Raw genomic sequence first — 44,501 nt, 5'->3', positions numbered from 1 at the left:
GGACGTTTACGGAGTTGTTCAGCGCGCTCGGAAGGATATGCGACCTGTTCACTCCCGACGAATGCATGAACTACTTTCGCGCTGCAGGATATGCGCCAGGTTAATCCCGAAATGCTTTAGTCGCCCAGTTTCGCGTGGACTTCGTCCAGATCGATTTCCCCGACCGGCATCTTGTTGGACGGGTCCTGGACATCGTACTTGAACAGTTCGAAATCGCGCTTGTAGATTTCATAGACGAGATGCATCGACAGGTCGTCGAAATACGCCTGGACGGGATGCGCGCGCTTCGGCCCGTGCCCTTCGCTTTCGTTGAACCTGGGGATCGCTTTCAGATCGACAGGCTTTGGGGTCCGCGTCGCCGCGAGCACCTTGGCCATCCCATCGTCAAAGCGTTCCGTCCAGAAGATATCGTCATAGGTGCCGCCGTTCCGGATGAAGGTCCCTATGTGGCCGGACATGGACGACCAGTGGATGTCGGGATCCATCGGCTTGCGCCAGCGGATCGTGTCCCGCGCGAAGAGAAGAAACCGCCGGAATGACCTGATCTGGTCGAAATCCTGTTTTCCGTCCTCTCCGCCGACTTCGACCCCATAGTTTGCGACCAGCATCGGGACGAGATTGCCACGATAGCGTTTGCCGTTGCGCTGCATCCCGCAGATCTTGTCAAAGAAGGAACTGAGTATGCGCGCGTAGGGATTGCGCACGCAAGTGAACGCATAGGATCGGTGTTCGGTCACATTTCGGCTGATCGGACCCTGACTCGCCTCCTGCGCCCATTTGTGAAGACCCGACTCCGCATCGTGGATATCGCCGTCGAAAAACGCCCCGTGATCGGAATAGTACATGATCTGGCCAATGGTCGAGCAGGCGCATTTTGGCACCACGCGATAGACCATGCTTTCGGATTCCGTCATCCAGATTCCGGGAAATCCCATGTGCTCCGCCCCTTCGGCCTGTCTTGCCCTGATCCGGCTTCGGACCCGTTGAAGCCCAGAAAGCAAACAATTCGGGTTTATTCAATTCGTCTTCATCTTTATCAGGATAAACATTTAACAAAGCATGGGCGTATCTTACTCGAAATGGCGAAAATCGCGTATATCCTGTTGTGCCACAAGGATCCCGACGCGATCATTCGGCAAGCGGAATGGCTGACGGACGCGGGCGATTGCCTTTCGATCCATTTCGATGCCCGCGCCCGGTCGGGGGACTACCTGAAGATCCGGACCGCGCTGGCGAACAATCCCAACGTCGTTTTCTCCGACAAACGGGTCAAATGCGGCTGGGGCGAATGGTCCCTGGTGCAGGCGACCCTGAACGCGGTTCAGACCGCGCTCGAGACATTTCCCCGCGCGACGCATTTCTACATGCTGTCCGGCGACTGCATGCCGATCAAGACAGCCGAGTTCGCGCGCCGGTATCTGGATTCGCACGACGCTGATTTCGTCGAAAGTTTCGATTTCTTTCAGAGCGATTGGATCAAGACCGGGTTGAAGGACGACCGCCTGGTCTTTCGCCACCTGTTCAATGAGCGCAAGCACAAGGCGCTTTTCTATGCATCGGTCGACATGCAGCGCCGGCTGGGACTGCGGCGGCCGGTTCCGCCTGACATCAAGGTGCAGATCGGCAGCCAGTGGTGGTGCCTCAGGCGCAGGACGATCGAGGCCATTCTTGACTTCTGCGACGCCCGCCGCGATGTGATCCGGTTCTTCCGGACCACATGGATTCCGGACGAAACATTTTTCCAGACGCTCGTGCGCCATCTGGTTCCGGAACCCGAGATCGAAACGCGCTCCCTGACGTTCCTGTTGTTCACGGATTACGGCATGCCGGTCACGTTCTACAACGACCACCATGACCTGCTGCTCGGTCAGAATTTCCTGTTCGCACGCAAGATCAGTTCCGAAGCGGCCGAACTGAAGGAACGCCTCGGGCGGCTGTATGCGCAACAGGATATCTCGTTCCAGATCAGCAACGAAGGGCGCAAGCTCTACGAATTCCTGTCCGGACGGGGGCGCGTAGGCGAACGGTTCGCGCCGCGTTTCTGGGAAACCGAGTCTTCGCTGGGCCGCGAACGCGAACTCATGATCGTGGTCTGCAAGAAATGGCACGTGGCGAAACGCCTTCTGGACCGGATCCGGAAGGTGACGAACCTGCCCGCCATTTCCTACCTGTTCAACGAGGAAGACACCCCGCTTCCGGATCTTGGCGGCATCCAGTCATCGCTCAGGAAACGCACCCGGCATCGGCGTGCCCTGATGCGGATGCTGTTTGACCATTTCGAGACTGATCGCCTCATCGTCTGCATGGACCCCGGCAATCTCGACCTGATGCAGGATTTCCAGGCGGACCAGTCGGAAACGCGCATTCTGGAAATGAACTGCCGCTTCGCCGACGATTACCTGATCGGACATGCGCGGCGCGTCGGACTCGCCGGCGACCAAACCAGCGCCGCGACTCTGGAACGGCTGCTGCCCGCCATCCGCAACGACATCCTTGGTGAAAGCGACCGCATCCGCGACGCCGGTTTTTCACGATACGGGCGGATTTCCGAAACCGACGACCCGCACCGGAGCGCCGAGGCATTGCGGAATTTTCTCGGCATTTCCCGGGAACAGGCCCTGAAGATCGCCTCGATGGAAAATCTCTTCGCCGATTGAACCGGGCCTTGCGTCACGGGGAATCCGGCTTGTTCCGGTTGAACCAGGCCCAGAGGACACTGCCGGAATAGGCCAGGTTGAGCACGATCAGAGTGGCCCAGGTGCGCGTCAGTAGACCGGCGGCCAGAAACGCGAATCCAAGCAGCAGATACTTGACGTTTTTCCGCGACACCCGCGTTTTCTTGAAGGAATAGGTCGGGATCCTGCTGATCATCAGGAACCCGATGCAGATCATGTAGATCCCGACCAGCGCGGGCGGGATGAAATCGGGATCGTCGACCAGGAACGACAGGAGCATGGGCAGGAGAACAAGGAACGCCCCCGCCGGCGCGGGAACGCCGACGAAGCGGTCGGGCTGTTGCCCGGAGATTTCCGATTTGCTGTCGATGTTGAAGCGGGCAAGCCGCATCACGCAACTGATCGCGAACATCAGCACCGCGATCCACCCGGCGCTGTTTGTCCCCTGCAACCCCCAAGCATAGAGCACCAGCGCCGGGGTTACGCCGAAGTTCACGAAATCCGCAAGGGAATCCAGTTCCGCACCCATCGCGGATTCCGATTTCAAGAGCCGCGCCAGTCTGCCGTCCAGACCATCCAGAATGCCCGCCACCAGAACCATGATGACGGCTGCCTTGAACTGGCCTTCAAAGCCGAACCGGATGGCGGACATGCCGGCGCAGATGGCCGCGATGGTCACAATGTTCGGAAGAAGCGAAACGATCGGCAGATCTGCGCGGTGGGGCTGGCGATCGTCGGACATGGGTCAGCCCGTTCGCCCGGCGCGCGCCGTCTCGGCCGACGTCAAATCGGCCAGCACCGTTTCACCGGCGACCATGGTCTGGCCGACGCTGACCATAGGGGCGACACCGTCCGGCAGGTAGACATCCAGCCGCGATCCGAAGCGGATCAGCCCAAACCGTTCTCCGGTCATCAGCGGATCGCCCTTCTGCACGAAACAAACGATGCGCCGCGCCACCAGGCCCGCGATCTGCACCACCGCGACCTGACGCCCGTCCGCCATACGGATGCTCAGGCTGTTGCGTTCGTTGTCGGAACTGGCCTTGTCCAGCGACGCGTTGAAGAACTTGCCCGGACGATAGGCGACCGCCGCGACTTCACCGGCGACCGGCGCCCGGTTCACGTGACAGTTGAACACGTTCATGAAAACGCTGACCCGCGTCAGCGGTTCGTCCGGCAGCCCCAGTTCGGCAGGAGGGACCGCCGGTTCGATCAGCGAAACCACGCCATCCGCCGGGCTGACGATCAGCCCGTCCCGGATCGGCGTGGTTCGCTTCGGGTCCCTGAAAAAGTAGTAGCACCAGACGGTAAGGCCCACACCGATCCAGCCGAGCTCGTCGGAAATCAGGAACAGCAACGCCGCGACCACCGCAAAAATGGCGACAAAACGGATGCCTTCGCGGTGCATCGGCTTGATAAAGGTTCCAAGCATGGTCATGTGCGGTCATCTCGCCTTCGGGGATATGCAGTTGTCCTAGCCCGGACACATGGCGGGGATCAACGGGATAATCCGAGCGCGGCGCAATGGCGCCGCGGTTCGCGCGGGCCATTCATCGGCCCAGCCAGCGGCGAAATCGCCCGCTCTTTTCGGCAATCGCATCGCCGGTCGCTTCCATGCTGTCGCCGATGTCTTCGAGCACGGGATCGATACGCGCCTGACGGAAGCGTCTCCAACGCACCCAGATCGCCCAGAAGAGCGCCGCCAACACTGTCAGGAACACGATATTGAACCAGGGGATCAGACGCGTGTCCGGGTCCGCGATCGGGCGGACGCTGACCGCATTGGGGAAGATCGAAATGAATTCGTTGCGCCATCCATAGTGCCGGATCACCACCCATTTGGGGTTCTCGGCGGTCGACTTCAGATCGGACGCCTCAGCCTGCAGGTTCGAACTGTTGACCTTGAAATAGGGCGGCCAGCTCCAGCCGGTGTCTTCGTTTCGATAGACCATCACCTTGCCGTTCTTCAGCCGCGACTGGATGAAAAAGACGTCCCGGCCGGTCACGGTGGTGCTGCCGCCGATATCGTGCTGCGCCCAGAACAGGCTGTTCTCGCCGTCCAGATCCACGCGTTTCTCGTAGGTGTCGGTGATGCGGCCGATGTCCCGCTGCGGCAGCGTGTAATGCAGGACCGCCCCCAGCAAACCCCAGAACAGAAGGATGAACGCCCATTTTACGTAGACCATCGGTCCGTCCTCACATGAAATTCGTTACGTAGACCAGGATCGCAATCATCGCCAGCGGAACCACGTAGACCCCGAGGATCAGTTTGCGCCGGAACGACCCGTCGTATTTCTTCAGCCCACGCCGCACGAAGGCTTCGCGATCGCCGGTCATTCCCTTTCGATCCCAATGCGCCTCGAGTTTGCCGCGCCGCACGGACCGAGAATACAGAGACAGCGCAACGTAGACAATCGTCAGAACGATCATCAGCATGAACATGAGACGCAGGAATGCCACCATGTCTAGTGCCTCGCGGACGTATCCCGGGATAGGGTCCTTCGGGCACTATGTGTCACTGCGCGAGCCGCTCTACAAGACTGCGGGCCGAAACGGTTCCGATCCGCCCGCCTTCGCCCGTCACGTCCAGCAGCGCCCCATCGCCCCGCAACTGGCCCATGAGGGTGCGGACCGGCGTTTCGGCCTCGACCTCGGCCGTCGCGCCGGCGACGGCGGGTCCCATCACGTCGCGCGCGGTCAGAACGCCCAGCGGGTTCATGTTCGCGACGAAATCCGCCACATAGTCGGATACCGGGTTCGAAAAAATGTCCCGTGGCGTCCCGCATTGCACGATCCGCCCACCTTCCATGATGGCGATCCGCCCGCCCAGCTTGAAGGCTTCGTCGAGATCGTGGCTGACAAAGATGATGGTGCGCCGGATGTCCCGTTGCAGATCGAGCAATTCATTCTGGAGCCGGGTGCGGATCAGCGGGTCCAGGGCCGAGAAGGGTTCATCCATCAGGAGAATCGGCGCATCGGTCGCAAAGGCCCGCGCCAGTCCAACGCGTTGCTGCATGCCGCCGGACAGGTCGCCCACCCTGCAATGGCCCCAATCCTTCAGTCCGACCTTCGCCAGTTGTTCGTCGGCACGGCGCGCCTGTTCAGCGCGCGGCAGACCGGACAGTTCCAGCCCCAGCGCCACGTTGGCCCGCACACTGCGCCAGGGCAGCAGGCCGAACTGCTGGAACACCATCGACACGCGGGTCTGGCGGACATGCCGCAGGGTCGCGGCATCGGCGCCCGTGACATCGATCATCCGTGTCCCGTCGCTGACCCGCACCTGCCCGCGCACCAGCGGGTTCAACCCGTTGACCGCGCGCAGAAGGGTCGATTTGCCGGACCCGGACAGGCCCATAAGGACAAGGATCTCGCCTTCGGCCACGTCCAGCGAACAGTCGTGCACCCCGAGGATCTGGCCGGTCGCTTCCTGCACTTCGGCGCGGCTTTGACCGGCATCCATCAGGGGAAGCGCCCGGTCGGGGTGATCGCCGAATACGATATTGACCCTGTCGAATTCGACCGCGTTCCTCATTTCCGGTGCACCCGCAGCATCCGGTCGAGCATGATCGCAACGACCACGATGATCAGCCCGCTCTCGAAACCCAGCCCGGTGTTCACCTGGTTGAGGGCGCGCACCACCGGCACACCCAGCCCGTCGGCCCCCACGAGCGCCGCGATCACGACCATCGACAGGGACAGCATGATGGTCTGGTTCAGCCCGGCCATGATCTGCGGCAGCGCATAGGGCAGTTCGATCTTCCAGAGCGTTTGCGACGGCTTCGCCCCAAAGGCTTCGGCGGCTTCCAGAAGGTCCTTGGGGGTGGACGATATCCCGAGCTGGGTCAGCCGGATCGGGGCCGGCAGAACGAAGATCACCGTCGCGATCAGTCCGGGCACCATGCCGATCCCGAAGAACACGATGGCCGGGATCAGGTAGACAAAGGTCGGCAGCGTCTGCATGAGATCCAGAACCGGCGCGACCGCCCGGTAGAGCCGCGGCCGATGCGCGACGGCGATACCGATGGGCACGCCCGCACCCATGCAGACGACGCAGGCCGACAGGACGAGCGTCAGGCTCTCCGTGGTTTCTTCCCAATAGCCCTGGTTGAGGATGAACAGGAATCCCAGGACCACCAGCGCGACGATCTTCCAGCTGCGCTGGATCAGCCAGGTCAAGGCCGCGAAGGCCGCCACCACGATCAGGGGATGCGGCGTTTGCAGCACCCAGAGAATGGCATCGATCAGCGATTCCATTCCCAGCGCCAGCCCATCGAAGAACCATGCACCGTTGGTCTGCAACCAGTCGAAACCGGTCTCGGCCAAATCGTCGATCGGCAGTTTGTGGTCGGTCAGCCAGTTCATGTCGCTCTATCGGTGGGCCGCGCCTGCGTGATCGGGCCGGCTGGCGGAAAAATCCGGGCGCGACGCTGGGCGCCACACCCGGCCGCGATCAGTCCAGCAAGGCCTTGCTGGCCCGCGCGAATGCGTCGTCATTGCCCTCGGCATCCTTCACGCCGTCCAGCCAGGCCTTGAGCGCTTCCGGATTGGCCTTGATCCATTCGGCGGCGGCTTCATCCGGCTTCTTGCCGCCATCCAGAATCGCGCCCATGATCTGGTTTTCCATCGCCAGCGTGAATTCGAGGTTCGTCAGCAGCTTGCCCACATTCGGGCACTCTTCGACATATCCGGCACGGGTGTTGGTCATGACCGTCGCGCCGCCGAGGTCCGGGCCAAAGAAGTCGTCCCCGCCTTCCAGGTAGGTCAAGGTGAAATTCGCGTTCATCGGATGCGGTTCCCAGCCGAGGAACACGATCGGTTCTCCGCGCTTGTCGGCGCGGGCCACCTGCGCCAGCATCCCCTGTTCGGAGCTTTCCACCACCTCGAACCCTTCGAGTCCAAAGGCGTTGCCGTCGATCATCGACTGGATCAGGCGGTTTCCGTCATTGCCCGGCTCGATCCCGTAGATCTTGCCATCCAGCGCGTCCGCATGCGCGGCGATGTCCGCGAAATTGCCGATCCCGAGGTCGGCGGCGGCCCGGTTGACCGCCAGGGTATATTTCGCGCCTTCCAGATTGGTGCGCACCGTGTCCACGGTTTTCGCGTCGCGGTAGGGGGCGATGTCGGCTTCCATCGTCGGCATCCAGTTGCCGAGGAACACGTCGATATCGCCCGCGGCCATCGACGTGTAGGTGACGGGAACCGACAGGATCTTGATATCCGTGTCATAGCCCAACGCATCCAGTATCACGGTGGTGACGGCCGTGGTGGCGGTGATGTCGGTCCAGCCGACATCCGAGAAAGTGACTTCGTCGCAATTCGCCATGGCCATTCCGGCGCCAAGACCGATCACGACCGCCGCTTTGCCAAACAAGTTAATCATCTGGAATTCCCCCTGTTTTCGTTCGTTTCTGACGCCGGATAAGACGGCGTTGCGCGGCAATTTGCAACCTGTCTCTGGTTCTTCCGCGACGGGGGCTTCGCTTTGGGCGGGAAACGCGGGCGCTGGTCAGGACGTTTTTGCCGCCTGTTCCAGTTTCTCCAGCAAGGCCTTGTCACGCGAACCGCCCCTGTCGGCGGAACTGGCCATCAGGCCAAAGATGCGCAATGCGGTGGAAACCGGGCGGACACGACCGCGCGGCGTCCAGGCCTCGGCCCCTCGGTCCAGCATGGACTGGCGGCGCCGGACGATCTCTTCCGAATCGACCAGCAGTTCGATCGTCCGGTCCGGCACCGAAATCGCGACCTCGTCGCCTTCCTCGATCAAGGCGATCAGCCCGCCCGATGCGGCCTCGGGCGAGATGTGGCCGATAGACAGGCCCGAAGTCGCGCCCGAAAAACGCCCGTCGGTGATCAACGCGACCTTGTCGCCCAATCCGCGCGCCTTGATGAGACCGGTGGGAGTCAGCATCTCCTGCATACCGGGACCGCCGCGCGGCCCTTCATAGCGGATCACGACGCAGTCGCCGGGCAATATCCGATCCGACGTGATCGCGGCAATGCAATCATCCTTGCTTTCGAATACACGGGCGCGGCCCCTGAACTCGAAGAGGTTGGCGGGAACGCCCGCGGATTTCACAATACAGCTGTCCGGGGCGATGTTTCCATATAGCACCGTAAGCCCGCCGGTGTCGCTGAATGCATGGTCGACATCACGGATGACACCGCTTTCTCGATCCAGGTCGAGTTCGGAAAACCGCATCTCCTGACTGAACGGGCGCATGGTCCTTACGCCGCCCGGTCCCGCGCGGTAGAACCGGTGCGCCGCGTCGCTCCCGGTCGCCGTGATATCCCAGTCGTCGATCGCCGCGCCGATCGTCGGCGCATAGGCCGCGGGATTATCCGCGTTGAGCAGGCCCGCCCGTTTCAGACCGCCCATCACCGCCATCACACCGCCCGCACGGTGCATATCCTCCACAAAGACTTCATGGGCGCTTGGCGACACCTTGCAGAGGCAGGGCGTCGAATTCGAAATGCGGTTGAAATCCTCGACCGTCCAGGCGACCCCCGCTTCCTGCGCCGCGGCCAGAAGGTGCAGGATCGTATTGGTCGATCCGCCAATCGCCATGGAGACACGCGCGGCGTTCTCGAAACCTTCCCGCGAACAGATGGCGCGCGGCAGGACCCCTTCGTTCCCGTCGCGATAGTGGTCGTGCGCCATGCCTACGATCCGGCGCGCGGCGTCGCGGAACAGGCGTTCCCGGTCCTTGTGCGTGGCGAGCACCGTGCCGTTTCCGGGCAGGGCCAGGCCGAAGGCTTCCGTCAGGCAGTTCATCGAATTCGCGGTTCCCATCAGGGCGCAGGAACCGCAGGTCGGGCATGCCGCCTCCTGCATGGCCTCGATTTCGGATTCGGTGGCGGTCGGGTCGCCCATGACCAGCAGCGTATCGATCGCATCGACGCGAAGATCGGCGCCGCGGAAATTGATCTTGCCGGACTCCATGGGCCCGCCGGATACGAAGATCGTCGGAATATTCAACCTCAGCGCCGCCATCAGCATGCCGGGTGTGATCTTGTCGCAATTCGACAGGCAGATCAGCGCGTCCGCCGCATGCGCGTTGCACATGTATTCCACCGCGTCGGCGATATTGTCGCGCGACGGCAGCGAATACATCATGCCGTCGTGACCCATGGCGATGCCGTCATCGACGGCGATGGTATTGAACTCCTTGGGAACGCCACCGGCGGCCGTTATCTCCTCGGCGACCATCGGGGCGACGTCGCGCAGATGAACATGGCCGGGCACGAATTGCGTGAACGAATTGGCAATCGCGATGATGGGTTTGCCGAAGTCATCCGGTCCGGTGCCGGTCGCCCGCCATAGCGCCCGAGCCCCGGTATTGAGCACGCCTTTCGTCACGACGTCGGAACGGAGTTTCATGTGGTCTCTCCCCGTCAGGCGGCCACGGCCGGGCTGGCCGCAATCTTGGTTCTCAGGGCCTTGCGGCGCTTTTCGACCTCGGCGGCGTGGCGTTCGCGAACATGGCCGTAGCCACGGATATGTTCCGGCAGGGCCAGCAGGTCCGCAAGCTCGGTTGCCTTGTCGCGCGACAGATGGGCAAGGGCGAAATCGATATCCGCCTCGTAATCGGCGAGCAGCCGCCGCGCCAGAATCGCCTCTTCGCTGTTGCGGAACGGATCGAGCATGGTGCCGCGGAGACCCCGCAACCGGTTCATCAGGCCGAAGAACCGCAGGGCCTTCTTGCCGCTCACCGCGCCCTTGACCATTCTGCCGGTCTTTTCGTCGCGACCGCCATAGGGCCAGGCCCCGAAATAGAACGTCAACTCTGGCGTGCCTTCGAAGGTTTCGGCGAGCGAATTGCGGAAACCGGGCTTGGAATACAGGCGCGCGACCTCCCACTCGTCCTTCACCGCGAGCAACTTGTAATAATAGCGCGCCACCGCCACGGTCAGTTCTTCGCCAAGCCCGGCCGCCTGCGAAGCGCTGCGGACACCGGCCACCATGTCCCTGTACCGGCGCGCCAGCCTGTCGCCGTCATAGGCGATCAGTTCGCCCGAACGGTGGTCGACCAGTTCGTCCAGCGACTTTTCGCGGCGGGCACCCAGATCGACCGGCTCTTCCGATCCGCGCAGCATCGCCGCTACGGCGTCGGGGTCGGCGATCGCCAGCCGCCCGAGATCGAAGGCGCGGCGGTTCTCGGCCGGCTTGACGCCGTTGAGGTCGATGGCCCGCATCAGCGCCTCGTGCGACAGCGGCAATCCTCCCTGCTGCCAGGACGCCCCGACCAGCAACATGTTGGCGAAGACCGAGTCGCCCAGAAGCCGTGTCGCGAGCCGCTGCGCGTCCAGCCCCCTGGCGCGGTCGCCGAGGAGCCGGGTCAGACGGGACAGTTGTTCGTCGCCGTTCAACTGCCAGTCCGGGTTCTTGGCGAAATCCGACGTCGGCACCACGGTCGTGTCCGTCACCGCCACCGCCTCGTCGATGTCCAGCTTGCCAAGCGTCTCGTCCCCGGCGGCGACGACCAGATCGCATCCGATCAGCGCATCGGCTTCGCCGGTGGCGATCCGGGTCGCGGCCATGTCGGCCGGGGTGCGGGCCATCTTGATGTGAGAATGAACCGCACCGTATTTCTGCGCCAGTCCGGTGATGTCGAGGTTCGAACTGAACCAGCCATCCACATGCGCCGCCACCGCGAGGGTCTGACCGACAGTCACGACGCCGGCGCCGCCGATACCGGACACCAGAACCGCCCAGGACCGGTCAACCGGTCGCCAGGCCGGCGCCGGAAGATGGCTGGCATCGATCACGATATCGACCGATTCGGGCTTGCGGGGACGCACCCCGGAGACGGTGACGAAACTGGGGCAGAACCCTTCGACACAGGAAAAATCCTTGTTGCAGGACGATTGGTTGATCTTGCGCTTGCGCCCGAACTCGGTTTCCAGCGGCTCGATGGCCATGCAGCCGGACACGGTGGAACAATCGCCGCAGCCTTCGCAAACCTCGGGGTTGATGAACACGCGCTTGTCCGGATCGGCCCATTTGCCGCGCTTGCGCAGGCGGCGGCGTTCGGTGGCGCAGGGCTGGTCGTAGACGATCGCCGTCACACCTGTCCGCTCGCGCATCTGGCGCTGCACCAGATCCATCTCGGTGCGCGGATGCAGGCTGACACCGGCCGGAAGCGCGCTTTCGGCATATTTCTCGGGTTCATCCGCGACCAGGGCGATGGCGCCGACGCCTTCGGCCTGCAACTGCGCGATCATCTTCAGCGGGTCAATTTCGCCATCGACAGGCTGGCCGCCGGTCATCGACACGAACCCGTTGTGCAGCAGTTTGTAGGTGATGTTGGCCTTCGCCGCGACCGCGGCCCGGATCGCCATGATCCCGGAATGGAAATAGGTTCCGTCGCCCATGTTGGCGAAAACGTGCTTTTCGTCGGTGAAATGGAACTGGCCCAGCCAGGCCGCGCCTTCCCCTCCCATCTGCGTGATCGAGTTGGTTTTCATCGGATCCCGGAACACGGCCATCGTATGGCAGCCGATCCCGGCCAGCGCGCGGCTGCCGTCCGGCACCTGGGTCGACCGCCCGTGCGGACAGCCCGCGCAGAACGACGGCAACCGCAAGGCCCCGCCCGACATGCCGGCCCCGGACGGGCGGTTGGGCAGCGACAGGTTCGATGCCGGGTCCAGATCGGTGATGACGCGCGTGAGAACCGACCGGATCCGGCCGGGATCGAACTCTCCGAAATTGGCAAAGGCGACCTCGGACGCGTCATGGGCGTAGACCTGCGAGCCAAAGGTCTTTCCGACGATACGGGGGGCGTTCGGGCGTCCGTACAGATGACTGCGGATCTGGTCTTCGAGCAGCGGGCGCTTTTCTTCCACCACGACGATGGTGTCCAGCCCTTCGGCAAAACGGCGCAGGATGTCGTCGTCCAGCGGCCAGACCGCGCCAACCTTCAGCAACCGGATGCCGACGCCGCCCAGCGCGTCGTCATTCAGCCCCATTTCGTTCAGGGCCTGGTTCAGATCCTGCCACGCCTTGCCGGCAGCAACGATGCCGACGCGGGCCGTCCCGGAGCCGGACAGGCGGTTCAGACCGTTGGCGCGGATATAGGCCAGCGCCCGCGCGATGCGCATGTCGTACAAGAGCCGTTCCTGTTCAAGGATCGGCGTGAAGGGCGTGATGCCGGGGGCCTTGGGCGCATCGGGCTGGATGATCACCGGCGAATCCGGGGAAACGAAGACAGATCCGCCGCCTTCGACCACATCGGTGACAAGCTTCATGCCCGCCAGACAGCCTGCGAACCGGCTGAGAGCAATGCCGTGCAAGCCGAAATCCAGCACCTCCTGGGCATTGGCAGGGGCCAGAAGCGGAATGCCGGAGGACATGAAATTGTAATCCGAATAACAGGCGACCGTGGACGATTTCGCGCCGTGATCGTCGCCCACCAGCAACAGCGAACCGCCCTTGGGATTGGTGCCGGCAAAGTTCGCGTGGCGGATCGGATCCATCGCCCTGTCCATGCCCGGCGCCTTGCCATACCAGATGGAAAATACCCCTTCGACCGTCGCGCCGGGGAACAGGCCGACCATCTGGCTGCCCCAGGTCGCGGTCGCCGCCATGTCTTCGTTCAGGCCCGGCTGGAAGACGATGTTGTTCTCTTTCAGCTCTTGCGCGGCCATCCAGAGTTCCATGTCGTAGCGCCCTATGGGCGAGCCGCGATAGCCGGAGATATAGCCGCCGGTGTTCAGCCCCGCCGCGGCGTCGCGCTTGCGCTGCTGGATCGGCAGGCGCACGAGCGCCTGCATACCGGTCATGTAGACCCAGCCCTCGGATTTGGCGATACGGTCCGAAAGTTCGAAATCGAGCCGTTTGGTTTCTGGATGATCAAGCATGCGTAGGTCCTGTTTCCGGGCCGGAGGTCGATGCCAGAATAGGCTCAAGGACACGCACCTGTCTAACCGGATTCAGGAAAATGCCGTAGCGAAACTCTGGCGTATCCGGCCGTTGGGACGCACCGCGCGCGGCGTTGGGCGACGGATGCCGGATGCGCCCAGGATGCCCGAAACAGGAAGAACCGCCCGGTCCGCGCGTGTCGAACCCGGCCGAGAGACTGTCCCGAGGACCGATCTCCGGGGCCGGCGGGGCAGCGAACAGGTCGCGGAAAGACCCCGTGTCGGTCGCGCGGGCGGCTTCGCAAAGCGCGGTCCATCGACATGATCCCCATGCGTGGCGCGACGGCGGCAAGCCGTCCGGGAACGGATCAGCCCAGTTCCGTCAGACGCCTTTCCTGTCGCGCAATCAGCCTGTCGACCTCTTCCCTGCCTTTCTGCGACAATGATCCGCCCGGACGGCGCAGGGCGTCATGGGCAATCACCCCGCGCCGCGCCAGGGTGTATTTGCGGATGGCCAGCCCCATGCCGGGCTGTTGTTCGAACCGGGCGAGCGGCAGGTAAGCGTCAAAGATGTCCTGCGCACGGTCCGAATCGCCCGCCGCGCAGTTCCGGATCACGCTGACCATCATTTCGGGATAGGCGAATCCGGTCATCGCCCCATCCGCCCCGCGCATCATCTCTTCCGGCAGAAACAAGCCGCCGTTGCCGCAGAGTATCGATATGCGCCGGTTCAGCATGCCATCGGCGCGCAGGGCGCTGATCTTTTCGAGACCGGGCCAATCCTCATGCTTGAGGCAAACGCAGGTTGGAAGGTCGTTGACGATCCGGGCGATGACCTTCGGGGCCATCTGCACGCCGGTGACAAGCGGGAAATCCTGCAACACGAACGGCACGTCGCCGATCAGTTCCGCGACCTGGGCATAGTAGGTCACGATCTGATCGTCGGTCCGAAGGCTGCCGGGCGGCGCCACCATGACTCCCGCCGCGCCGAGATCCATGACCATCGCCGTCAATGTCGCGATTTGCGCGAAACCCGGAGCCGAAACCCCGACGACCACCGGCACACGCCCGTCCACACGCGCCAGAATCCGGGCGACCACGTCACGCGATTCCTCGACCGTCAGCTTGGGCGCTTCGCCCATGATGCCCAGCACCGTGAGGCCGGTCGCACCCGCATCAAGGTAGAAATCGACCATCCGGTCGCAACTCTCCAGATCGATGCGCCCATCCGGGTGGAACGGCGTCACCGCGATCACGAAGACCCCTGCGGCGTCGGTTGCAAGTCGTGTCATGAAAGATCCTATCGTGTTATTCGCGGCGCGGGATGACCGCTGGCTTCGGCCGCCAGGCGGGCGCAGCTTCGGGAATTTCCAGCCGGGATTCAAGCTCGGCGGGACGGAAACAGATCGGGTCAATCCTGCGGCAATGCGCATGTCGATCACGTCGGTTTTCACAGGCCGCGGCAGTGGAGCGCAATCTTTTGAGACGCCGCGGCTAGCGGGCCACCACCACCGGGCGGCCCCCGGTGTTCAGAACCTCGAACGGCGTGTCGAACACCGCGCCGAGCGTTTCCGGCGTGAGCAGGGCGGCGGTTGTGTCGCGGGCCGCCACGCGACCGTCCTTCATGGCCACGATCCGGTCCGCCCAGCCGGCGGCGGCGTTGATATCGTGCAAGACGATTATCACGCTGCGATCCCCGGCGCGCGACAGGTCATGCAGACGCACCATCAGGTCGCGCGCATGGCGCGGGTCGAGCGCGTTGAGCGGTTCGTCAAGGAGCATCCAGGGTGTATCCTGCGCCCAGGTCATCGCGATGAACGCGCGCTGCCGCTGTCCGCCCGACAAGGTTTCCACCGGACGGTCGGCAAGCGCCTCAAGCGTGAAAATCTCCAGCGCCCGTGCCACGACAGCATCGTCCTGCGGCGTTGCCCGGCCCCGATGATGCGGCCAGCGGCCAAAGGCCACGAGTTCCCGCACACGAAGGCGGCTCACCACGGCGGGCGATTGCCGCAACAGCGCCACCGCGCGGGCCCTGAGAGAACCCGGCGCCGCGAACGGATCGAGATCGCCGATCCGCACGGTTCCGAACGCGGGCCTGTTCAGCCCGGCGATGCAGTGAAGCAGCGAAGACTTGCCCGCCCCGTTGGGACCGATCAGGGCCGTGATCCCGCCCGCATCGAGCCTCAGATCGACATCGTGCAGGATCGCGGCGGGTCCGACCTTGTAAGTGAGCCTTTCGATCCGGATCATGGGCGACCCTTGTTCAGAGCAAGGAACAGGAAGAGCAGCCCGCCGAGAAATTCGACCACGACGGCCAAAGCCGACTGGCCGGACAGCAGCCGCTCGAACACGAACTGCCCGGCAACCAGGATCACGGAGCCGGTCAGGGCCGCAGCCGGTATCAGCACCGCGTGGCGATGGGTGTCGGTCACGAGGCGGGCAAGGCTCGCGGCGAGCAATCCCAGGAACGTGACGGGACCGACAAGAGCGGTCGAGACCGACACCATCGCCGCGACCAGAAGCAGCGTGGCCCATACAATGCGGTCGTGATCCAGCCCAAGCCCCCGAGCCGTCCCGCGACCGAGCCCCGCCACATCCAGTGCCGGCGACAGCCTGAACGCAATGGCCAACGCGCCGGACAGGATCAGAACCGCCACGCCAAGCTGGCCCGGATCGACGCGTCCGAAAGAGGCGAACATCGCCTGTTGTACCACCGCGAATTCCGAAGGATCGAGCATGCGCTGGACCGTTTCGGCCAGGCCGCGCAGCAGCACGCCGAGGATGATCCCGGTCAGGATCATCCTTGTGACGTCGCCGCGGCCCCGCCGGAAGACCACGCCGAAAAGCACTGCCGCCGCACCCATGAGAACCAGGGTCTCCAGCACGAAACGCAGCGCGCCGGGAATCTGCGCCGCGCCGACCCCTCCAAGCGCCGCGACGAGGAGCGTCTGAAACAGGATGAAAAGCGCATCGAACCCGACGATGCCAGGCGTCAGAAGACGGTTCATCGCGACCGTCTGGAACAGGACGGTCGCCGCCCCGACCGCAGCGCCGACGCAGACAAGGGCCACGAGTTTCGTCGCGCGCAATTCCAGAATGAATCCGTAGGGCGCGCGCAGCGACCAGAACAGGAACGCTGAACCGACGACCAGCAGGCCAAAGCCGAGTCCGATCAGCCGCCGCTCAACCATGGGACCGGCCCGGCGCGGCGTAAAGGAGCCAGAGAAACACCGCAGCGCCCAGAACCGCGAACACGGTGGCGGCCGGGATTTCGAAAGGATACCGGACAAGACGCCCGACCACGTCGGCCGCCAGAACCAGCGCGCCGCCGAAAACCGCGATCCAAGCCAGATTGGTGCGCAGATTGTCGCCCCGCCATCGCGATATCAGGTTGGGTGCGACAAGCCCGACGAAGGGAAATGCGCCCACCGTCACCAGCACCAGCGCCGTGAGCAGCGACACGACCACCAACCCGAACGTTCGCGTCTGCGCGTAGTTCAGCCCCAGAGACCGCGCTTGCGCCTCGCCGAACCCGAGGATCGTGATCCGATCGGCCACGACATAAAGCAAGACCGCCAGCACCGCCACGACCCAGAGCCATTCATAACGCCCCTGCATGACGCCGGAGAATTCGCCGAGCCGCCACATGCCCAGATACTGCAACAGGTCGCTGTACCAAGCGAACCAGGTGGCGATCGCGCCCAGGATGCCTCCGTAGACCAGCCCGATGATCGGCAACAGCATCGGATCCTGTTGCGGAACCCGGTCCGCAAGCGCGAGGAACCCGGCCATCCCCGCCATGGCGCAGGCCGCCGCAAAGAGCATCTTGACCGCGACGGGCGATCCCGGCGCGATCAATGTCACCGCCAGAAGCCCGAGCATCGCCGCTTCGGGCGTTCCGGTCAGCGACGGTTCGACCATGCGGTTCTGCACCACCTGCTGCACGACCACGCCGGCCAGCGCCAGCCCGGCACCGGCCAGCACGGCGGCGGCGGTGCGGGGGAACCGGCTGGCCATGAGAAGCCAGCCGCCGCCTTCGGAAAGCGATGCCGCGCCCAGCGCAAGACTGACCAGGACCAAGCCGGCCAGCGCGGAACAAACAAGAGCGCGGGCCAAGGTTTCAGCTGTCCGGATCGCCGAAGGCGGACGCGATTTCGCCAAGCGTTCGCATCATCGCATTTGCGCCGCCACCTGCGATATAAAGCGTGGTGGCGTCGAGAAAGACGATCCGCCCGTTCCGCGCCGCTTTGGTCCGGGCAATCAGCCGGTTGTCCAGCGTCGCCGCGGCCGCCCCGCCTCCGGCTCCGACGGCCGCGCCCCGATCGACGACCAGCAGCCAGTCCGGATCGGCATCTGCAACGAATTCAAAGGAAACCGATTGCCCGTGCGTTTCGGAGTCAAGCCCCGGAACCGCTTCAGGAAGGCCGAGTGCGCTGTGCAGCCAGCCGAACCGGCTGCCCGCGCCGAAGGCGGAGATCTTGCCGCCATTGGTCAGCAGAACAAGCGCGTTGCCCTTTCCGGAGACCGCCGACCGGACAGAGGCAAGCCTGGCGTCCAGTTCCGCGCTCAAGGCCTCGGCCTCTGCCCGCTTTCCGTGGATCGCTCCGAAAGCGGCGATCCGGGCATGTGCCTGCGCAACCGTATCCCCGCCGGAGATCGTCATGTCGATCACCGGCGCAATATCGGCCAAGGCTTTCGCCTGTGCGGAGGACCGCCCGCCGATGACAATAAGGTCCGGCTGCAGGACGGCCAGCGCCTCGAAATCAGGCTCGAAAAGCGTGCCGACGACCTGCGCCGCTTCCGCGACATTCTGTAGACTGTCGACATAAACTGGCGACGGAACGCCTGCGACCGTCACGCCCAGGGCGGTCAGGGTGTCCAGGGCGGCAATATCAAAGACCGCGACCCTCGTGGGATTGGCCGTGACCGTCGCCGGACCAGTGGCCGTGTCGATGGTGACTTTGCCTGCGAGCGCGGGGCCCGCGATGACCGCCGAAAGCAAGGCGCCGAGAAGACCCATGCGCATGATGACAACTCCTTGATGGCATATGCGTGGCTGGCCGTTGGGCGTGGCTTGGCGTTTGTGACCTGCTAACCGATTGCGCCGGTAAAGCGCAAGCGATAAACTGACTGAAATAGTCAGAAAAGGATGAAACCATGCCAAGGATCGAAACGGGTCGGTTTGAAACCCCGAACGGATCGAAATATCTGCAACAGCTCTGCAAGCACTTTGCCCATAAGGTTGCGGTGGAGTACGACCCGGAAAATGGCGCGGTTGCCCTGCCGCCCGGCCCCGCGCGCCTGACCGCGACCGGCGATGCGCTGTCTGTCGAGATCACCGCCGAAGACGACGCAGGTCTGGCGCGCGCGCGGCACATCATCGACGATCATCTCAGACGTTTCGCCTTCCGGGAGGAATTCGCAGGAATGAACTGGGTGCCGAAGTAATGCAGGGCGGTTTCGGAAATCGGCGCCCGGCGAAACACGTTTCGGGCGAACCCGATCCTTGCTGTTTTCGCCGGGGATCGCATCAAACCCCGGCACGGACCCGAACCTCGCGAAGAGTCCTCCGGCCTTCCTGAAGATCGCGTTTTGCCTGTCAGGTCCCCGAAAGTGTCTTCGGGGACCCCGATTGACCGGCGTCAAACGGCGTTTCGGCGAAACCGGACGCCGCGCTGGTTTGCAAGGGGGGAGGGTAACGGATCCCGCCCTTGCCGATCAGAACCGCAGCGACGCCGTCAGCGACATCGTGCGCCCCGGTTCATTCAGGGCGACCACGTTTGCCAGGCCGACCCCGTCCGATCCGCGCTTGGCGTAGGTCTCGTCAAACAGGTTCTGAACGTCGAGGCGAATCTCCATCCCTTCGAAACGGACCGGTCTGTAGCTCGCATACAGGCTGGCGACCACGTATCCCGGCAATGGCGTAACCGCGTCATCGTCTTTCAGCGCGATCTCGGCATTGCCGCCGACCCGCCATTCGGGCGCCACCTGATAGGCGCCCTCAAGCGCAAAGATATGTCCGACCGGCCGCCCATAGTAATATGCGGTGGTGCTGATCGGATCGCCGTCGAGTTCCACATCCGCATAGGTATAGTTCAGTCGCGCAAAGGCCCGCTCTCCCGTCCAGGACACCGACCCGTCAAAGCCGCGCGATGTCAGATCGGCCAGTTCTCCGCGCGCTCCGCCTGTCGGCAAGACCGCGGCGATGTCGTCGATCGCCGTATGGAACAGCGCCCCGCTCGCGGCCCAGGGACCGTTTTCATGCCGCAGCCCGATGCGGGCCGTGTTCCCCCGCGAAGACCTGAAGCCGGTATAGTCCCAGGCGCCGCCGAAATCGATCAGCGCCGCTTCGCCCAGTTCGAACCCGCCCCAGCTGGAGGCTAGCCCGGCATTGAGGCTCAGCGTATCGGTCAACACCAGGTCGATTGCGCCGTTCAGACTGACGCCGGTGTCCGAAAAGCGGGATCCATCGGCGCCTTCGAATTCCTGATGATCGATCCGCCCGCCATAGGACACGGAGACCCGGTCGCTGAGGTTCTGCCGCGCCTGGGCGAACATGCCGACGCTCCACAGGGTTTCCTCACCGGACGAGCCGAAGGGTCCGGGACCACGCCCTTTGCCTTCCGCCGTCTCCTGGAAAAAGTCGATCCCCGCGTTCAGCGTGCCGTTGCCGAGCAGGAATTCGTTCGCGGCAAAGCCGCTCAGACTGGTGTTCAGACCCCAGACGCCGGAAGCGTCGATTTCCTGTTCATTGTAGCTGAGTTGCAGTTTCGGCGCGAACCAGCCCTGCGGGGCTTCGTCCTCATAGGTCAGCGTATAGGAGCTCCGGCGGGACAACCCTTCGACGAACAGGCTGGGCCGCCCGACGACCGCCGCGAAATCGGGCCGGGTGAACAGGATGCCGCCGGGTCCGGCCTGGGCAGCCCGGATTCCGGTATCCTCTGTTTCGGAGGCCGAAAAGGACAACCGTTTCCCGCTCGCGGAGGTATGGGCGAGCTTCAGGACGTAGGCGCTCAGGTCCGCTTCGGTGCCGGGCACGGTGACGCCGTCGCCGTCCTGATAATCCTCTCCGGTCTGGCGCGTGCCGCTCAGCAGCCATTCGAAGCCATCTGCCTGCCCGAACAGGGTCAGCGACCGGCGGAACCCCTCACCATTGCTGCCCCCGCGCAGGGTCAGAAGACCGCCGATCGTTTCGTCGATCTCAAGAAAGTCGCGGGCGTCCTTAGTGGTATAGGCCAACCCGCCGGCCAGCGCGTTCGGTCCCGCATCGGCGGGCGCGATGCCTTCGCTGACCTCGGCGGATTTCAGCAGCGCCGGGTCCAGAAGGATGTTTCCCGTATGATGAAACGCCGATTTGTTCTGCCTGGCCCCGTCGATCGTCACCGACAACAGGCTTTCCTCGATACCGTTGACGAAAATCTACTGCGCAATGGCCGCGCCGCCGCTGGTGGTGACGGAGGACTCGCCCTTGAAAACGTCCGCCATGGTGGTGGGATTGCGTTCCTCGATTTCCTCTTCGGTGATCTTGTCGTTTCCAAGCAGGTTCTGTGCGGCCTGGGTGCCGATGCGCAGCGTGCCGAGAAAGTATGGGTCGGCGGTCTCCTGCGCGGAAGCCATCCCGGCACACAGCGCCGTTCCGAGCAGCAGAATGCCGCGGGGTGAACTGGTCATGCATTTGTCCTTTGATCTGGCGTCGCGTGGCTGGATGCCCATCAAGGAACGGCGGTCTGGCTGCGTGTTATTCGAGCGGCAATAGTTGACAAAAATAGTCAGGTCAAGCCCGGACGCGCGGGCCTTCATCGAGGTTCGGAAAAGCCTTGCGCCAGCTCAGACCGCAAGCCCCGCCTTTCGTCCTTCGAAGATCGCCAGCGCCGCGTTGCGGGGTGCGTTGGCGTCGCCGATGGCCTGCATGGCGACGCCGCATGCCGCCAGCTCCAGACGAATGCGCGGATCGGCCACATTCGGCGTGGCCAGCACCAGCGAATCCGCCGCCAATAGCTCTGTCTTGCCGGTCAGCAGGCTCTCGGCCATCGCGCCCTGCGCGTTCCATTCCCGGATCGCCGACTCCGTCACGAAACGCACGCCCAGACGGGCCAATGCCCGCCGCAGCGGCCAGTCGGTCGCGGACCGTTGCAACTCCTTGCCCACCAGCGCGTCCGGAGTGACGATCGTGACCTCGTGGCCATCCTCCGCCAGCCTCCAGGCGGTGCCGCAACCACGCCAGTTGCCGCCCTCGTCCAGCACCACCACCCGTGGCCCGAGCCGGGCGGCCTGCATCATCACATCTTCGGCCGACCAGACATTGCCCGACCCGATGCCGGGCAATGCAGCCAGGTGCGGCAGCGCCTTCTGGAACCCGGTTTCGGCGGGCAGCGACCCGGTGGCGAGAAGCACCCGGCCGGCCCCGAATGCGGCGATATCGCCGGTGTCCATGTAGCAATTGAAGCGGATGTCGACCCCCAGCCCAAGGAGTTGCCGTTCGTACCAGGCGATCAGTTCGGTGATCTGGCCACGGCGCGGTTGCAGCCCGGCAAGCCGGAACTGTCCGCCCAGTTTCGGCCCGGCCTCGACCAGCGTCACCCTGTGTCCGCGTTCGGCAGCCACCCGCGCAGCCTCCAGGCCGGCCGGACCGCCGCCGACGACCAGCACCGAATGCCTCTCACCGGCAGGTTCGAACCGGTCGCCGCCCCAAAGGTATTCGTGCCCGGCGGACGGGTTGACCAGACAGGAAATGTAATAGTCGCGGCCGCGCCGGCCCCAGCATTGCTGGTTGCAGGACAGGCAGCCCCGAATGTCGTCTTCCCGCTGTTCCGCCGCCTTGTTGACGAGATGCGGGTCGGCGATCTGACCGCGCACGATCGACACCAGGTCGGCCTCCGCGGCACCCAGGACCGTGTTGGCGTTGCCCGGCGTGCGGATATGGCATTCGGCAGTGACGAGCGCATTGCGCACCTCGGTCTTCAGCATCGCCGCGAGGTCGGCGCCCAGTTTTTCGCCATAGAGCACGGTCGGCATCAGCTTGTAGAAGTCGAAGTAGCCGCCAAAGCCGCAGGTGACGTAGTCCATCAACCCCTCGGCGTCGTGCAGGGCGACGATCCGCGCGGTTTCTTCCCGGCTGAGCGCGGCTTCGACATCGGGTTCGTCGTTGACCGCCAGCCCGATGATGAAATCTTCGCCGCAGGCGGCGCGGATGCGGCGCAGCACCTCGCGCGAGGCGCGGGTGCGGTTTTCCAGGCTGCCGCCCCACTTGTCGCTCCGCCGGTTGGAAAACGGGGTCCAGAACTGATCCAGCAGACCGTGATAGGCGGCCCAGACCTCGACTCCGTCGAAACCAGCCTTGCGGCAGCGGATCGCGGCCTGAACGAAACCGTCGATGGTTTCCTCGATCTCGGCCTCGCTCATCTCGTGGCTGCCGTCGCTGTCATGATAGCTGGGTCCGCCGGAGGGCGACCAGTGGGCGTGCCAGGAATTGTCGGAATCGCCATGCGCGCCGATGTGATAAAGCTGCTGGATCATCACCGTGCCATGGGCCTGGCAGGCCTCGGTGATCCGGCGGAAATGCGGAATGACCGCGTCGGAACCGGCACGGAAATTACCATGGGTCAGCACGGCGGCGGGATGGACCGGCATCGGTTCGACCACGATCATCGCCGCACCGCCCATGGCGCGTTCGCGGTAGTAGGCCAGATGCTGGTCGCCGGGCAGCCCGTCGCGGGCCATGTTGGTGGTGTGGGCCCCGAAGACAACGCGGTTCTTCAGGGTCTTGCGGCGGAGCCTGACAGGTTTGAAGACATGCGGAAACGCCGTCATCGCCGGCCCCAGGTGTCTGACAAACGGTAGCCCAGCGGCCAGGGATCGGAGGGGTCCAGCATGTGCTGATGGGTGCCGGTGATCCAGGCCCGTCCCGAGATTTCGGGAAGAATGGCAGGGCGCCCGCCAAGGCTCGTGGTTCCCGCGATCCGCCCGGAAAAGGTGGACCCGATGATCGAAATCGCGGTCAGGGTGTCACCTTCGGCCATGCCGCCCCGCGCCGCAAGCACCGCCATGCGCGCCGAGACCCCGGTTCCGGTCGGAGATCGGTCGATCTTGCCGGGACGGATGGCGACGGCCGAACGCGCGGTCAGTGCCGCGCCGTCGCGTACAACCGGCCCCGCGAAAAGGCAGAATGACACATGCGTCCAGTCTGGAAGCTCGGGATGCGCGAAGCCCAGTTGTTCCGTGGCGGCATCGCTGATCCGCACCCCGAGACGGGCAAGGTCGTCTGCTTCGTCGGGCGCGATCCCGAAACCGAGCGCATCGGCATCGACGATCACGAAACTGTCGCCGCCAAAGGCGGTATCGACGGTAAGGGTGCCAAGGCCTTCGACCTCGATCGCCGCATCGAGCCGGTCGGCGAAGGACGGCAGGTTGCGGACATGTATCCGTTCCGCCTTGCCATCGCGGCAATCGGCCCTCACCCGGACCAGCCCGCCGGGGGCTTCGAGCACCAGTTCCGTCACCGGTTCCATCATCGGCAGGATACCGGCGTCCAGCAGCACGGTGGCGACGCAGATGGAATTGGACCCGGACATGGGCGGCGTGTCTTCCGGCTCCATGATGATGAACCCCATCTGCGCCTCGGGATGCCTGGGCGGCACCAGAAGGTTCACATGACGGAACACGCCGCCGCGGGGTTCGTTCAGCATCAGGCGGCGCAGCCTGTCGTCCCGTGCGATCCAGCGGCTTTGCTCCCAGAGCGTGTCGCCCGGCGGCGGCGCGACGCCACCGGTGATGACGTCACCGACCTCGCCCTCGGCATGGGCCGAGATCGTCTGGATGACGCGACCCGTCCGCACCTCAGATATCCTTGAGCAACCGCAGCGCATCGTAGATCGCCGCATGGGTGTTTCGGGCGCTGACCGCATCGCCGATGCGGAACAGCTGGAACGCGCCTTCAGGATTGCGGACCACGGTTTGCGGACGGCCTGCGATCAGCGCGTCCTGATCGACCGCGCCGCCGTTCGACGACAGCGGCTTCAGATCGAAATAGAGATCGTCCAGCGGCAGGGTGCCGTAATTGACGATCACCTGGTCATATTGCGCCGCGTAGGAATGATCGCTGTAGTCGGTGCCGATGGTCGCGGTCAGCTTGTTGCCGTCCCGCTTCACGTCCAGAAGCCGCCGCGTGACCGTGAAATGCACGTCCTTGTCCTGCAGCGACCGCATGTAGGGCACCAGATTCATCGCCATGATATCCGGCGCGAATACCCGGTCGGGGGTCATCACCTCCACTTTAGATCCCGCGGCGGCGGCGATTTCCGCGGCCTGAAGCCCGGGGTGATCGCCGCTTTCGTCATAGATCAGGACGGTTTCCGCAGGCGCAACATCGCCCGAGATGATGTCCCAGCTCGTCACGACATTGCCCTGTTCGACGCCGGTTTCGAAAAGTTCCGTATTGGGCAGCCCGCCGGTGGCGACGATCACGACGTCGGGGTTCAGCGCGGTGACGTCGGCGGCTTCGGCCCAGGTGTTGAACCGGAACGCCACGTCGCGGGCCGCGCATTGCGCCATGCGCCAGTCGATGATCCCGATCATTTCGCGACGGCGCGGCGACTGGGCGGTCAGGCGCACTTGGCCACCGGGCACCGCGGCCGCTTCGAAGACGGTCACGTCATGGCCCCGCTCCGCGGCGACGCGCGCGGCTTCGAGCCCGGCCGGTCCGGCCCCCACGATGACCACGGTCTTTCGCACCTTCGCCGGGGCGATGTCGTGCGGCATGGTCAGTTCGCGCCCGGTGGCGGCGTTGTGCAGGCAGAGCGCATCGCCCGCCTGGTAGATCCGGTCAAGGCAATAGGTCGCGCCGACGCAGGGACGAATGTCATCCTCGCGCCCTTCGGCGATCTTCCGGACGATATGCGGATCCGCCATGTGGGCGCGGGTCATGCCGACCATGTCCAGCAGGCCCTCGGCAACCGCGTGGCGGGCCGTGGCCACATCCGGGATGCGCGCGGCGTGAAAGGTTGGCATTCCGGTGGCCTTTCGCACTTCGCCCGCGAAATCCAGATGCGGCGCAGCCTTCATGCCCTGGACCGGGATCACGTCGGTCATCGCCGGATCGGTGTGGATTCGCCCCCGGATCACGTTGAGAAAATCGACCTGACCGGTCGCAGCCAGCCGTTTCGAGATTTCGATGCCTTCCTCCGGCGTGATCCCGCCCTTCTGCGCCTCGTCCGCCGTGTAGCGGAAACCGACGATGAAGTCGTCGCCGACACGTTTTCGGATCGCCGTCAGGACATCCAGAGGGAACCGCAGGCGGTTTTCGAGCGTGTCGGCACCGTAGGGTCCGGTCAGATCATTGGTCAGCGGCGACCAGAACTGGTCGATCAGGTGGCCATAGGCCTGAAGCTCGATCCCATCCATTCCGCCCGCCTGCATCCGTTCGGCGGCGTCCGCGAAATCGGTGATGATGCGTTCGATGTCCCAATCCTCGATCCGCTTCGGAAAGGCCCGGTGCGCGGGTTCGCGGTGTTTGGACGACGAAACGGACGGCAACCAGTCGCCCTTGTTCCAGCCGGTCCGGCGGCCCAGATGCGTCAGCTGGATCATCACCGCGCAGCCGTGTTCATGGCAGCCGTCGGTCAACCGTCGGATCCAGGGAACCACCTCGTCCTTGAAGGCGAGGATGTTGTTGAAGACCGGCGGGCTGTCCTTTGACACCGCCGCCGAACCGGCGGTCATCGTCAGCGCCACGCCCGCCTTGGCCCTTTCGGCATGATAGGCACGGTAACGGTCCTTGGGCATGCCGTCCTCGGGATAGGCCGGCTCGTGACTCGTGGTCATGATCCGGTTTCTGAGCGTCAGATGCTTGAGCTGATAAGGCTGGAGCAGCGGGTCCCTGGACATTCGAAAATCCTCAATACCAGGCGTCGGCCATCGACGCTTTCTTCGTTTCCATGAAATCCCGCAGCGCATCGTCGATCCCCGGATCGAGCGCGGGCGCTTCATAGCTTTCGAGACTTGCTTTCCAGCGCGCATTGGCGCGGGTGGCGGAGTCGATGCCGCCCCGTTCGTCCCAGGTTTCCCAGGGTTGGTTGTCGTCCAGCGCGCTGTCCCAGTAAGCGGTCTGATAGTGGCGCAATGTATGGGCGGAGGAGAACAGGTGTTCGCCGGGGCCCTTTTCGGCCAGCGCATCGAAGCCGAGCGTGTCTTCGGTGACATCCACCCCCTTGATATAGGCGTGCAACGCGCCGCACAGGTCGGCATCCAGCATGAATTTCTCGTAGGACATCGACAGGAGCCCGTCGAGGAACCCCGCCGAATGCAGGATGTAGTTTGCACCGCAATGCACCGCCGACATCATCGACATCATCGATTGCTGCATCGCCTGCGCATCGGGCAGTTTCGAGGTCGAGAAATTCCCGGCGCAGCGCAGCGGCATGTTCAGGCGCCGGGCGAGCTGCCCCATGACCAGCGATCCCAGCGCGGGTTCCGGGGTCCCGAACGTGGGCGAACCGGAACGCAGCGACATGGTGCTGAGAAACGCGGCAAGCACTGCCGGAGCGCCGGGACGCACGAGCTGGGTCAGCGCGCAGGATGTCATGCTTTCGGCTAGGCACTGGGCCACCGATCCCGCCATCGTCAGCGGCGACACCGCACCACCGAGCAGGAAAGGCAGATGGATCGACCCCTGCCCCGCCGCCGCGTAGGCCCGGATGCCCTGGGTGGTCACGCCATCCAGCACCAGCGGCGATGTGGTGTTGAAATTGCCCATGACGACGCAGTTCCGGTCCACGAAATCGGCGCCGAACAGGATCCGGCACATCTCGATGCTGTCCTCGGCGCGTTCCGGCGCCGTGATCGACCCCAGGAACGCCCGGTCCGAATAGCGGATATGGGCATAGACCATGTCGAGATGCCGCTTGTTGACGGCGATATCGGTCGGTTCGCATATGGTGCCGCCGGAATGGTGCAGCCAGGGGCTCGATTGCGCCAGCTTCACGAAGTTCCGGAAATCCTCGATCGTGCCGTAGCGGCGCCCCTTGTCGAGATCCATCACGAAGGGCGAGCCATAGGACGGCGCGAACACCACCGCGTCGCCGCCGATTTCCACCGACTTCGCCGGATTGCGGGCATGCTGGGTGAACCGCGCCGGGGCGGTTGCAAGGATTTCGCGGATCATGCCCGGCTCGAACCGGATGTTCCAGCGATCCTTGTCCAGCTCCGTCACCTGCCCGCCCGCCTCGCGGAACAGCCGCACGGTTTCGCTGTCGTCCCGGAACTCGATCCCGATTTCGGCCAGGATCCGGTCGGCGGTCTTTTCGATCCTTTCCAGGCTGTCGGCGTTCAGCAGGTCATAGGTCGGGATGCCGCGCGTTATGAACGGCACCTCCAGATGCGGGTTCTGTCCCGGTGCGCCGCTGCGCGGATTGCCGTCCCCACCGCGCGCCCGCCGCCGCGACTTGCGCGTTGCCGAAATAGTTTCGCTCATTGTCGTCCCCCCGAGACTCACCCGACATGACATATCTGTCAATCAAGTTGACATACATGTCAAGTTTTTCCATATTGACCCCATGAACAAAATTCAGCCCCCCCGGCCGCGCGCCAGCGAAGATGTCTGGCTCAAGGCCGCCTATGACGTCCTGACCGAAAGTGGCGTCGAGGCGGTGAAGATCATGCCGCTGGCCAAGCGGCTGGGCCTCACCCGGACCGGCTTCTACTGGCATTTCAAGGACCGCGAGGCGCTGCTCGAAGCGATGATCCGGCATTGGGAGGACAAGAACACCGGCAACCTTGTCGCCCGCTGCGAAGCCTATGCGGATGACATCTGCGAAGCCGTGTTCAACCTGTTCGATTGCTGGCTGGACGATTCCCTGTTCGACTCGCGGCTCGATCTGGCGGTGCGCAACTGGGCGCGCAACGACGCCGCGCTACAGAAACGGCTCGACTGCGCCGACCAGCGGCGCGCAGAGGCAATGACGGCGATGTTCCTGCGCTTCGGATATGATCCGGCAGAGGCAGAAGTGCGCGCACTGACCATGATCTACACGCAAATCGGATATGTTTCGATGCAGGTGACAGAGGACCGGCACCAGCGTTTCGCCCGCATGCCCGGCTATGTGGAGGTATTCACCGGCCGGAAGCCGGCCGAGTCCGACTTCCAGCGATTCATGACCCGCCACAGCGCCGTCGAGGACTGAGGCGCAACGCAAAGGACGCCGCGCAACCGCTCCGATATCTCCCTTGCGACGGCGGCACCGCCAAGCGCGGGATTCATCTTCGCGCCCCGACATTGGCGCAATCCACGCCTTCAGCCTGTTGGGCCTTTCGGAGTGAGAACACTGGGGCATGTTCATGAACACACATTCCCCGTAGATGGCGGCGCCCAACCCCATCCGGATGGTCCGAATTGACGAGAACGCCCGAATTCATGCGCATCTTCCGCATAACTTTCTCTGCGAACAAAAAGTTTGCGTACTTTGCGCGTCGGTGGTTCGATATGAATGTGATCTGAGCAACCAGAAAACCGTCGATGAGCCCCAGCATGTATGTCTACCAATCCATTGCCCAATCCCTTTCCGACCATGGCCAGGACACGATGTTCGGGCTGATGGGCGATGCCAATCTCTTCTTTGTCGATCATTTCGTGCGTTCGAGCGGCGCGACCTTCGTGCCCGTCGCCTTCGAGGGCAGCGCGGTCCTGATGGCGATGGCCTACGGGCGGGTCGCGGGCAAGGTCGGCATCGCCACCGTCACGCATGGCCCGGCGCTGACCAACTGCGTCACCGCGCTGACCGAGGGCGCACGCGGCCATGTGCCGATGGTGCTGCTGGCAGGCGATACCGCCGTCTCCAACCCGCATAACCTGCAGAACATCGACCAGCGTGAAACGGTCAAGATCACGGGGGCCGGGTTCGAACAGATGCGCTCGCCCGAAACCGCCTCCTATGACGTTGCCCATGCCATCTACCGGGCGCAGGTGGAAAAGCGGCCCATCGTGCTGAACATGCCCGCCGATTTCATGTGGCAGGAGGTGGAACATGTCCGGCACGTCTTCCCCGCCTTCAATGCGCCTTCCTACGTGCCCGAGGGCAACGACCTGGACGAGGCGGTGGGCATGATCGCAAGCGCGCGGCGTCCGATCATCCTGGCCGGGATCGGCGCCAAGGACGCGGTCGAGCAGATCAGGAAGCTGGCCGACCGTTTGCAGGCCCCGCTCGCCACCACGCTCAAGGCCAAGGGAATGTTCAACGACCACCCCTACAACATCGATATCTTCGGCACGCTGTCGACGCCCGCCGCCTATGACGCGATTGCCAAGGCCGATTGCGTCGTCGCATTCGGCTCCTCCCTGCACCATTTCACCACCGACAAGGGCGCTTTGATGCAGGGCAAGCGCGTCGTTCAGATCAACGATACCGCTACCGAGGTCGCCAAGAACTACCATCCCGACGCGGCGCTCGTGGCCGATGCGGGACTGACGGCGGACAACATCGTCTGGTGGCTCGATGAGGCCGAAATCCCCGGCAGCGGCTTCACGGCCGAACTGGCCATGGACGTGCTGACCGCCCATCCCAAAGGCAATCCCGACAAGGCCAAACCCGGATGCGTGAACTTCGAATACGCGCTCGACCGCCTGGAGGAGGCACTGCCCAAGGATCGGTTCCTGACCACCGATGGCGGACGGTTCATGACCGAGGTCTGGTGCCGCCTGTCCTGCCCCAATGCCGAAAGCTTCATCGCCACGACCAATTTCGGCTCCATCGGCCTCGGGTTGCAGGTCGCCATCGGTGCGGGCTATGCCGTGCCGAACCGGCCCGTGGTCCTCTTTACCGGCGATGGCGGCTTCATGATGGGCGGCATCAACGAGTTCAACACCGCCGTCCGGATGAACCAGGACCTGATCGTCATCGTGGCAAACGACTCGGCCTATGGCGCCGAACATATCCAGTTCCTCGACCGCAAGATGGATCCGGGCCTTTCGATGTTCGAGTGGCCCTCCTTCGCACAAATCGGAACCGCACTGGGCGGGCGCGGGGTTCTGGTGGAGTCCGCGGCGGGCCTCGAAACCGCGATCGAGGCCATCGAGACCAGAGACAAACCGCTCCTGATCGAACTGCGTCTGGACCCGAACGACGTACCGCGCATGCGTATCTAGTCTTCCGGCAGGGCATGTTCCGGTCGGACCACCGCGCATCTTCTCGAAATTCCGCCGGGAATGCCGCCGGCGGCAAGCCATCGGAATGCGGGCCAATGCAAAAGCAGGAAGATGCCTCGACGAACCTGTTGACCTAATCGCGGATTCGGACATCAACGAGGGCGCAGCGTCGCTCATTTCTTGTGGCAGAGATCGCGGCGTCGAGCGCCAGGCGCAGTTCGCTTGCAGAGGTCACGGCGCGGGTCCAGGCGCGACTCGCCGAAGCGACCTTGCAGAAATCGGGAGAGGGAGTGAGACCGGTCAGCGGCATGGCGTTGGCCTTGGCCGCCGCACCATCGGGATAGAGGCCGGTGACCGAGTGGCGGACCGCACCCCATTCGCCATTGTTCAGGATCACGATCAGCGTCGGCAGCGACAGCGCCTCGGCGATCTGATGGCAGGCGACGGGATTGGAAAACATGTAGCTGCCGTCGCCCATCGTCGCAACGCAGAGCCGGTCGGGTTCGGCCAACTGCGCGCCGAGCGCGGTCGGGAAGGACCAGCCCAGGCCACCGGAATGAGGCTCCTGGAACCAGGAGCGGTGTTCGCGCCGGGGAAGCGCGCCCAGTTGGGTGCCCAGCTCCGAAAAGACCGAGGTTGGCGCCCCCTGCGCGTCCAACGCCTCGCCAAGGATGCGGCTGACAGCGGCCTTGGTCAGGACGCCTCCCCTTGGCTGCGCATTCCGCGACGTGTTCCGGCGATGCGCAGCGCTGCCCTCGGCCAAGCGTCTGCGACGGGTATCGAGCGCCGCATCGTCGCGCGGCAAACGCTCCATCGCCGCAATGAGGGCCGGGATTGTCTGAGCGTTCTCGCCAACGACCGAGAGGTCCGACCGAAAATTGCGCACCGGAAAGCGCGAGAAGATCGGGTCCGGACCCATGTTGGCGATGCGGGCCTCCGGGCGCGGTTTGTGCGCGTCGGGCATCCAGGGAGCAAGACAATCGAGGATCACGACGACATCGGCCTTCTCGAGCCACGGCCCGGGGTCGGCGCCGACATGGCACGGGTGGTCGGTCGGGATCGCCAAATGCGTGGCCCACCACGAACAGACCGCTATGCCCCAGTCCTCGACCCAGTCCGCGAAGGCGGCGAAGCTGGCCGCATCCCCCGAACCGCGCTGCGCCACGATCAGCGGGTTTTCCGCCGCGGCGAGCCAGCCCGCCAGGGTCCGAATGCCCTCGGGGTCGGGCGCGGACCGAGCGGCGGCAATCGTTGGCGCGGAGTCGAGCCCCTCGGCCGACACCGTCTCGCACAGCACCTCGCGCGGGATCGACAGGTAGACCGGCCCCTTCGGCGTCGATGTCGCGATGGCGTGGGCGCGGTCCAGAAGCTCGGGTATCTGCTCGGGGAACTTCAGTTCGTAGTCCCATTTCGACGCCTCGCGCACCAGCGCCGTCTGGTCGCGCATCTCCTGCCCCCAGCCGATGGGCACGGTGCGCGCGCCAAAGCGGTCCTTCTCGGTGACCGGCGTGCGGCCCGACATCAGGATCATGGGAACATGCTCGCAGGCCGCGTTGATTGCGCCAATGGCGCCGTTGGCCAATCCGACGTTGGTGTGCAGCATCACCGCCTGCGCCCGACCTGTCATCAGGTAATAGCCGTGCGCCATGCCCATCGCCGCATGCTCATGCGGCATGACCAGCGCCTGCGGCAGGGCGATGCCTTCGGCCGCGGCCTGCGCCAGCCCCTCGATGATCGGCGGAAAATCGGTGCCGGAGTTGGCAAAGACGTAATCCACCCCCAGAGCCTTGAGCCGGGGAAAGATCGCGCCGCCTGCGGTAACATGGCTCATCGTCAACCTCCCAGAATGCCTGGCAGCCACAGCGTCAGCGCCGGAAACGCCAGCAGCAACGCCACGCGCAGCAACTCGGCGGTGAAGAAAGGCGCGACGCCCTTGAAGGTCTCGATCATCGGTGTGTCCTTGGCCAGTGCCGAGATGATGAAGACGTTCATGCCCACGGGCGGCGTTATGAGTCCCAGTTCGACCACGATCAGCGCCAGTATCCCGAACCAGACCTTGAGATCCTCGGTGCTCATGCCGAAGCCCGAGCCATCCGCGCCCTGATAGATGCCTCCGTTGATCTCCAGCAGCATCGGCCAGAAGAAGGGGATGACCAGCAGGATCATCGACAGGCTGTCCATCAGGCAGCCCAGAAGGATCAATGCGAAGAGCAGCAGGATCATCACCGTCATCGGCGCCAGGCCGCTTTCGGCGATCCAGGCGGCGGCCTGCTGCGGCAGGCCGATGCGCGACATGAAGATCTTCATCAGCTCGGCGCCAAGCAGGATGAGGTAGATCATGCCGGATGTGCGCGCCGTGGCCTTCAGCGCCGCGATCATGGCCGTGAACCCGAGGCGGCCCCTGGCCAGCCCGTAGGCCCAGACGAGGAACACGCCGATCGCGGCAGCGGGCGTGGGGTTGAAGAAACCCGCGTAGATGCCGCCCAGCACCAGGCCGAAGATGATCATGACCGGCAGCAACCCGAGCGTGGCAGAGACGAACTCGGACCGGGTCGAGACGCCGCCCGGCGGACCGGCCTCGGGGCGGATCAGGACGTAGATCGCGATTGTCGCGATGAAGAGCAGCACCGCCAGGATGCCCGGCAGCAGGGCTGCGGCGAACATGGTGACGATATTGGCCTCGACGATGACGGCGTAGACGATCAGCACGACCGAGGGCGGAATCAGGATGCCCAGCACGCCCCCCGCCGCCAGCGATCCCGTCGCCAGCGCGCCGGAATAGTTGTAGCGTTTCAGTTCGGGCAGGGCGACCTTGCCCATGGTCGAAGCGGTGGCCAGCGACGAGCCGCAGACCGCGCCAAAACCTGCGCAGCCCGCGATGGCGGCCATCGCCGTGCCGCCGCGCATCCAGCCCAGCCAGGCATTCGCTCCGCGGAACAGCGCCTGGCTGAGGCCCGCGCCGGTCGCCAGTTCGCCCATCAGGACGAACATCGGCACGACCGACAGGTCGTAGATCGAGAACTGCCCGTAAGCCAGCGTCTTGAGCTGACTCAGCAGAAGCGCCGGGCCGTTCAGCAGCGCGATGCCCACGCCGCCGACGAGGATCATGGAATAGGCGATGGGGATGCGGATCGCGATAAGGACGATCAGCACGACCAGCGCAATGAGTCCCAAGGCAATAGGGTCGCTCATGCGCGAACCTCGCGGCTGGATTCGAAAAAGGTGATCAGCGCGGCCGCGACGAGCAGCGCCAGCGAAACGAGGATCGGCACGAAACCCCACCAGATCGGCACCTGCAGTATCGCGGTGACATAGCCGTAGGTCTTCTGGTCGATCATGCCGAGATACATCCGCCAGACCAGCAGGGCGGCAAATCCGAAGGCCAGCAGCGAGGCCATGGCCCGCAGCAGGGCCAGCGCGCGCGGCGACGCGCGGGCGGTAAAGATATCGGCGGTCACGTTGGCATCGGTCAGCTGGCAATAGGGCAGAAAGGCGAAGACGGCGACCGCGACGCCGATCTCGGTCAGCTCGAAGTCGCCGGGGAACGGCTTCCAAACGACGCCGCCCACCACCGAAAGCACGTTGATGGTGACAACCGCCAGCAACACGAGGCCGCCCAGCAGCGCCCAGAGGGTGACCGCCCATGCGACCGCAGCGGAAATCCCGCTGCGGCCTTGTGTCTCGGCGTGAAACATCAGTTCATCGAGCCCTCGGCGTTCTTCTTGATCAGCGTGCGCGCGGTATCGACCATCGCCTGACCGTCGATGCCCTTGGACGACACGTCATCGATCCAGCGCTGAACCACCGGTTCCAGCGCCGCGTTGAAGGCGGCCGTCTCGTCCTCGGTCAGGGTGACATGGGTATTACCAGCGTCGGTCGCGACCTTGATGCCGCCTTCGTCGATCTGGCGCCAGATGCGGCCAACCTCGGCCACCCACTCACGCCCCGAGGCATCGCGGAAGGCCTGCTGCACGTCTTCGGGCAGGCTGTCCCAGCGGGCCTTGTTCATCGAGACCTGGAAGGTCGTCGTGCCAAACCGCGCCTTGTCGTATCCCTCGATCTGGTACTCCGTCTGGTCCTGGATCTTGAGGGCGGGGATGATCTCCCACGGGATGAAGGCGCCGTCGACCACCTTCTTGGACAGCGCCTGCGGCAGGTCCGGAACCGGCATCGACACCGGCGAGGCGCCCAGCGCCTCGATCACCCAGGCACCGGTGCGGGTCGGAATACGCATCTTGAGGCCTTCCATGTCCTCGGGCGTCCGGATCTCCTTGTCGACGGTGTGGATCGCCTGGCCCGCGTGGACATGCAGGAACATCGGCTCGATCCCCTGATATTCCCCGGCCAGGTGCTCGTCGTACATGTCGAATAGCGCCAGGTTCGTGGCCACGGGGTCGTTCAGGAAGACGTTGGGCAGCTCGACCACCTCGGTGCGCGGAAACAGGCCCGGCGTGTAGCCGTTCACCGTCCAGACCAGGTCGACAACGCCGTCACGCACCTGGTTGACCAGTTCGGGCGGCCGCCCGCCCAGGGTCATCGACGGATAGATCTCGATCTTGACGCTGCCGCCCGAGTTTTCCTCGACGGCGCGCGCCCAGGGTTCGAGCATCTGCGTCTGCGCGGGCGCCTTGGCGCCCAGGAAATGGTGCAGCTTGAAAACATGCTCCTGCGCCAGCGCGGCGCCCGCAGAGAGCGCCAGAGCGGCGGTGGCCATCGCGGCCAGTCCCAGTTTCTTCATCATCGGTCGTTCCTCCCTTGGTTGCCCGATCAGATTGGATAGTGCAGATCGCCGTCCTGCAAGGTGATCCAGCGCAGTTCGGTGAATTCCGCGATCCCCCAGTTTCCGCCGAAGCGGCCGTAGCCCGAAGCCTTGACCCCTCCGAAGGGCATCTGCGCCTCGTCGTGGACGGTCGGCCCGTTGACGTGACAGATGCCGCTCTCGATTCGCCTGGCGACCTCGAGAGCCTTCATCGTGTCACGGCCAAAGACGGCCGCCGACAGACCGAACTCGCTGTCGTTGGCGATGCGCACAGCCTCATCGACCGAGCCCGCGCGGATGATCGCGACCACGGGGCCAAAGCTTTCCTCGGTATAGATGCGCATGTCGGCGGTGACCTGGTCAAGAGCGGCGGCATTCAGCATTGTGCCGCGTCCGCCACCCGCGATCAATGTGGCGCCCTTGTCAAGCGCGTCCGCCATGAGGTCCTCGATCCGCTCGGCGGCGGCGAGGTTGACGAGCGAACCCAGCGGCGCGTTCCCCTCGCGCGGGTCGCCCGCGGTGAGGCTTTCGACCTTGGCACGGAACGCCTCGACGAACCGGTCGCCGGCCTCGCCCACGGTGATGATCCGCTCGGTCGACATGCAGATCTGCCCCTGGTTCATGTAAGCGCCGAACCCCGCCGCCGCGACGGCGGCGTCGATGTCCGCGTCCTCCAGCACGATCATCGGAGCCTTGCCCCCCAGTTCCAGCAGCGCGGGTTTCAGATTGCGCCCGGCCAGCTCGCCGATCATGCGACCCACGCGGGTCGATCCGGTGAAATTCACGCGGCGCACGGCCGGGTGTTCGATCAGCGCCGCGACCACGTCAGCGGCCTCGTCGGGCGCGTTCGAGATGGCGTTCAGCACGCCCGCGGGCAGGCCCGCCTCGGCCACCGCCTCGACGATCAGGGCATGGACGCGGGGGCAAAGCTCCGAGGTCTTCATCACCACGGTGTTGCCGCAGGCCAGCGGCGTCGCGATGGCGCGCACGCCCAGGATCACCGGCGCGTTCCAGGGCGCCATGGCCAGCACCACGCCCGCCGGCTGCCGGATCGCCATCGCGGTCGAGCCGGGACGGTTCGACGGGATCACCTCGCCCTTGATCTGGGTGGTCAAGGCTGCGGCCTCGACCAGCATGTCGGCGGCCAGCATGCAGTTGAACCGCGCCCAGGCCTCGGTCGCGCCGACCTCGTCCTTCATCGCCTGCACGATGTCGTCGGCCCGCGCGTCGAGGTTCTGCGCCGCCGCCAGCAGCTTTCGCCGCCGCTCTCCGGGCGGCGTCACCGACCAGGTGGCAAATGCGCCCGCCGCCGCATCGACCGCGCGCGCCACATCCCCAAGCGAGGCCGCCGCGGCCTCGGTCACGTCATCGCCGGTAACCGGGTTCGCGCGGGTAAAGCTGCGCCCTCCCTCGGCCGGGACGTATTCGCCATTGATGTAGAGGTTTAGCTTTTCCATCCGGTTCTCCTGTCAACGGGTATCGGCCAGCGCGCCACCCAGAAAGGCGCGGATCACGGCGGGGTCCGACTTGATCTGGTGAGCGGGGCCGGAACCGGATATCCGGCCGACCTCCATGAGATAGGCGAAATCGGCCAGCTCCAGCGTGGCGCGCGCGTTCTGCTCGACGATCAGGATCGTGAGACCGGTCGCACGGATGCGCGAGAGCGCGGCAAAGACTTCCTTGGCGACAATGGGAGCCAGGCCCAGCGACGGCTCGTCCAGCAGCAAAAGGTCGGGGTTCGACATCAGGGCGCGGCCGATGGCGACCATCTGTTGCTCGCCCCCCGACATCGTGCCCGCAAGTTGTCTCCGCCGTTCGGCCAGCTTGGGAAACAGCGCCAGGACCTCCGCCATGCGTTCGGTCGCGGACCGGCGCGCACGGTCAGGGATGGCGCCGAGCAACAGGTTTTCCTCGACCGAAAGCGCGGGAAAGATGCCCCTGCCCTCGGGCACGAGCGCGATGCCCTCCTCCACCCGCCGGTGCGCAGGCAGCGTCAGCAATGAGTGCCCCCGATACAGGATGTCGCCCGATACGGGCCGCACCGGGCCACCGATGGCGCCCAGCAACGAGGACTTGCCCGCGCCGTTCGCGCCGAGAATCGCCACCATGCGCCCCTGCCCGACGTTCAGCGAGGCGCCGTCCAGCGCGACGTGCTTGCCATAGGCGACGGTCAGGTCCTTGACCTCAAGCATCGACCTCTCCTCCCAGGTAGGCGGAGACCACGGCAGGGTCGGACAGCGCGGCTTCGGTCGCCTCGTCGGCGATGAGCCGCCCCGAGTTCATCACCACCACGCGCGGGCACAGGGCACGCACCGCGTCGATGATGTGTTCGACCATCAGGATCGTCAGCCCGCCTTCGTGCAGCCGCCGGATCAGGGCAACGCCCTCGGCCAGTTCCGTCGGGTTCAGACCCGCGAGCCATTCGTCCAGCAGCAGGATCTCGGGTTCGGCCGCCAGCGCGCGGGCCAGTTCCAGCCGCTTCTGATCGATGTAGGTCAGATCGCCGGCGACGGCCGAAGCACGTTCGGCGAGGCCCACCGTCGCGAGCGCGTCCTCCGCGACACGGCGCGCCTTTTCGCCCCAATGCGTGCTGCGGCCGAAGACCGCCGTGATCATGACATTCTCCATCAGGCTGAGCGACGGCAGCGTGCGGACCAGCTGAAAGGTCCGCGCCACCCCGGCCCGCGCGATGCGGTCGCAGCGCAGACCGGTCAGCCGCCGCCCGTCCAGCCATATCTCGCCCGATGTGACCGGGAGCGCGCCGGACACGAGGTTGATGACCGTCGTCTTCCCGGACCCGTTCGGCCCCAGCAGTCCGACAATCTCTCCGCGCTGTAGAGAGAAGGACACTTCGTCCACCGCCCTGAGGCCGCCGAACTGCTTCACCGCCCTGTCGATCCGCAGAAAGCTCATGCCCGCACCTGCCCCCGCCGCGTCAGCCTCTCGGCGGCCGAGATGAGTCCGTCGGGCACCACGAAGACCACGCCTATGAACAACAGGCCCAGGAAGATCGGGTAGGTGTCCGGGAAATTCGACGACAGGAATTCGAAAACCAGGAACAGCGGCACCGCCCCCAGGGCCGGACCCCACAGCCGGTTCGCCCCGCCCAGCAGCGCCATGATGACCGTCAGGAAGCTGACCGTCGGATTGAAGACGATCGAAGGTTCGACGTAGACGTAGCGCGGCGAGGTGATCGCGCCGGCCAGCGTCAGGATCACCGAAGACAGCACGAAGGCGATCAGCTTCACCCGCGCAAGGTTGACGCCGGAATGCGCGGCCACCGTTTCGTCGTCGCCGATCACCCGCAAGGCAAGGCCCAGGCGCGCGCGCATGATCCAGGCGGTCAACGCGATGGTCGCGGCGCCAAGCGCCAGCATCTGCCAGTAGATCTGCCGCGTGGTGATATCGAGAAAGATGTAGCGGCCCAGTGTGCCGGTGACATTGACCTCGTACCAGGTGATGAGCTGGCGGATCAGTTCGGCCAGCCCAAAGCTGAAGATGACGAAGTAGACACCCCGCAGCCGCAGCGTCGAAAGGCCGACGATCAACGCCAGCGTCCCGCCGATCACGGCGGCGCAGAGCAGAATGGCCGGATAGGGCAGCACCTCATTCAGCACGGCGACGGTATAGGCGCCGGCGCCGTAGAAGGCGACGGTGGCCAGAGAGATGTAATGCGTGTGCCCCGAAAAGAGCGCCCAGGCCGAGGCGAGCGTGACATAGGTCGCCGCTCCGATCAGCAGACCCAGACCGTAATCCGAGAAGTGTAGCGGCAAGACCGCCAATACCGCAAGGCAGATCAGGGGCAGGATCAGGCGCATCAACGGCGCGCTCCGAACAGGCCCTGCGGGCGCCATAGCAGCACCAGCAGGAAGATCGCGAAGGTCGCGGCCAGTGTCAGGCCGGGGTCGATGGCGGTGGCGACAAAGGTCTCGATCAGGCCCAGGCCGAAGCCGGCGGCCAGCGCGCCCGGCACGTTGCCGACGCCGCCCATGATGACGATCACCAGCGCCTTCATGGTAAAAACGACACCGGCCGTGGCCGAAAAGGTCTGATACATCGAGATCGACGCCCCCGCCACCGCCGCCAGCGCCGAACCGAGCGCAAAGCCCTGTCGCGCCGCGCGATTCACATCGATACCGACCAGCGGCGCCGAACCCGGTGTCAGCGCCACCGCGCGCATGATCAGCCCCCAGCGCGTCGTTTTCAGAGCCACGACCAGCGCCGCGCCCACCACGACGCAGATGCCGAAGGCGATCAGCCGGTTCAGCGCGACCGACACGCCCAGCACGGTCACGCCGCGATCGAGGTAGGAAATCGAGGTGAAATTGGCCCCGAAGGCCAGCAGCAGCCCGCCCTGGATCAGGAACAGCAGGCCGAAGGTGGCGAGGATGCTGTCGACCTCGAGCCGCCCGCGGCCCTGCGAGCGCGCCACCAGCGGCCGCATCATTACCGCGTATAGCAGCCAACCGATCCCGTAGCCGCCCGCCGCCACCAGCGGCAGGGTCAACAGTGGAGACAGTCCCAGCCCCTGGAACAGGGCCACGACCACGAAGGCAGAAAGCAGCGTCAGCTCGCCGTAGGCCAGGTTCATGATACGGGCTATCCCGTATTGCAATGTCAGCCCCAGCGCGAGCAGCGCATAGGTGCCGCCCAGCACGAGGCCGAGGATGACAGTCGTCGTGAGCATCGGGATACCTTCAGGCGGTTCGGACTTGGCCCGCGCCGACAAGCGGCGCGGATCCTCGGATCACCATTCCGGCTTGGGAATGACGGGTTCGGAGGCGCCCTCCTTGTCGGCCGGGTTCACGGCACGGAACGATCCGCCCTGCCACTGGCCGACCCACCACAGGTCGCGCAGCTGGTTGTTCTCCAGCCTGACCTCGCCCACGACCGTGTCGAAGACGCCGGTCGAAAGTTCCTTGGCCAGCGCGGCGTGATCCAGGCCCACGCGCTCGATTGCCTGCGCCAGCATTTCGAGCGAGGCATAGGTGATCGCCGAGGCCCAGCTGTCCGGCGGGTTGCCGACAAAGGCAGTGTGGCGCTGGAAATAGTCCTGGATCGTCGGGCTGTCGGCGTTCACGCCGCCGATGGCCATGACGCCCTCGGCCTTGCCGTCCGCGACGCCGGGATAGATCGGAAAGGCACCGCCAACCGAGATGTAGAACACCTTGGGATTGTAGTTCATCGACTGCGCCGTCTTGGTCATCCCGAAAGAGCCGGGCGGATAGGAGAAAGCGACGAAGCTGTCCGCCCCCGAGTCCTGCGCCCCGTTCATGATGGCGGCGAAATCCGAGGTGCCCAGCGGGTAGGTCTCATCGTAGACCAGTTCGAACCCCGCCTCCTCGAAGGCGGGGCGCGCGCCGTTGATCAGGTCGATGCCGAAACCGTCCGCGACGGAGACGACGGCGACCTTGTCGTTGATCCTGCCCGCGTCGCGGGCCGCCGACAACACCTCGACAAGGCCTGTCGCGTAGTCATGCCCGCCGCCCAGCATCCAGAAACTGCGGTCCCAGCGTTCCGCGAATTCCGGGGCCTTGTCGGTCACCGCGGTCACAGCCATCTGCGGATAGCCGAATCGAGCCATCAGCGGCGCGATGGCCAGGTTGGAGCCGGTGCCCCAGGGCGGCAGGATCAGGTCGACCTCGTCCTGCGTCGCAAGCCGTTCGATCGAACGAACGATGTCTTCGTTTGCCGAACGGTTGTCGTATTCCACGACCTCGATCATCCGCCGCGAACCATCGGGCATTGCTAGGCCGCCCGCCTTGTTCACCGTATCGACCCAAAGCTCGTAGTTCGGGATCGTCGTGATGCCGGCGCCGGTCGCGTTGGGGCCGGTCCGCGCCACGGCATAGCCGATGGTCACCGTGTCGTCCTGAGCGGCGGCCATGCCGGCGGTCATCGCCGCCGCAGACACCATACCGAGAGAAAGCGCGCGCAGGGATGTGCGCCGCGTAATGCCAATCATGAGTTCCTCCCTTTCGGCCGGTCTCCGCCGGCCCATTGTCTCCCCGGCCCCGCCATCCGGTGCGGCTCGCGGGGTCAGATCAGATCGTAGCGCCCCAATGGCATCGGCATAAATGCACTGGCGGAGCCATTTCTTGCACCTACGCTTGAAACTTGGCGGGTTTTATCCCAGCATCGCTCCGCCATGCCCATCACCCACAGACCTATCGCCTCGCGCCGGCCGGCCACCGGACTGCACCGGATCCGCAGCCCGCTGTCGCGCATCGCATTTACCCTGGCGCCGCGCACCTCGCATCTTCTGTGGCTGGAGTACGGCACAGCGCGCCTCCAAGGGCCTGGCGACGCGACGCCCGAACATGCGGGGCCCCGCATTCTGTGGTGGGCCGACGGAGAGAGGCGCGACCTGATCGTCGAGATCGGGGCGCGCGGAACGCTGGTCTCGATCCCGGAAACGACGCTGCTGCAGGTGCTGCCGGTGACACCCATCGGCGACCAGATGCAGCGCACACTGTCACAGAACCTGGAGCTTCCGACCGACGCGCTTGGCGCGATGACCGATCTTCTCGCGGGCTTTGCCAGTGAACGTCAGGGCACCGATCCGGGCGCCGACATCGCCGCAGCGAACTATCTCGCGCTGCTTGTGTTGCAGATCTGGCGGATGGCGCGCAAGGATCTCGTCCACCTCGGCGGCGCACCGCAGGGCCTGTCCGAACGATTTGTCCTGCTGGCCGCCCAGCGCGTGCGCGATCACCGGCTTGTCGACGATTACGCCCGCGACCTGAAGGTCAGCCGCAACCGCCTGGGTTCAGCGGTCAAGCGGGCCACGGGGCTGTCGCCACGCGCCTACCTGCACCGCTTGCTGGTGCGCGACGCCATGGAACTGCTGGCCAACACTGGCATGCCGGTTTCGCAGGTGGCCTTCCGATTGGGCTTTGCGGACCCCGCGTATTTCACCCGTTTCTTCCAGCGCGAGACCGGGCAGAACCCGGGCGCGTTCCGGAGATCGTTCAGCAAGAAACCCAACGTCGAATTCCAGTCGTTTGCTGCCTGGCCATAGGCAATCGCCGGCCTCAATGCGTCATGAAGCAGTTCGGATACCTGTCGGCACGATGCACCGCTTTCCCGAATCCACTGGCAGGCTGTCCCACAATTCGCCAGTTCGCGACCGGTGCGCAGATGTCAAGGATCTGCATATTCTGGCCGGCTGCATCAGCTCCGTGACTTTTCACGACATCAACCCTGTGCAGAGCGCTCTTGTGGATCAATCCAGCAACGGACCGAGCCCCATGAGCCGATCGATCGGAGCATGGTCATCGGTCAGCACGCGGGCGCCGGTTCGCGCTATGATGTCATCCAGAAATCCCTGTTCCAGCGCGGCAAATCGCTTGGGTTCGGGCGTTCTGGCCGCGATCTCCGAAACAGGGCTGGCGGCATCGCCTGCGAGCAGCACGAAGACGCGGCGCTCACCGGGTTCGGGACCGCGCGCTTCCGTCCAGACCTCGACACTGGGAAATACGTTGCTCAACGTGACAACCAGGGCCGCGAGCGCGTCGAGACGGTCCACGTTGTCGATGACATTCATCGCGAAGACTCCGCCCTTTTCCAGGCGCTCCGCCACAAGCCGGAAGAACTCCTCGGTGACCAGGTGCGCCGGAACCGCGATATCGGTGAAGGCATCGCCGACGATGACATCAAATGCACGGCCGCTTTCGCGGAGCGCAACACGGCCATCCTTGTGCGTAACCGCCGCGGTCTCCGGGTCGAACCAGAAATCCCGCATGGCCACGCGGGTCACGGATGGATCGATCTCTGCGACCATGATCGTCGAGGCCCCCCGGTCCGCCCATGCTCTGGGAACCGAATAGGACCCGCCGCCGATGTGAAACGAGGTGAAGTCGTCCCGGCCCATGCGCATCCGCGGCAAGGCGTCGAGCATGGCGGTATGATCGGTGAACATCACCCTGGGCGCTTCGCGCGCGTTGATACCGTGGGCAAGGTGGTCGATGACCATGAGGTTCACGGGCGCGTTCGGATCGTCCGCCAGCGGGACAGTTCGGATGCAATAGTAGCTGCTTTCCACATCGCAGACGGAAGGAAGTGCAAGCGCTCGCAGCCCGGCGAGCAGTGCGACAGTGGCGGCGGCCACCGCCAGGAGAATCTGTCGCCCGGCAAGCCCACCCAGCCTGAAGCAGAGCGTCGCGGCGAGCGTGTAGAACAAGGCGATGACGGTCAGGGTGCCTACCGACCCGAGCCAAGAGACGAACAGAAATCCCGCGAGGAGCGTTCCGACGATCGCTCCCGCAGCGCCGGCGGCGAACATCGCACCAAGCGCGCGCTCGGACTGGGTGGTGTGCCGCATCGCAACAACGGCCAGAACCGGCGCCGGCACCCCTGCGAACAGGGATGGGAGAAAAAAGGCGAGCGCGGCAATCATCGTGATGGCCGCCAGCGGATTGGTGATCGATCCGAGTACCGGCTCGGCGGCAATGCGAAGCACGAGCGTCGCGGCGGCCGTGAAGACAGCGGCCGCGATCATGATCCAACCGGCACGCCGCAACGCCGGGCCGCTTTCCAGCACCGCAAGACGTCCCCCCCACCAGTGACCGACCGAGAACCCCGCAAGCACGACGGCGATGATCGAGGTCCAGGTGTAGAGGCTCATTCCGACATAGGGCGCGATCATCCGGCCCGCGACGATCTCGACAACGAGACCGGCCGCGGAAATCCCCGCCTGAAGCAGCAGCAAGAGCCAGAGCGGAGCAGCGCCTGACTTGTCCGGTGATGGAGTCATCGCGCCATTAGGTCACTGGAGGAACTTGTGTCAATCCTTCGCTTTCGCGATGCCAGTCTCGCAGACAAGCCCGAGAGACCTGCAAGTTCGATTTGCCCTGCAATTGGACCTTATTGCACAACCCGGCTGCGAGGCGGGCTTCCCCTTTCTCCGGACGGATTTGCTCTGCGGCCACGGTGACGGGTAGTCCAGGCGCGGCGATGCGGACCTGTGGTTCCGCGACCTGGCGGTCGAAGTCTCGGGCCATCAATGACTGACCAGGCAGCCTGATACGGTTCATCCTGGACCCGACATGGCTCCGGCGGTGGTAGCCGCTTCATC

Annotated in this window: 37 protein-coding genes and 1 pseudogene; 5 read left to right on the top strand and 33 right to left on the bottom strand. The window is 64.6% G+C overall.

The genetic code is table 11. From position 1 onward, the window contains the following. Positions 1 to 116: 116 nt before the first annotated feature. Positions 117 to 935, bottom strand: coding sequence for a sulfotransferase family protein (locus QO034_RS19950; protein WP_284487290.1), 819 nt, complete (start codon positions 933 to 935; stop codon positions 117 to 119). 144 nt (positions 936 to 1,079) lie between these two features. Between QO034_RS19950 and QO034_RS19945 the strand changes: the two genes are divergently transcribed. Next, positions 1,080 to 2,657: a DUF5928 domain-containing protein gene (locus QO034_RS19945; RefSeq protein ID WP_284487289.1), complete on the top strand. Its 1,578-nt coding sequence runs from the start codon at positions 1,080 to 1,082 to the stop codon at positions 2,655 to 2,657. Between the two features lie 13 nt (positions 2,658 to 2,670). Here QO034_RS19945 and pssA read toward each other — a convergent pair whose 3' ends face one another. From pssA to QO034_RS19875, 14 genes are all read right to left on the bottom strand, one after another. Continuing rightward, positions 2,671 to 3,417: a CDP-diacylglycerol--serine O-phosphatidyltransferase gene (pssA, locus tag QO034_RS19940; RefSeq protein ID WP_284487288.1), complete on the bottom strand. Its 747-nt coding sequence runs from the start codon at positions 3,415 to 3,417 to the stop codon at positions 2,671 to 2,673. 3 nt (positions 3,418 to 3,420) lie between these two features. Further along, on the bottom strand, positions 3,421 to 4,113 hold the full coding sequence (locus QO034_RS19935) for a phosphatidylserine decarboxylase (protein WP_284487287.1): 693 nt from the start codon (positions 4,111 to 4,113) through the stop codon (positions 3,421 to 3,423). Between the two features lie 112 nt (positions 4,114 to 4,225). After that, complete coding sequence (locus QO034_RS19930; protein WP_284487286.1) at positions 4,226 to 4,861, bottom strand: DUF1523 family protein; 636 nt, start codon at positions 4,859 to 4,861, stop codon at positions 4,226 to 4,228. Positions 4,862 to 4,871: 10 nt separating this feature from the next. Continuing rightward, entirely contained in the window at positions 4,872 to 5,138 is a 267-nt protein-coding gene (locus QO034_RS19925; protein ID WP_284487285.1) for a hypothetical protein, read from the bottom strand. A 52-nt stretch (positions 5,139 to 5,190) separates the two neighbouring features. Beyond that, entirely contained in the window at positions 5,191 to 6,207 is a 1,017-nt protein-coding gene (gene choV, locus QO034_RS19920) for a choline ABC transporter ATP-binding protein (protein WP_284487284.1), read from the bottom strand. Next, on the bottom strand, positions 6,204 to 7,037 hold the full coding sequence (gene choW, locus QO034_RS19915) for a choline ABC transporter permease subunit (protein WP_284487283.1): 834 nt from the start codon (positions 7,035 to 7,037) through the stop codon (positions 6,204 to 6,206). Before choW ends, choV begins: the two co-directional genes overlap by 4 nt. 88 nt (positions 7,038 to 7,125) lie before the next feature. Beyond that, complete coding sequence (gene choX / locus QO034_RS19910; protein ID WP_284487282.1) at positions 7,126 to 8,055, bottom strand: choline ABC transporter substrate-binding protein; 930 nt, start codon at positions 8,053 to 8,055, stop codon at positions 7,126 to 7,128. A gap of 126 nt (positions 8,056 to 8,181) precedes the next feature. Beyond that, positions 8,182 to 10,053, bottom strand: a complete 1,872-nt coding sequence (ilvD, locus tag QO034_RS19905) for a dihydroxy-acid dehydratase (protein WP_284487281.1) — start codon at positions 10,051 to 10,053, stop codon at positions 8,182 to 8,184. A gap of 14 nt (positions 10,054 to 10,067) precedes the next feature. Beyond that, positions 10,068 to 13,532, bottom strand: a complete 3,465-nt coding sequence (locus QO034_RS19900; protein WP_284487280.1) for an indolepyruvate ferredoxin oxidoreductase family protein — start codon at positions 13,530 to 13,532, stop codon at positions 10,068 to 10,070. Positions 13,533 to 13,900: 368 nt separating this feature from the next. Beyond that, positions 13,901 to 14,824 (bottom strand): dihydrodipicolinate synthase family protein, encoded by a 924-nt coding sequence (locus QO034_RS19895; RefSeq protein WP_284487279.1) that lies wholly within the window; start codon positions 14,822 to 14,824, stop codon positions 13,901 to 13,903. A 202-nt stretch (positions 14,825 to 15,026) separates the two neighbouring features. After that, positions 15,027 to 15,782, bottom strand: a complete 756-nt coding sequence (locus QO034_RS19890) for an iron ABC transporter ATP-binding protein (protein WP_284487278.1) — start codon at positions 15,780 to 15,782, stop codon at positions 15,027 to 15,029. Beyond that, positions 15,779 to 16,723, bottom strand: a complete 945-nt coding sequence (locus tag QO034_RS19885) for an iron chelate uptake ABC transporter family permease subunit (protein ID WP_284487277.1) — start codon at positions 16,721 to 16,723, stop codon at positions 15,779 to 15,781. Before QO034_RS19885 ends, QO034_RS19890 begins: the two co-directional genes overlap by 4 nt. Continuing rightward, complete coding sequence (locus QO034_RS19880; protein WP_284487276.1) at positions 16,716 to 17,648, bottom strand: iron chelate uptake ABC transporter family permease subunit; 933 nt, start codon at positions 17,646 to 17,648, stop codon at positions 16,716 to 16,718. The genes QO034_RS19885 and QO034_RS19880 overlap by 8 nt, the downstream gene beginning before the upstream one ends. Positions 17,649 to 17,652: 4 nt before the next feature. Beyond that, entirely contained in the window at positions 17,653 to 18,558 is a 906-nt protein-coding gene (locus QO034_RS19875; protein ID WP_284487275.1) for a siderophore ABC transporter substrate-binding protein, read from the bottom strand. Between the two features lie 131 nt (positions 18,559 to 18,689). Here QO034_RS19875 and QO034_RS19870 point away from each other — a divergent pair, with 131 nt between their 5' ends. After that, positions 18,690 to 18,980: a DUF2218 domain-containing protein gene (locus tag QO034_RS19870; RefSeq protein ID WP_284487274.1), complete on the top strand. Its 291-nt coding sequence runs from the start codon at positions 18,690 to 18,692 to the stop codon at positions 18,978 to 18,980. Between the two features lie 270 nt (positions 18,981 to 19,250). Here QO034_RS19870 and QO034_RS19865 read toward each other — a convergent pair whose 3' ends face one another. From QO034_RS19865 to QO034_RS19840, 6 genes are all read right to left on the bottom strand, one after another. Then, complete coding sequence (locus tag QO034_RS19865) at positions 19,251 to 20,951, bottom strand: TonB-dependent receptor domain-containing protein (protein WP_321170028.1); 1,701 nt, start codon at positions 20,949 to 20,951, stop codon at positions 19,251 to 19,253. Beyond that, positions 20,952 to 21,203 carry a hypothetical protein gene (locus tag QO034_RS19860; RefSeq protein ID WP_284487273.1) on the bottom strand — a complete coding sequence of 84 codons (252 nt, stop codon included), beginning with the start codon at positions 21,201 to 21,203 and terminating at the stop codon, positions 20,952 to 20,954. Between the two features lie 156 nt (positions 21,204 to 21,359). Then, on the bottom strand, positions 21,360 to 23,342 hold the full coding sequence (locus tag QO034_RS19855) for an oxidoreductase (RefSeq protein ID WP_284487272.1): 1,983 nt from the start codon (positions 23,340 to 23,342) through the stop codon (positions 21,360 to 21,362). Further along, entirely contained in the window at positions 23,339 to 24,367 is a 1,029-nt protein-coding gene (locus QO034_RS19850) for a trans-3-hydroxy-L-proline dehydratase (RefSeq protein WP_284487271.1), read from the bottom strand. Before QO034_RS19850 ends, QO034_RS19855 begins: the two co-directional genes overlap by 4 nt. 1 nt (position 24,368) lies before the next feature. Continuing rightward, positions 24,369 to 26,414, bottom strand: coding sequence for an NADH:flavin oxidoreductase (locus tag QO034_RS19845; protein WP_284487270.1), 2,046 nt, complete (start codon positions 26,412 to 26,414; stop codon positions 24,369 to 24,371). Positions 26,415 to 26,424: 10 nt separating this feature from the next. Continuing rightward, on the bottom strand, positions 26,425 to 27,999 hold the full coding sequence (locus QO034_RS19840; protein WP_284487269.1) for a trimethylamine methyltransferase family protein: 1,575 nt from the start codon (positions 27,997 to 27,999) through the stop codon (positions 26,425 to 26,427). An 82-nt stretch (positions 28,000 to 28,081) separates the two neighbouring features. Here QO034_RS19840 and QO034_RS19835 point away from each other — a divergent pair, with 82 nt between their 5' ends. Together QO034_RS19835 and QO034_RS19830 are read left to right on the top strand one after the other, a co-directional pair. Further along, the gene (locus tag QO034_RS19835) at positions 28,082 to 28,708 is read left to right on the top strand and encodes a TetR/AcrR family transcriptional regulator (RefSeq protein WP_284487268.1); all 627 of its coding nucleotides are present in this window, start codon (positions 28,082 to 28,084) and stop codon (positions 28,706 to 28,708) included. Positions 28,709 to 29,040: 332 nt separating this feature from the next. Continuing rightward, a complete protein-coding gene (locus QO034_RS19830; protein ID WP_284487267.1) occupies positions 29,041 to 30,666 on the top strand; it encodes a thiamine pyrophosphate-binding protein in 1,626 nt (541 codons plus the stop codon). 133 nt (positions 30,667 to 30,799) lie between these two features. Here the strand turns inward: QO034_RS19830 and QO034_RS19825 are convergent, their stop codons facing one another. Genes QO034_RS19825 through QO034_RS19780 form a run of 10 tightly spaced genes read right to left on the bottom strand, consistent with a single transcriptional unit; the run spans position 30,800 to position 41,390 of the window. Beyond that, positions 30,800 to 32,497 (bottom strand): thiamine pyrophosphate-requiring protein, encoded by a 1,698-nt coding sequence (locus QO034_RS19825; RefSeq protein ID WP_284487266.1) that lies wholly within the window; start codon positions 32,495 to 32,497, stop codon positions 30,800 to 30,802. Positions 32,498 to 32,499: 2 nt separating this feature from the next. Then, positions 32,500 to 33,858, bottom strand: a complete 1,359-nt coding sequence (locus QO034_RS19820; protein WP_284487265.1) for a TRAP transporter large permease — start codon at positions 33,856 to 33,858, stop codon at positions 32,500 to 32,502. Then, on the bottom strand, positions 33,855 to 34,361 hold the full coding sequence (locus QO034_RS19815; RefSeq protein WP_284487264.1) for a TRAP transporter small permease: 507 nt from the start codon (positions 34,359 to 34,361) through the stop codon (positions 33,855 to 33,857). The genes QO034_RS19820 and QO034_RS19815 overlap by 4 nt, the downstream gene beginning before the upstream one ends. Continuing rightward, a complete protein-coding gene (locus QO034_RS19810; protein ID WP_284487263.1) occupies positions 34,361 to 35,407 on the bottom strand; it encodes a TRAP transporter substrate-binding protein in 1,047 nt (348 codons plus the stop codon). Before QO034_RS19810 ends, QO034_RS19815 begins: the two co-directional genes overlap by 1 nt. Positions 35,408 to 35,433: 26 nt before the next feature. Then, the gene (locus QO034_RS19805) at positions 35,434 to 36,882 is read right to left on the bottom strand and encodes an aldehyde dehydrogenase (protein ID WP_284487262.1); all 1,449 of its coding nucleotides are present in this window, start codon (positions 36,880 to 36,882) and stop codon (positions 35,434 to 35,436) included. Positions 36,883 to 36,894: 12 nt separating this feature from the next. Beyond that, the gene (locus QO034_RS19800; protein WP_284487261.1) at positions 36,895 to 37,617 is read right to left on the bottom strand and encodes an ABC transporter ATP-binding protein; all 723 of its coding nucleotides are present in this window, start codon (positions 37,615 to 37,617) and stop codon (positions 36,895 to 36,897) included. After that, positions 37,610 to 38,338 (bottom strand): ABC transporter ATP-binding protein, encoded by a 729-nt coding sequence (locus QO034_RS19795; protein WP_284487260.1) that lies wholly within the window; start codon positions 38,336 to 38,338, stop codon positions 37,610 to 37,612. Before QO034_RS19795 ends, QO034_RS19800 begins: the two co-directional genes overlap by 8 nt. Then, positions 38,335 to 39,243, bottom strand: coding sequence for a branched-chain amino acid ABC transporter permease (locus QO034_RS19790; protein WP_284487259.1), 909 nt, complete (start codon positions 39,241 to 39,243; stop codon positions 38,335 to 38,337). Before QO034_RS19790 ends, QO034_RS19795 begins: the two co-directional genes overlap by 4 nt. Next, positions 39,243 to 40,112, bottom strand: a complete 870-nt coding sequence (locus QO034_RS19785; RefSeq protein ID WP_284487258.1) for a branched-chain amino acid ABC transporter permease — start codon at positions 40,110 to 40,112, stop codon at positions 39,243 to 39,245. The genes QO034_RS19790 and QO034_RS19785 overlap by 1 nt, the downstream gene beginning before the upstream one ends. A 60-nt stretch (positions 40,113 to 40,172) precedes the next feature. After that, complete coding sequence (locus QO034_RS19780) at positions 40,173 to 41,390, bottom strand: amino acid ABC transporter substrate-binding protein (RefSeq protein ID WP_284487257.1); 1,218 nt, start codon at positions 41,388 to 41,390, stop codon at positions 40,173 to 40,175. 183 nt (positions 41,391 to 41,573) lie between these two features. Here QO034_RS19780 and QO034_RS19775 point away from each other — a divergent pair, with 183 nt between their 5' ends. Beyond that, positions 41,574 to 42,446, top strand: a complete 873-nt coding sequence (locus tag QO034_RS19775; RefSeq protein WP_284487256.1) for a helix-turn-helix domain-containing protein — start codon at positions 41,574 to 41,576, stop codon at positions 42,444 to 42,446. Positions 42,447 to 42,650: 204 nt separating this feature from the next. On the opposite strand, the gene QO034_RS19770 is transcribed toward QO034_RS19775, so the two are convergent. Further along, the gene (locus QO034_RS19770; RefSeq protein ID WP_284487255.1) at positions 42,651 to 44,180 is read right to left on the bottom strand and encodes a fused MFS/spermidine synthase; all 1,530 of its coding nucleotides are present in this window, start codon (positions 44,178 to 44,180) and stop codon (positions 42,651 to 42,653) included. A gap of 175 nt (positions 44,181 to 44,355) precedes the next feature. Next, a pseudogene (locus QO034_RS19765) lies at positions 44,356 to 44,496 on the bottom strand (IS5/IS1182 family transposase); the annotation flags it as partial. Positions 44,497 to 44,501: the final 5 nt, after the last annotated feature.

The organism is Sedimentitalea xiamensis, assembly GCF_030164465.1.
Lineage (GTDB): Bacteria > Pseudomonadota > Alphaproteobacteria > Rhodobacterales > Rhodobacteraceae > Sedimentitalea > Sedimentitalea xiamensis.
The sequence above is the reverse complement of the archived record's forward strand: the minus strand, read 5'-3'. Positions and strand labels throughout refer to the sequence as shown.

Bases quoted from the DNA above. Each gene is read 5' to 3' on its own strand.
- QO034_RS19950 (WP_284487290.1), bottom strand. From the start codon at position 935: ATGGGATTTCCCGGAATCTGGATGACGGAATCCGAAAGCATGGTCTAT.
- QO034_RS19945 (WP_284487289.1), top strand. From the start codon at position 1,080: ATGGCGAAAATCGCGTATATCCTGTTGTGCCACAAGGATCCCGACGCG.
- pssA (WP_284487288.1), bottom strand. From the start codon at position 3,417: ATGTCCGACGATCGCCAGCCCCACCGCGCAGATCTGCCGATCGTTTCG.
- QO034_RS19935 (WP_284487287.1), bottom strand. From the start codon at position 4,113: ATGACCATGCTTGGAACCTTTATCAAGCCGATGCACCGCGAAGGCATC.
- QO034_RS19930 (WP_284487286.1), bottom strand. From the start codon at position 4,861: ATGGTCTACGTAAAATGGGCGTTCATCCTTCTGTTCTGGGGTTTGCTG.
- QO034_RS19925 (WP_284487285.1), bottom strand. From the start codon at position 5,138: ATGGTGGCATTCCTGCGTCTCATGTTCATGCTGATGATCGTTCTGACG.
- choV (WP_284487284.1), bottom strand. From the start codon at position 6,207: ATGAGGAACGCGGTCGAATTCGACAGGGTCAATATCGTATTCGGCGAT.
- choW (WP_284487283.1), bottom strand. From the start codon at position 7,037: ATGAACTGGCTGACCGACCACAAACTGCCGATCGACGATTTGGCCGAG.
- choX (WP_284487282.1), bottom strand. From the start codon at position 8,055: ATGATTAACTTGTTTGGCAAAGCGGCGGTCGTGATCGGTCTTGGCGCC.
- ilvD (WP_284487281.1), bottom strand. From the start codon at position 10,053: ATGAAACTCCGTTCCGACGTCGTGACGAAAGGCGTGCTCAATACCGGG.
- QO034_RS19900 (WP_284487280.1), bottom strand. From the start codon at position 13,532: ATGCTTGATCATCCAGAAACCAAACGGCTCGATTTCGAACTTTCGGAC.
- QO034_RS19895 (WP_284487279.1), bottom strand. From the start codon at position 14,824: ATGACACGACTTGCAACCGACGCCGCAGGGGTCTTCGTGATCGCGGTG.
- QO034_RS19890 (WP_284487278.1), bottom strand. From the start codon at position 15,782: ATGATCCGGATCGAAAGGCTCACTTACAAGGTCGGACCCGCCGCGATC.
- QO034_RS19885 (WP_284487277.1), bottom strand. From the start codon at position 16,723: ATGGTTGAGCGGCGGCTGATCGGACTCGGCTTTGGCCTGCTGGTCGTC.
- QO034_RS19875 (WP_284487275.1), bottom strand. From the start codon at position 18,558: ATGCGCATGGGTCTTCTCGGCGCCTTGCTTTCGGCGGTCATCGCGGGC.
- QO034_RS19870 (WP_284487274.1), top strand. From the start codon at position 18,690: ATGCCAAGGATCGAAACGGGTCGGTTTGAAACCCCGAACGGATCGAAA.
- QO034_RS19860 (WP_284487273.1), bottom strand. From the start codon at position 21,203: ATGACCAGTTCACCCCGCGGCATTCTGCTGCTCGGAACGGCGCTGTGT.
- QO034_RS19855 (WP_284487272.1), bottom strand. From the start codon at position 23,342: ATGACGGCGTTTCCGCATGTCTTCAAACCTGTCAGGCTCCGCCGCAAG.
- QO034_RS19845 (WP_284487270.1), bottom strand. From the start codon at position 26,414: ATGTCCAGGGACCCGCTGCTCCAGCCTTATCAGCTCAAGCATCTGACG.
- QO034_RS19840 (WP_284487269.1), bottom strand. From the start codon at position 27,999: ATGAGCGAAACTATTTCGGCAACGCGCAAGTCGCGGCGGCGGGCGCGC.
- QO034_RS19835 (WP_284487268.1), top strand. From the start codon at position 28,082: ATGAACAAAATTCAGCCCCCCCGGCCGCGCGCCAGCGAAGATGTCTGG.
- QO034_RS19830 (WP_284487267.1), top strand. From the start codon at position 29,041: ATGAGCCCCAGCATGTATGTCTACCAATCCATTGCCCAATCCCTTTCC.
- QO034_RS19825 (WP_284487266.1), bottom strand. From the start codon at position 32,497: ATGAGCCATGTTACCGCAGGCGGCGCGATCTTTCCCCGGCTCAAGGCT.
- QO034_RS19820 (WP_284487265.1), bottom strand. From the start codon at position 33,858: ATGAGCGACCCTATTGCCTTGGGACTCATTGCGCTGGTCGTGCTGATC.
- QO034_RS19815 (WP_284487264.1), bottom strand. From the start codon at position 34,361: ATGTTTCACGCCGAGACACAAGGCCGCAGCGGGATTTCCGCTGCGGTC.
- QO034_RS19810 (WP_284487263.1), bottom strand. From the start codon at position 35,407: ATGATGAAGAAACTGGGACTGGCCGCGATGGCCACCGCCGCTCTGGCG.
- QO034_RS19805 (WP_284487262.1), bottom strand. From the start codon at position 36,882: ATGGAAAAGCTAAACCTCTACATCAATGGCGAATACGTCCCGGCCGAG.
- QO034_RS19800 (WP_284487261.1), bottom strand. From the start codon at position 37,617: ATGCTTGAGGTCAAGGACCTGACCGTCGCCTATGGCAAGCACGTCGCG.
- QO034_RS19795 (WP_284487260.1), bottom strand. From the start codon at position 38,338: ATGAGCTTTCTGCGGATCGACAGGGCGGTGAAGCAGTTCGGCGGCCTC.
- QO034_RS19790 (WP_284487259.1), bottom strand. From the start codon at position 39,243: ATGCGCCTGATCCTGCCCCTGATCTGCCTTGCGGTATTGGCGGTCTTG.
- QO034_RS19785 (WP_284487258.1), bottom strand. From the start codon at position 40,112: ATGCTCACGACGACTGTCATCCTCGGCCTCGTGCTGGGCGGCACCTAT.
- QO034_RS19780 (WP_284487257.1), bottom strand. From the start codon at position 41,390: ATGATTGGCATTACGCGGCGCACATCCCTGCGCGCGCTTTCTCTCGGT.
- QO034_RS19775 (WP_284487256.1), top strand. From the start codon at position 41,574: ATGCCCATCACCCACAGACCTATCGCCTCGCGCCGGCCGGCCACCGGA.
- QO034_RS19770 (WP_284487255.1), bottom strand. From the start codon at position 44,180: ATGACTCCATCACCGGACAAGTCAGGCGCTGCTCCGCTCTGGCTCTTG.